General features: G+C 46.2%; 67 protein-coding genes and 1 other RNA gene (2 of these 68 only partly in view). 45 read left to right on the plus strand and 23 right to left on the minus strand.

Going from position 1 to position 55090, the window contains the following annotated elements:
* Both ADM98_RS08400 and ADM98_RS08405 read left to right on the plus strand, forming a co-directional pair.
* Positions 1–1388, plus strand: the 3' portion of a protein-coding gene (locus ADM98_RS08400; RefSeq protein WP_053453080.1) for a cardiolipin synthase. Its footprint begins 136 nt before the window's first position; 1388 of the gene's 1524 nt are visible here — the last part of the coding sequence; its start codon lies off the left edge, out of view; its stop codon occupies positions 1386–1388.
* 152 nt (positions 1389–1540) lie between these two features.
* Positions 1541–3916, plus strand: coding sequence for a glycoside hydrolase family 31 protein (locus ADM98_RS08405; RefSeq protein WP_053453081.1), 2376 nt, complete (start codon positions 1541–1543; stop codon positions 3914–3916).
* A gap of 75 nt (positions 3917–3991) precedes the next feature.
* Here ADM98_RS08405 and ADM98_RS08410 read toward each other — a convergent pair whose 3' ends face one another.
* The 3 genes from ADM98_RS08410 to ADM98_RS08420 all read right to left on the minus strand — a co-directional run bounded on the left by ADM98_RS08410 (position 3992) and on the right by ADM98_RS08420 (position 6172).
* Positions 3992–4786, minus strand: coding sequence for an SMI1/KNR4 family protein (locus ADM98_RS08410; RefSeq protein ID WP_053453082.1), 795 nt, complete (start codon positions 4784–4786; stop codon positions 3992–3994).
* 105 nt (positions 4787–4891) lie between these two features.
* Positions 4892–5473, minus strand: coding sequence for a DUF1643 domain-containing protein (locus tag ADM98_RS08415; protein ID WP_053453083.1), 582 nt, complete (start codon positions 5471–5473; stop codon positions 4892–4894).
* A gap of 15 nt (positions 5474–5488) precedes the next feature.
* A complete protein-coding gene (locus tag ADM98_RS08420) occupies positions 5489–6172 on the minus strand; it encodes a lytic transglycosylase domain-containing protein (protein ID WP_053453084.1) in 684 nt (227 codons plus the stop codon).
* A 107-nt stretch (positions 6173–6279) separates the two neighbouring features.
* Between ADM98_RS08420 and ADM98_RS08425 the strand changes: the two genes are divergently transcribed.
* From ADM98_RS08425 to ADM98_RS08445, 5 genes are all read left to right on the plus strand, one after another.
* Positions 6280–6954, plus strand: a complete 675-nt coding sequence (locus ADM98_RS08425) for a CPBP family intramembrane glutamic endopeptidase (protein WP_053453085.1) — start codon at positions 6280–6282, stop codon at positions 6952–6954.
* Positions 6955–7101: 147 nt separating this feature from the next.
* Entirely contained in the window at positions 7102–7524 is a 423-nt protein-coding gene (locus ADM98_RS08430; protein ID WP_050677057.1) for a hypothetical protein, read from the plus strand.
* Positions 7525–7745: 221 nt separating this feature from the next.
* Positions 7746–8426 carry an ATP-binding cassette domain-containing protein gene (locus ADM98_RS08435; RefSeq protein ID WP_053453086.1) on the plus strand — a complete coding sequence of 227 codons (681 nt, stop codon included), beginning with the start codon at positions 7746–7748 and terminating at the stop codon, positions 8424–8426.
* Positions 8423–9241 (plus strand): hypothetical protein, encoded by an 819-nt coding sequence (locus tag ADM98_RS08440; RefSeq protein ID WP_053453087.1) that lies wholly within the window; start codon positions 8423–8425, stop codon positions 9239–9241. The genes ADM98_RS08435 and ADM98_RS08440 overlap by 4 nt, the downstream gene beginning before the upstream one ends.
* 12 nt (positions 9242–9253) lie before the next feature.
* A complete protein-coding gene (locus ADM98_RS08445; protein ID WP_053453088.1) occupies positions 9254–10324 on the plus strand; it encodes a hypothetical protein in 1071 nt (356 codons plus the stop codon).
* A 100-nt stretch (positions 10325–10424) separates the two neighbouring features.
* Here the strand turns inward: ADM98_RS08445 and ADM98_RS08450 are convergent, their stop codons facing one another.
* The 3 genes from ADM98_RS08450 to ADM98_RS08460 form a co-directional block, all read right to left on the minus strand.
* Positions 10425–11318, minus strand: coding sequence for a hypothetical protein (locus ADM98_RS08450; protein ID WP_053453089.1), 894 nt, complete (start codon positions 11316–11318; stop codon positions 10425–10427).
* Between the two features lie 89 nt (positions 11319–11407).
* Positions 11408–11614 (minus strand): DUF2922 family protein, encoded by a 207-nt coding sequence (locus ADM98_RS08455; protein WP_035408457.1) that lies wholly within the window; start codon positions 11612–11614, stop codon positions 11408–11410.
* A 35-nt stretch (positions 11615–11649) separates the two neighbouring features.
* Positions 11650–11877: a DUF1659 domain-containing protein gene (locus ADM98_RS08460; RefSeq protein ID WP_053453090.1), complete on the minus strand. Its 228-nt coding sequence runs from the start codon at positions 11875–11877 to the stop codon at positions 11650–11652.
* Between the two features lie 68 nt (positions 11878–11945).
* Between ADM98_RS08460 and ADM98_RS08465 the strand changes: the two genes are divergently transcribed.
* The 4 genes from ADM98_RS08465 to ADM98_RS08480 all read left to right on the plus strand — a co-directional run bounded on the left by ADM98_RS08465 (position 11946) and on the right by ADM98_RS08480 (position 15569).
* The gene (locus ADM98_RS08465; RefSeq protein WP_235504855.1) at positions 11946–12941 is read left to right on the plus strand and encodes a potassium channel family protein; all 996 of its coding nucleotides are present in this window, start codon (positions 11946–11948) and stop codon (positions 12939–12941) included.
* Between the two features lie 66 nt (positions 12942–13007).
* Entirely contained in the window at positions 13008–13703 is a 696-nt protein-coding gene (locus tag ADM98_RS08470; protein ID WP_053453092.1) for a hypothetical protein, read from the plus strand.
* 59 nt (positions 13704–13762) lie between these two features.
* On the plus strand, positions 13763–14176 hold the full coding sequence (locus tag ADM98_RS08475; RefSeq protein WP_023467922.1) for a hypothetical protein: 414 nt from the start codon (positions 13763–13765) through the stop codon (positions 14174–14176).
* Between the two features lie 49 nt (positions 14177–14225).
* Complete coding sequence (locus tag ADM98_RS08480) at positions 14226–15569, plus strand: S8 family peptidase (protein ID WP_053453093.1); 1344 nt, start codon at positions 14226–14228, stop codon at positions 15567–15569.
* A gap of 47 nt (positions 15570–15616) precedes the next feature.
* On the opposite strand, the gene ADM98_RS08485 is transcribed toward ADM98_RS08480, so the two are convergent.
* A complete protein-coding gene (locus tag ADM98_RS08485; RefSeq protein ID WP_029341396.1) occupies positions 15617–16060 on the minus strand; it encodes a hypothetical protein in 444 nt (147 codons plus the stop codon).
* Between the two features lie 134 nt (positions 16061–16194).
* On the opposite strand from ADM98_RS08485, the gene rnpB reads away from it, so the two are divergent.
* Both rnpB and ADM98_RS08490 read left to right on the plus strand, forming a co-directional pair.
* Positions 16195–16568: RNase P RNA component class B (rnpB, locus tag ADM98_RS17140), an RNA gene on the plus strand.
* 111 nt (positions 16569–16679) lie between these two features.
* Complete coding sequence (locus ADM98_RS08490; protein WP_053453094.1) at positions 16680–17825, plus strand: THUMP domain-containing class I SAM-dependent RNA methyltransferase; 1146 nt, start codon at positions 16680–16682, stop codon at positions 17823–17825.
* 60 nt (positions 17826–17885) lie between these two features.
* Here the strand turns inward: ADM98_RS08490 and ADM98_RS08495 are convergent, their stop codons facing one another.
* On the minus strand, positions 17886–18215 hold the full coding sequence (locus ADM98_RS08495) for a tyrosine-type recombinase/integrase (RefSeq protein ID WP_053453095.1): 330 nt from the start codon (positions 18213–18215) through the stop codon (positions 17886–17888).
* 74 nt (positions 18216–18289) lie between these two features.
* On the opposite strand from ADM98_RS08495, the gene ADM98_RS08500 reads away from it, so the two are divergent.
* The 18 genes from ADM98_RS08500 to ADM98_RS08580 all read left to right on the plus strand — a co-directional run bounded on the left by ADM98_RS08500 (position 18290) and on the right by ADM98_RS08580 (position 29228).
* Positions 18290–18772: a hypothetical protein gene (locus ADM98_RS08500; RefSeq protein ID WP_053453096.1), complete on the plus strand. Its 483-nt coding sequence runs from the start codon at positions 18290–18292 to the stop codon at positions 18770–18772.
* A gap of 63 nt (positions 18773–18835) precedes the next feature.
* Complete coding sequence (locus ADM98_RS08505) at positions 18836–19048, plus strand: hypothetical protein (protein ID WP_053453097.1); 213 nt, start codon at positions 18836–18838, stop codon at positions 19046–19048.
* A 379-nt stretch (positions 19049–19427) separates the two neighbouring features.
* Positions 19428–20063: a hypothetical protein gene (locus tag ADM98_RS08510; RefSeq protein WP_053453098.1), complete on the plus strand. Its 636-nt coding sequence runs from the start codon at positions 19428–19430 to the stop codon at positions 20061–20063.
* Between the two features lie 60 nt (positions 20064–20123).
* Positions 20124–20888 carry a helix-turn-helix domain-containing protein gene (locus tag ADM98_RS08515; protein WP_053453099.1) on the plus strand — a complete coding sequence of 255 codons (765 nt, stop codon included), beginning with the start codon at positions 20124–20126 and terminating at the stop codon, positions 20886–20888.
* A gap of 341 nt (positions 20889–21229) precedes the next feature.
* The gene (locus ADM98_RS08520; RefSeq protein WP_053453100.1) at positions 21230–22231 is read left to right on the plus strand and encodes a hypothetical protein; all 1002 of its coding nucleotides are present in this window, start codon (positions 21230–21232) and stop codon (positions 22229–22231) included.
* Positions 22224–22841, plus strand: a complete 618-nt coding sequence (locus ADM98_RS08525; protein ID WP_053453101.1) for a hypothetical protein — start codon at positions 22224–22226, stop codon at positions 22839–22841. Before ADM98_RS08520 ends, ADM98_RS08525 begins: the two co-directional genes overlap by 8 nt.
* A 699-nt stretch (positions 22842–23540) precedes the next feature.
* Complete coding sequence (locus ADM98_RS17730; RefSeq protein WP_053453102.1) at positions 23541–23921, plus strand: phage terminase small subunit-related protein; 381 nt, start codon at positions 23541–23543, stop codon at positions 23919–23921.
* Positions 23922–24058: 137 nt separating this feature from the next.
* Positions 24059–24283: a hypothetical protein gene (locus tag ADM98_RS08535; RefSeq protein WP_053453103.1), complete on the plus strand. Its 225-nt coding sequence runs from the start codon at positions 24059–24061 to the stop codon at positions 24281–24283.
* 194 nt (positions 24284–24477) lie between these two features.
* The gene (locus tag ADM98_RS17555; RefSeq protein ID WP_235504856.1) at positions 24478–24639 is read left to right on the plus strand and encodes a hypothetical protein; all 162 of its coding nucleotides are present in this window, start codon (positions 24478–24480) and stop codon (positions 24637–24639) included.
* A 241-nt stretch (positions 24640–24880) separates the two neighbouring features.
* Positions 24881–25315: a hypothetical protein gene (locus ADM98_RS17560; protein ID WP_235504857.1), complete on the plus strand. Its 435-nt coding sequence runs from the start codon at positions 24881–24883 to the stop codon at positions 25313–25315.
* Between the two features lie 278 nt (positions 25316–25593).
* Positions 25594–26022: an SRPBCC domain-containing protein gene (locus ADM98_RS08545; RefSeq protein WP_158408688.1), complete on the plus strand. Its 429-nt coding sequence runs from the start codon at positions 25594–25596 to the stop codon at positions 26020–26022.
* Between the two features lie 232 nt (positions 26023–26254).
* The gene (locus tag ADM98_RS08550; RefSeq protein WP_053453104.1) at positions 26255–26623 is read left to right on the plus strand and encodes a hypothetical protein; all 369 of its coding nucleotides are present in this window, start codon (positions 26255–26257) and stop codon (positions 26621–26623) included.
* Positions 26624–26743: 120 nt separating this feature from the next.
* Positions 26744–27034 carry a hypothetical protein gene (locus ADM98_RS08555; protein WP_053453105.1) on the plus strand — a complete coding sequence of 97 codons (291 nt, stop codon included), beginning with the start codon at positions 26744–26746 and terminating at the stop codon, positions 27032–27034.
* A gap of 25 nt (positions 27035–27059) precedes the next feature.
* Entirely contained in the window at positions 27060–27560 is a 501-nt protein-coding gene (locus ADM98_RS08560) for a GNAT family N-acetyltransferase (RefSeq protein WP_053453106.1), read from the plus strand.
* A gap of 19 nt (positions 27561–27579) precedes the next feature.
* Entirely contained in the window at positions 27580–27804 is a 225-nt protein-coding gene (locus ADM98_RS08565) for a hypothetical protein (RefSeq protein ID WP_053453107.1), read from the plus strand.
* Between the two features lie 53 nt (positions 27805–27857).
* Positions 27858–28097 (plus strand): hypothetical protein, encoded by a 240-nt coding sequence (locus tag ADM98_RS08570; RefSeq protein WP_235504858.1) that lies wholly within the window; start codon positions 27858–27860, stop codon positions 28095–28097.
* Between the two features lie 73 nt (positions 28098–28170).
* Positions 28171–28647 carry a glutathione peroxidase gene (locus ADM98_RS08575; RefSeq protein ID WP_053453109.1) on the plus strand — a complete coding sequence of 159 codons (477 nt, stop codon included), beginning with the start codon at positions 28171–28173 and terminating at the stop codon, positions 28645–28647.
* Between the two features lie 89 nt (positions 28648–28736).
* Entirely contained in the window at positions 28737–29228 is a 492-nt protein-coding gene (locus ADM98_RS08580) for a GNAT family N-acetyltransferase (protein ID WP_235504859.1), read from the plus strand.
* Between the two features lie 84 nt (positions 29229–29312).
* Here the strand turns inward: ADM98_RS08580 and ADM98_RS08585 are convergent, their stop codons facing one another.
* Both ADM98_RS08585 and ADM98_RS08590 read right to left on the minus strand, forming a co-directional pair.
* The gene (locus ADM98_RS08585; protein WP_053453111.1) at positions 29313–29774 is read right to left on the minus strand and encodes a hypothetical protein; all 462 of its coding nucleotides are present in this window, start codon (positions 29772–29774) and stop codon (positions 29313–29315) included.
* A 3-nt stretch (positions 29775–29777) separates the two neighbouring features.
* Positions 29778–30689, minus strand: a complete 912-nt coding sequence (locus ADM98_RS08590) for an EamA family transporter (RefSeq protein ID WP_053453112.1) — start codon at positions 30687–30689, stop codon at positions 29778–29780.
* A gap of 149 nt (positions 30690–30838) precedes the next feature.
* On the opposite strand from ADM98_RS08590, the gene ADM98_RS08595 reads away from it, so the two are divergent.
* The 5 genes from ADM98_RS08595 to ADM98_RS08615 all read left to right on the plus strand — a co-directional run bounded on the left by ADM98_RS08595 (position 30839) and on the right by ADM98_RS08615 (position 36632).
* Positions 30839–31792 carry an SMI1/KNR4 family protein gene (locus tag ADM98_RS08595; RefSeq protein WP_235504860.1) on the plus strand — a complete coding sequence of 318 codons (954 nt, stop codon included), beginning with the start codon at positions 30839–30841 and terminating at the stop codon, positions 31790–31792.
* A gap of 433 nt (positions 31793–32225) precedes the next feature.
* Positions 32226–33119 carry an N-acetylmuramic acid 6-phosphate etherase gene (murQ, locus tag ADM98_RS08600; protein WP_268760715.1) on the plus strand — a complete coding sequence of 298 codons (894 nt, stop codon included), beginning with the start codon at positions 32226–32228 and terminating at the stop codon, positions 33117–33119.
* A gap of 12 nt (positions 33120–33131) precedes the next feature.
* Positions 33132–34505, plus strand: coding sequence for a PTS transporter subunit EIIC (locus ADM98_RS08605; protein ID WP_050677086.1), 1374 nt, complete (start codon positions 33132–33134; stop codon positions 34503–34505).
* A gap of 83 nt (positions 34506–34588) precedes the next feature.
* Positions 34589–35635, plus strand: a complete 1047-nt coding sequence (locus tag ADM98_RS08610; protein ID WP_053453114.1) for a DUF871 domain-containing protein — start codon at positions 34589–34591, stop codon at positions 35633–35635.
* A 439-nt stretch (positions 35636–36074) separates the two neighbouring features.
* A complete protein-coding gene (locus tag ADM98_RS08615; protein WP_235504861.1) occupies positions 36075–36632 on the plus strand; it encodes a DUF1349 domain-containing protein in 558 nt (185 codons plus the stop codon).
* Between the two features lie 98 nt (positions 36633–36730).
* Here the strand turns inward: ADM98_RS08615 and ADM98_RS08620 are convergent, their stop codons facing one another.
* Positions 36731–37837 carry a citrate synthase/methylcitrate synthase gene (locus ADM98_RS08620; RefSeq protein ID WP_053453116.1) on the minus strand — a complete coding sequence of 369 codons (1107 nt, stop codon included), beginning with the start codon at positions 37835–37837 and terminating at the stop codon, positions 36731–36733.
* Positions 37838–38015: 178 nt separating this feature from the next.
* Between ADM98_RS08620 and ADM98_RS08625 the strand changes: the two genes are divergently transcribed.
* On the plus strand, positions 38016–38282 hold the full coding sequence (locus ADM98_RS08625) for a hypothetical protein (protein ID WP_053453117.1): 267 nt from the start codon (positions 38016–38018) through the stop codon (positions 38280–38282).
* Between the two features lie 60 nt (positions 38283–38342).
* Here ADM98_RS08625 and ADM98_RS08630 read toward each other — a convergent pair whose 3' ends face one another.
* From ADM98_RS08630 to ADM98_RS08650, 5 genes are read right to left on the minus strand one after another with little or no spacing between them, the layout of a single operon-like run.
* Positions 38343–39038 carry a dihydropteridine reductase gene (locus tag ADM98_RS08630; RefSeq protein WP_053453118.1) on the minus strand — a complete coding sequence of 232 codons (696 nt, stop codon included), beginning with the start codon at positions 39036–39038 and terminating at the stop codon, positions 38343–38345.
* A 30-nt stretch (positions 39039–39068) separates the two neighbouring features.
* Positions 39069–39821: an iron ABC transporter ATP-binding protein gene (locus ADM98_RS08635; RefSeq protein WP_053453119.1), complete on the minus strand. Its 753-nt coding sequence runs from the start codon at positions 39819–39821 to the stop codon at positions 39069–39071.
* Positions 39818–40882 (minus strand): iron chelate uptake ABC transporter family permease subunit, encoded by a 1065-nt coding sequence (locus ADM98_RS08640; RefSeq protein ID WP_053453120.1) that lies wholly within the window; start codon positions 40880–40882, stop codon positions 39818–39820. Before ADM98_RS08640 ends, ADM98_RS08635 begins: the two co-directional genes overlap by 4 nt.
* Entirely contained in the window at positions 40879–41874 is a 996-nt protein-coding gene (locus ADM98_RS08645) for an ABC transporter permease (RefSeq protein WP_152910993.1), read from the minus strand. The genes ADM98_RS08640 and ADM98_RS08645 overlap by 4 nt, the downstream gene beginning before the upstream one ends.
* 20 nt (positions 41875–41894) lie before the next feature.
* Complete coding sequence (locus tag ADM98_RS08650) at positions 41895–42887, minus strand: siderophore ABC transporter substrate-binding protein (protein WP_053453122.1); 993 nt, start codon at positions 42885–42887, stop codon at positions 41895–41897.
* 382 nt (positions 42888–43269) lie between these two features.
* On the opposite strand from ADM98_RS08650, the gene ADM98_RS08655 reads away from it, so the two are divergent.
* Positions 43270–44223, plus strand: coding sequence for a sensor domain-containing diguanylate cyclase (locus ADM98_RS08655; RefSeq protein ID WP_053453123.1), 954 nt, complete (start codon positions 43270–43272; stop codon positions 44221–44223).
* A 55-nt stretch (positions 44224–44278) separates the two neighbouring features.
* On the opposite strand, the gene ADM98_RS08660 is transcribed toward ADM98_RS08655, so the two are convergent.
* A complete protein-coding gene (locus tag ADM98_RS08660) occupies positions 44279–44836 on the minus strand; it encodes a hypothetical protein (protein ID WP_053453124.1) in 558 nt (185 codons plus the stop codon).
* 255 nt (positions 44837–45091) lie between these two features.
* Between ADM98_RS08660 and nikA the strand changes: the two genes are divergently transcribed.
* From nikA to ADM98_RS08685, 5 genes are read left to right on the plus strand one after another with little or no spacing between them, the layout of a single operon-like run.
* Positions 45092–46702: a nickel ABC transporter substrate-binding protein gene (gene nikA, locus ADM98_RS08665; protein WP_053453125.1), complete on the plus strand. Its 1611-nt coding sequence runs from the start codon at positions 45092–45094 to the stop codon at positions 46700–46702.
* 12 nt (positions 46703–46714) lie between these two features.
* Positions 46715–47656, plus strand: coding sequence for a nickel ABC transporter permease (gene nikB / locus ADM98_RS08670; RefSeq protein WP_053453126.1), 942 nt, complete (start codon positions 46715–46717; stop codon positions 47654–47656).
* Positions 47653–48498 (plus strand): nickel ABC transporter permease subunit NikC, encoded by an 846-nt coding sequence (gene nikC / locus ADM98_RS08675; RefSeq protein ID WP_082318524.1) that lies wholly within the window; start codon positions 47653–47655, stop codon positions 48496–48498. Before nikB ends, nikC begins: the two co-directional genes overlap by 4 nt.
* Positions 48495–49301, plus strand: coding sequence for an ABC transporter ATP-binding protein (locus tag ADM98_RS08680; protein WP_053453127.1), 807 nt, complete (start codon positions 48495–48497; stop codon positions 49299–49301). The genes nikC and ADM98_RS08680 overlap by 4 nt, the downstream gene beginning before the upstream one ends.
* Entirely contained in the window at positions 49298–50095 is a 798-nt protein-coding gene (locus tag ADM98_RS08685) for an ATP-binding cassette domain-containing protein (RefSeq protein WP_053453128.1), read from the plus strand. Before ADM98_RS08680 ends, ADM98_RS08685 begins: the two co-directional genes overlap by 4 nt.
* Before the next feature lie 47 nt (positions 50096–50142).
* Here ADM98_RS08685 and ADM98_RS08690 read toward each other — a convergent pair whose 3' ends face one another.
* Genes ADM98_RS08690 through ADM98_RS08700 form a run of 3 tightly spaced genes read right to left on the minus strand, consistent with a single transcriptional unit; the run spans position 50143 to position 52018 of the window.
* Complete coding sequence (locus ADM98_RS08690) at positions 50143–50913, minus strand: ABC transporter permease (protein WP_053453129.1); 771 nt, start codon at positions 50911–50913, stop codon at positions 50143–50145.
* The gene (locus ADM98_RS08695; protein ID WP_053453130.1) at positions 50910–51794 is read right to left on the minus strand and encodes an ABC transporter ATP-binding protein; all 885 of its coding nucleotides are present in this window, start codon (positions 51792–51794) and stop codon (positions 50910–50912) included. Before ADM98_RS08695 ends, ADM98_RS08690 begins: the two co-directional genes overlap by 4 nt.
* Positions 51791–52018, minus strand: a complete 228-nt coding sequence (locus ADM98_RS08700; protein WP_053453131.1) for a PLDc N-terminal domain-containing protein — start codon at positions 52016–52018, stop codon at positions 51791–51793. Before ADM98_RS08700 ends, ADM98_RS08695 begins: the two co-directional genes overlap by 4 nt.
* Positions 52019–52203: 185 nt before the next feature.
* On the opposite strand from ADM98_RS08700, the gene ADM98_RS08705 reads away from it, so the two are divergent.
* Positions 52204–52554, plus strand: a complete 351-nt coding sequence (locus ADM98_RS08705) for a cupin (protein WP_053453132.1) — start codon at positions 52204–52206, stop codon at positions 52552–52554.
* A 223-nt stretch (positions 52555–52777) separates the two neighbouring features.
* Here ADM98_RS08705 and ADM98_RS08710 read toward each other — a convergent pair whose 3' ends face one another.
* Complete coding sequence (locus ADM98_RS08710; RefSeq protein ID WP_053453133.1) at positions 52778–53902, minus strand: hypothetical protein; 1125 nt, start codon at positions 53900–53902, stop codon at positions 52778–52780.
* A gap of 68 nt (positions 53903–53970) precedes the next feature.
* The gene (locus ADM98_RS08715) at positions 53971–54489 is read right to left on the minus strand and encodes a hypothetical protein (protein ID WP_053453134.1); all 519 of its coding nucleotides are present in this window, start codon (positions 54487–54489) and stop codon (positions 53971–53973) included.
* Positions 54490–54638: 149 nt separating this feature from the next.
* Between ADM98_RS08715 and ADM98_RS08720 the strand changes: the two genes are divergently transcribed.
* Positions 54639–54908, plus strand: coding sequence for a hypothetical protein (locus ADM98_RS08720; protein WP_053453135.1), 270 nt, complete (start codon positions 54639–54641; stop codon positions 54906–54908).
* 58 nt (positions 54909–54966) lie between these two features.
* Here ADM98_RS08720 and solA read toward each other — a convergent pair whose 3' ends face one another.
* On the minus strand, positions 54967–55090 hold the 3' portion of the coding sequence (gene solA, locus ADM98_RS08725; protein WP_053453136.1) for an N-methyl-L-tryptophan oxidase. Its footprint extends 1019 nt past the window's final position; only the last 124 of its 1143 coding nucleotides appear in the window; its start codon lies off the right edge, out of view; it ends in the stop codon at positions 54967–54969.

The raw sequence follows: 55090 nt of genomic DNA on the forward strand, positions 1-55090 counted from the left end.
TCATTTTCATCGAAAATCGGACAGCAGAATCAACGATTGCTTGGTTCCTCGTCCTGATTTTCTTACCGATTCTCGGTGTCATTATCTGGTTGATGTTTGGTCGTAATCCGCGACGGCGTCGCCGGAATCGTCGTTCGCATGACGAACGGAAATTGCTCAAACAAGCGATTCGTCCAGTCCGGTCGCTTGCCGTCAGTGAGTTGCCACCAAATCACTTGAAACTCGCGAACACGATTCGTAACTTTGGTGGTGGTGGGGTAGACGTTCATACAGCAAGTGACATTTTGACGAATGGAGAAGAGACGTTCCCAGCGATTCTTGACGCGATTCGTCAAGCGCAACATCACGTTCACATCCAGTACTACATCTATCGGAACGATGAGACGGGGAAAGCAATTCGAGAAGCATTGATCGAGCGACTCGAAGCGGGTGTGACGGTGCGTTTCATGTATGACGGACTCGGAAGTTATATGCTCGGTGAGAACTTCCTTCGTCCACTTCGCGATGCTGGAGCACACATCGCAGCTTATGATCCGATTTCAAGTCCGTTGTTCATTTTTACGGCAAACTTCCGGAATCACCGAAAAATCGTTGTCGTTGATGGAAAGGTCGGCTTCACCGGTGGATTGAACGTCGGAGATGAGTACGATGGCAAGAGCAAGAAGTTCGGTTTTTGGCGCGATACGCATTTACGTCTTGAAGGGCGTGCCGTCAAAGAGTTGCAAGCGACGTTCCTCGACGACTGGATCTATGCTCAAATCGAATCGGAAGATACGTGGGAAACGTTTGCGGGGGAAGAGACGATTCATCAGTATTTCCCGAAACACGACCTCGCAACGGACGGAGCGATTCAAATCGTCACGAGCGGACCGACCTCGAAGGACCCCGCGATTCGAAACGCCTTGATTGCTGCTATCATCTCAGCACAACGTTCAATCTGGATTGCAACACCGTATTTGATTCCGGACAACGAGACGATGACGTTGCTTCGACTCGCAGCCCGTGCTGGACTCGACGTCCGGATCCTGACACCGGGTAAAGGTGATAGCTTTACGTCTTATTACGGCACCCGCTCCTACTTCGGACCGCTCTTGAAGGATGGTGTCAAAATTTACACGTACAATCGTCATTTCATCCATGCGAAACTGTTCCTCGTCGACGGGAAGATTGGTGCCGTTGGAACGGCGAACATGGACATTCGCAGCTTTGTTCTCAACTATGAACTGATGGCGTTCCTGTATGACACGGAAAGTACCGAACAGCTCGAGCGCGACTTCATCGCTGATTTTGACGTTTCGATTCAGTTATCATCGAATGATTATGTCAAACGACCACTCCGCTTCCGGATTTTTGAATCACTCTCACGTTTGATTTCACCTTTATTATGACTATTTGTCCCGCATCTGTTTTCTGGTGCGGGACATTTTTGGGTTGATTCTTCCTTGAAGTGGGAACATGAACTCTTATACACTAGATGTGTAATCGGTTGCACACTACTTAGCCTGGAAGGAAGTGAAAGGGGCGCAAGTCCCGAACCCGTATGCGAACAATTGATGAATCCCATTTCTACACGCGCGACATGAAACCACAAGCACGACCAGACGCTATTATCCAAGGAGATGTCTACCGTTTCACGGTATTGACGAGTCGGATGATTCGACTCGAATACGCGGCGGATGGACAATTCGAAGATCGACCGACCCAAACGGTCTTCAATCGTGATTTCCCGGTACCTGCTTACCGCATCGTCGAAAATGAGGAAGAATTGCAAATCATCACAGAACACGTCCATCTGCATTATACGAAGGGACCGTTCGCTGCGAACACACTCTATATCGATGTCTTAGGGAACTTCAGTACCTACTACAGTCGCTATACGTTCGGCGGACCACTTCGGACGTTAAAAGGAACGGCGCGAACGCTCGATCATGCGGACGGGGTCATTCCACTCGAAGAAGGGATTCTTTCCCGCCAAGGTTACGCAGCGATCGACGATTCAAACGCCTTTGTTTTGACGGAAGACCACTTCGTCGAACCGCGTCGCTCCGGTACGCATGACATCTACTATTTCGGATATGGTCACGACTACAAACAGGCATTGCGTGACTTCTATCATCTGACAGGTCCAACGCCGATGTTACCGCGTCAGGTACTCGGTAACTGGTGGAGTCGCTACTGGCGTTATAGTGAGAAGGAATACAAGGATTTGATGACGCGCTTTAAGACAGAAGACATTCCGTTTTCAGTCAGTGTCATCGATATGGATTGGCACGTCACTGATATCCCGGAACGATACGGGAGCGGTTGGACAGGTTACACGTGGAACCGTGATTTGTTCCCAGATCCACGCGGCTTCTTACAATGGTTGAAGGACGACGACCGGATGGTCACGCTCAACTTGCACCCAGCAGACGGTGTGCGTGGTTTTGAGGAAGCATACGAGGCGATGGCGGTTGCGATGGGCGTTGATCCTGAATCAGGTGTCCGGATCCCATTTGATTTCTCGGACCGGACGTTCATCGAGAACTACTTCACGAAATTGCATCATCCGCATGAGGCAGATGGCGTCGACTTCTGGTGGATCGACTGGCAACAGGGTGCGAACTCGAAGATGAAGGGACTTGATCCACTTTGGATGCTTAACCATTATCATGCGCTTGATATTGCGCGCGACGGCAATCGACCGTTGATTTTCTCACGTTACGCAGGACCCGGCAGTCACCGCTATCCGGTCGGCTTCTCGGGGGATACGATCATCTCGTGGGCATCGCTTCAATTCCAGCCGTATTTCACGGCGACAGCGTCGAACATCGGCTACGGCTGGTGGAGCCATGATATCGGGGGTCACCAGCGCGGGGAAAAAGATGATGAGTTATCGACACGTTGGCTCCAGTATGGTGTCTTCAGTCCGATCATGCGCCTTCATAGTACGATGAGCATCTTCAACGGGAAAGAACCATGGCGTTACTCGACCGATGCAGCGAACGTCATGAAGAAATACTTGCAACTCCGACACCAGCTCGTGCCATACATCTACACGATGAATGCCCGCAATCACTTTGACGGTTTACCACTCGTCTCACCGATGTATTATGAGCACCCGGAAGACGATCAAGCCTATAACGTCCCGAATCAGTTCTACTTCGGAACGGAGCTTATTGTCGCACCGATGGTCACACCGATGCACCGGAAACTGCATATGACGGCAACAACAGCTTGGTTGCCGGAAGGGGAATGGTTCGATTTCTTCAATGGACACCGGTATCGTGGCGGGAAACAAATGCGGTTGTTCCGTTATCTCGAAGATCAAGGCGTACTCGCAAAAGCCGGCGCAATCGTCCCGCTCGGTCGCCATCTCGAACAGTCAAATGCGTTGCACAATCCGGAAGATCTCGAAGTCGTCGTTTTCCCGGGAGCATCGAACCGATTTACGTTGTTTGAAGACGATAGCACGGGTGTTGCGCACCGAGACGGTGTCAACGTCGAGACGACGTTTGCACTCGACTGGGGCGCACGTGAGCTGACGATTGCGGCACCGACCGGGCATCGTGACTTGCTACCAGAAAATCGGTCGATCACGTTGATCTTACGCGGGGTACGTGAAGGTTACGTCCAGCGTGACGGGGAGAGTGTAACAGGCCACTATGATCATGCGACGCAGTCACTACATGTCGAACTGGGTGAAGTGACCGATACGATCACGTTGTCACTTCAAGTCGAGATGTCAACGAACGAGAACAAGATGGACCGGTTGTATGCGTTCCTCGACCAAGCGGAAATCAGCTATGACCTGAAGGATCGTTTGTACCGTCTATTGTCACAAAAGCTCGATCCGGTCAACATGATGCACCAGTTGCAAGCACTTGAACTGGAGAAGGATCTCGTCGACTGCCTGCTTGAGTTGATGTTGTCTTAAATGATTTGATAGGCATATAAAAAAGCCAGTATTCGTCATCCGTATGGACGAGGAATACTGGCTTTATAGTTTAGGTCATAACTCTTCTTCTTCGTCCATCCAAGACAACAGATCCTCTGCATCAAGAGCATCATCTTTACTGAGGATCAAAGCCGTGACGTCGGCACGTTTCTGTTCTAACAACTCAGGGTTGTTCGTCAACACTTCCATGAGGTAATACGCATAGGAGTCGAGGAAATCAGGCTGATCGTTTCGTTCGATTAGTGTCATGAACGCCTCGATGAGTTCTTCTTGTTCTTCATCGAGAATCATCCAGTGGGAGTAGGCGAGGAGTTTTTCGTTTTCATCCTCACCACGGAGAATGTCCTTGATTTCAGGTAACGTTAGAAATACGACATCCGATTCAACTGCTTCCGAAACATCGTTACTCAGCTTCGTTAACCACTCGTCATAGGTCGCTGCAACGAAATGAGTTGTCTCATCCGAAATATCGAGGCACCAGACAGTCGGCTCAGCAGCTTCCGTGTAGTGGAAGTACCAAAAATAGCTACCTTCTCCTTCTGCAAACATCATGACGTTCCCTTCGACACCCCATTCTCGGAGAACCGACAATTCGTCCAGGTACCGTTCGAATGATAATGACGTCATCGATCGGAGTGGAAGATGTAATCCACTTTCTTCGTCCGACCATGTATTCTCGAACTCGACCATTACGGCCATTGCCTCTGTAGAACCGCCATTTTGTTCCCGGATTTGTTCGAGGTAACGGGCAGGAAGTCGACCGTTAACGGCTTGCTCAATTCGTTTGATGTCTGTTTCTTTGACTGGAATCATCGTTTCTTCTTGTAAATCTTCATCCCAAAATGCCATCGTATGACCGTCCTTGCTATGTAGTATGTAGACCTTGATTATACGTGAAAGGTTTGGAAAATGTTTCAAAAAAAGACCCTATCCACTGTGGACGGGTCTTTTACGTCACTTCCGACGTAATTTTTTCGCTTTTTGTTTCATGTCGTTGTACGTGATCATCGGGCTATCGTCCATCGTCAAACGCAGATGGTTCGGTTCCCCTTTGTTCGTGATGCCGGAGCAATACAAAATATCGGCATATTCATTGAACAGATCTTCGTAAGCCGGCAAATGGTGCATCAAACGACCAGGAGAACCCCAGCCACAGAGGACAACGCCATTTTTTGCTTTGACATCAGCAAGGGTCTTCGCGACGAACTCGTAGTTCGTCTCATCGAAGCTCGCTTGAGCAAACGGCAGATCTTCGCTGACGAGCAGGTCCGGCATCAAACTGATGATGTCATATTGTTTAACAGGATCACTGACATATTTCTTCATCAAATTGTACGCACGTTGTGTCGTCGTTCCAGAGAGAAAGGCGTCCGTCGTCCGTGGTGTGTAGATTAAAGCGGCGACGTGTGTTCCTTCTGCGATGTCGTCAAAGATGTAGCTGCGTAAATAGCGTTTCGTCTTGTCTCGATCAAACGTCGTCTGGACGCGGATCGACGATTCCTCAATCAAGAGTTCGGAAGAATCGGCTGGTGTCATGGGTGGTGCCTCCTTTTAATTGGTCAAACGTGAGCTGATGCGAAGGAAGAATGCGAGAGTCTTCTTCTTGAGGTCGAGATCGTTCGCATCGATCGCCTCGACTTTTTGCTGGTAACGATCGTATTGGGCGAGTACGTCAGAGACATATTGTTCACTGCGATTGTATTCAAACAGTGCTGTCGCGAGCGTGTCTCGGTCGGATGTCTGTGTGACATCGTGTTGCTTCAGGTATTTCGCTGCCGTGTGGGCGCTGTCGACGAGACTTGTCGGATCGGCTTTCCCGTCACCGTCTGCGTCAACTCCAAGACCGCCATACTTCTCGATGGCTTTTGGATCCGTGACGTCGATGCCGTCATGCTCGATGTCACCGAGCGACGTGCCACCTTTGTATCCCCAACCGACCCATGTTTTCGGCATGAATTGGAACGGACCGATGGCGCCAACGGACGATTGCATCGCTGACGAGTTCGAGAAAATCGTCTCAACGCGATGGATGGATGCAAGTAGCTTCCAGTCGATGCCGTAACGTGCCGCGGCTTGTTCGTAGATGTCGATGTTCTCGGCAGGTACGCCATGCTGTCCATAATACGTACGATACATTTCATTTTGAACACGTTCCCGGTTTTGCCAGTAGATGAAGCTACTGACGATGAGGGCGAACAGTACGAACAAGATGCTGATTCGAAAAACTTTTCGCATGTTGTTCTCTCCTCTGTATAGGATTCCACTGAATGGTATCATATTTTAGTAGGGTCTAATAGCACTTTCTGTGACGGGAGTGTGGAATCAAAAAAGGAGTCGAAGTCATGTATCTCTTCATAAATGGTTTTTTACTCGGAATGCTCGTCGTTCTTTCGATTATCGCGGCAGTCCGTCCGGTCGATTTGACGATCGTCCCACGCAAGGAATTTTATCCCTCGATGATCCAGTCAAGCGGGATCTTGTGCCTGCTGCTCGTCGGTGGAACGCTGATCAGTGGTACGATGTTATCGGAAATCGGTTTGACGTTTTTTGTTCCAAGTGGTCCCGTCTGGTACGCGACGATTGGAATGATCGTCGTTCTTGTCATCGTTTTGATTTTGACAGCAACTGTTCCGGCGTTTCGTAAACGTTTGTTGCCACTCTATCAAAGTAAGGCGGAACGGCTAATTCTGCCACGAACGAAGGAGGAGCGGACTGGGTTCCAAATGGTCGCGCTGATGGCAGGTGTGACGGAAGAGTTGATCTATCGTGGGTTTCTCTTTCATACGCTTGGATTATTTTTACCGTTTTCTGACGTCAGTTTCGTCTGGATCGGGGCCATCCTGTTCGGGGTTGCCCATCGTTATCAAGGGTGGTTCGCCATCCTCGTGACGGGACTGATTGGGGCAGGGTTCGGCTACTTGTATCTAGCACTTGAGACACTCTGGCCACTGATCATCATCCATGTCTTGATTGACCTCGTTGCTGTCTACATCTATAAGGATGATGTTAATTCCTGACATCGTCAAAAAGCGTTGAATTTGTTAGACTGAATGTCAAGCGAAGTTATCGTTTAAATTGGTCAAGTTGACGGTTGCAGAACAGGTCAAATGACAGGTAGAATGAGAAGGTAAACGCTTACACATCAAAAGGAGATGGATAAAACCATGCGAACGATCACTTCCACTGGCGAGCGAAAGAAGACGAGTTGGACATTGAATATCGGCAATCAGCCACATTTAATGATGGATGGTGTGACAGAACAAACGCTTGATGCCGAACAACGTGTTGTCTACGACGAATTTTTAATTCCGACGACGGACACTTTGATTCATCGATTCAAAGCCCGCTTCCCGAACCATCTCTGCGAGAACGGGTATGATGTGTATGGTGCTGCCGCTTTTGACGAACAGGTCGTCGAACTGATCTCGAATTGGTTCATCGAGCTGGTCACCGTCTTAACAGCGATGCAGCGGACGAAAGGCATTCAGCATGTACAGATTGAAGGCGGTGTCGCAAAACGGACCGACTTCTTACCGACTGTGCGTCGGACATGCCGGGCACTGGAGTCAACGATTGATATTTATTGAGTCACCAGTCACGTTTTCAGAGGGGACGTCCATCAGGGCGTCCTCTCTTTTTTTAGATAATCGAACAGAGAGAGTCAGACGTCGTAGTCCGGCTCTTTTTTCATTTTCTGGATAACATCAGGAAAAAACAGGTTGACGACCGACTGTATGGCATGTACCATACAGTTAACAGATGTACTATTGTCTTAATACAATGGTTGTAATCAAGGAGGTTGAGCCGGATGCTTGAAGTAAAAGGGTTACAGAAGCGATACGGACGAAAAAAGCTGGTCTTACATGACGTGACGTTCTCCGTCGGTCTAAACGAAGTGACATGTCTGATTGGCTTGAACGGGGAGGGGAAGTCGACGATCTTAAAAGCAATTCTAGGATTAATTCCGGTGGATGCCGGAACGGTGACAGTCGATGGTAAAACGTCGCGCGACCAGATCGCGTTTGTCCCTGATCTTCAGACGATGCCAAGCTATATGACGATTGGACAAGCGCTCGCATATATGGCGGATCATTATCCAGATTGGAATCCGATGACGGCAGAACGTTTGCTACAGACGTTCCAACTGTTTACGACGGATAAAATGGCAAATCTATCAAAAGGAAACAAAGCGAAATTTAATCTCGTCTTAGGGTTTGCCCTTGATCGACCGTACATATTACTCGACGAACCGCTCGCGGGAATCGATCTCTTCATGAAGGAGCAGATTGCCTGGATTTTCTCAAGTGAGTTCATGGAAGGGCGGAGCATCCTGATGACGACGCACGAAATCGCTGAAGTCGAGCAGGTGATTGACCGAGTATTGTTCTTACGGGACGGGAAGATCGTCGAAGTCAATGAGACGGATGAGTTACGCGGCCGTCATCATCAATCGGTCCAGGACCGGATGCGGGAGGTATATCAAGGATGAAACGCTGGTTGTTATTAACGAATGAAGAACTGAAGCGGAGTACAAAATTACTAATATTGTTGATTTCAGGGTTGATTATCGCGGAAATCGCATCACTGCTGTATCAAATTTACGATTATCAGCACTCGGTTGAGGCAACGATGCGAATTGAACAGATATCAGAAATGGACGCAATTGCACGGGCAGGCGGTGCATTGACCTTCGCACAAGCAACAGGCTTTTACGATTCAATCATTGTATTAGCGATGGGAATGATCCTCTTATTCGCGTTCTGGATTTGGTATCGCGATTGGATGGGCGAGACGAAATACATTTACAGACTACTATTGTTACCGGGTTCACGCCGGGCGATTTTTGCATCGAAACTGACGTCCGTTCTTCTCGTCGTCGCTAGTCTGATCGGGATTCAATGGATCTTGTTGTTGTTTAGTCGTACTCTCTACTTATGGTTGTTACCGGATGCTCAACAGGTCACAGCCAGTATCAACGAATACTCCTTCTACATGAAGCTGTTCTACACGATGTACCCAACTGACATTTTGTTCATCTTACTGATGACATTCATCGTCATCTCGTTCGTCTTCATGACAGTATTGCTTGAGCGATCGTTCCGAAAGGGGAAAGCGTTCTTGATCGTCGGATTACATGGAATCGCGCTGATTGGTGGTTATATCATTTTAGGCATAGCATTGTCAGCTATTTCGAGCAATCTGAGTCAATTGCACATGCAATTTTATTTTGGATACGTTGTGTTCTTCACGTTATATGTGTCGTACAAAAATCTGCGGTTAGTCCAGACGCGTCTATCCGTCTAAAGGAGAAATTTCATGAAACGATATCGTCAACTTTTGATCTATGGATTGATCATTCTCATGACAATTGGAAGCTACATTGGCTATACGCTGTCGATCCAAGGCGCAGACTTGTCCCTCGAGACCGTCAGTGGAAAACCTTCGCAAATTGAAAATTTTAATTTACGTTTACAGACGAAAGGGATGCGTTCGACAATTTATGATGTCAACGCCAAGGGAGACATCGAAAAACAGTCAAATTCTTACGTTGGACAACTATTCCGTGAAGATAAAATAACGGATTTACCAGACAAATATTATAAATTCACGACGCAAATGGAAACGAATGTAAGCGGAGATGAACAATCGGAGTATGCGATTCAAATCAAACACAATAAACTACAATTTAAGATGTTTACGTTTAAGACGGAGGAAACATTTGAGAAAACATTTCAGTATGATACAAAATTTGAGACAGGGATTGACTTACAAGCAAGTGTCGTCGATAAACAGGCGATGAAGGTATATATCCAACTGGATCGCGTTGATCGTCCGATGGAAACAAAACTCCTTGTGCTCGATTTAGCAGGCGACCGCATCGAAGAAATCGTTCTTCAAAAACCTGTAGCGTCAAAACACTCTCGACACTTTTTAGCGATTCATCAGAATGAGGTCATCTATACGGAACAACAGTCTGACAGCGAAGATGAAAATGTCAAGCAGTCCTATTTCCTCGATGATGGCAAAAACGTTCAGTCCATCAAGGAATTAAATCAGCAAAAAATCGGATATCTCCCCTATGCGAACGGTCGTTACTTAATCGGATTGCGTCTACCGGAAGGGGAGACAAAACGAATCGAATGGTCGATGTTCGATTTGGAAACGAAGCAATTATCTGAGCATAGCGTAAATAGTCCGCTTGTTTTGAAAAAAATTGATTGGTTAGATTCGACGGACGAGATGCAGCTTTATCTTTCATCTGAGACAAATGATGGATTCCAAGTGTCCGTGATCGATCTGAAGAATGAACAACTGATGTATCAAGGAGAAATCAAGGATGCGAATCGCAAAAAAGGAACGAATATCTACGATTTTGCGATTCAATGATCAACGAATAAAGAACGCTTCGCACCGGAAAAAGTTATCCGGTCCGAAACGTTCTTTTTTTAGATTTGACTAGGAATCGATCCATCAGAAGGCGAAAGCATCAAGACGTGAAATTTTTCTCTGCTGCTTTACAGGCTCGCAATAAGGCATCCTTGAAGAAACGATCTTCCTGCGAAGCGAGTTGTTGTGTCGCTTCCTCGTCTCCCCGAAGTGAGCGGGCGAGCATCTGAATGACCTTGACCCAGCGACGGACGTGATCGAGTTGTGGGCGACCCATCGCGACGTACACCGTGAACCAATCGTTCTGGTCACGACGAATCATCCGTTGGAACAATGATTTCGCGAGATCGACTTCTTCGGTCGTCGGTAGTTCGTTCGTTTCGAAATAGTTACGTAACGCTTCGACAGCAGTCGCGTAAGCTGCTTTGATGTCTTCTGACGGCTGGTGTTTACCGTAATCAGATGTCGACAGATGAAGTAAAGCAGGTTTCTTCTCGACACCAGTGATCCAGGCAGGGATCGTCTTATTGCCTTTATAGGCTTGACGATTCGCGACTGGGAGCTTCGCTGTGACATTACCGACTTTCCCGATCAAGGTCACTTTATTATTGCGATCTTGGATTTCGGTCACTTTCATCTCAACTGTATCGCCCATTTCATGGGGAATGGCTTTCGGCTGAAGTTTTTCTCCTGCCGAGAGTGGCGAACGCTTGCGAATCATCCGGAGTGCTTCCTGTTCAATCCGGTCGTCAAGCGACCACAGGTGTTCTGGTGGAACGTTACGGAACCGGCGACGTCGAACCTTGATGTATTGGTCAAGCGCGTCAGCAGCTTGCTCCCGCGTCGATTCGCCACGTGCGACGGGGCCGATGATGTCTCGCAGCGTAATGGATTCGAGACGTTCCATGATGCCTTCGAACGGGATGAGCTCCATTACGTAGAGACTACAGACGACGAGTTCGCATTCGCGAGGAGTGAGTGGGCGTTTGGCCATAAATTGACTTCCTTTCAGCTGGTTGATGTTTCTAGTATACCAAAAAAAAGCCATCGTCACGTAATCCCGTGACGATGGCTTGAAAAAGCTTACAAGACAAATGGCGATTCTGAACTGTTTTGCAATTCAGCGGAGGCGAGGCGTGTGACGCCGTTCATGAACGGGTCATGGGCGACGAACAAATCTCCGATTGCTTTGATCTCAGCAACGGTCGCATTCTCCTTCGCGCCAGCGATGCGTAAGCGATACGGCTTTTTCGTCACCGTATCAAAAGTCAGAACGATCGTATGTTCCATCAATGGTCACTCCTTTCATAAATGTAGAGGATGGGTTATGCCTTCAGTAATGCGTAGTCACGGCTGATTTCCGTCAGCGCGTAGCGTCCTTCAATCAAATTACCGACCGCTTGACCAATCGAAGCGACGACATCTGCTGGAAGATTCGAACGTAAGCCGTTGTAGCGGCGACGAGCGACGACGGCATCGCCGTTTGCTGTCACTTTGTCTTTTCGTTCGAAGACGATGACGAGACTCGTTTTGATCTCCTCTGCTTGTGTCATGTGTATCACCTCCTTCGCCCTTATTGACAGGGCAAGAGACCGGATTGTTCGAAAGGAATGAAAAAAACATGGTCTGGTTACGTTTTTTACGAAAAGTCTCGTTTCTACGCATGCGGACGCTTGGTTATGCGTCGCTGATTTTCGTCTTCGGTGTTGCAGGGATCATGTATGCTTTAGAACCGGAAACATTCGGATCCTACTTCCGTGCCGTTTACTGGACGATGACGACCGTCGTCACGGTCGGATACGGAGACTTCTTTCCGAATTCCGATATCGGTCGGATTCTGACGATCTTCGTCTTCATCTTCGGAATCGGGATCGTCGGTGGATTAATCTCGAAACTGGTCGATGGTGTCCAGTTGATTCGTAATCAAAAGGAAAGAGGGTTGTTGCAAGTGAAGGAAACAGGACATACAGTCGTCTTCGGATACAGTCGTCGTTCGAAGCACGTCATCGAGTCATTACTCGAACATACGGATGTCGTCTTAGTCGATGATTTAGAGCGTGAGCCATTCAGTCACCCCCGGTTTCATTACGTCTGTGGTGACCCAGCACTGACGTCGACGCTTGAGCGAGCACACATCGAAAAAGCGGTTCGCGCGATCGTCCTCGCGGATCACTCGATTCCACCGGTGCATGCGGATGGACGGACACTCTTGATCGCTTCAAGTATCGAGCGAGCGAATCCGAACATTTATACGATTGTTGAGATGATGCTCGAAGAACACCTTGACAGTTTCGAACAGGTCAAGGTCGATGAAGTCTTGCTCGGTGACGAGACGATTGCCCGGATGGCGATTCTCGCGTCGCATCACCCTGGTGTGACGAAGGTCGTGACGGATTTATTGACGAAGGATGGCGAGGGGATGTTCTCGATTCCGACACGATCCGAGTGGGCAACGTACCGCGATGCTTTCCATGCCTTACTAGAGGAAGGTGTGACGATTTTATCCGACGGAAAGCGCCTTGATTTGAACCAGCGTCTCGATGAAACAATCCCGAAAAACGGTACGTTGATTGTTTTGTGTTCGGAAGAAACGGCCAAACGAATCGGTGCGATTTAGGAAGGGAAGGATTTAACTAATCTTTTTTCGGGTATAGTAAACAAATTTACTAAACGGAGGAAAAAGATGATGACACAACCACAACCAGAATGGATTCAAGAATTATTCGAGACGGTCGATCAAGGGGAAATTAAAAATGCCCCAAAATTACTCTATATGGCATTGACACTTGAACCAAGTTATTTTACAAAAGCAGTTAGTCGATTCAATCAACGATTAGAAGTCGAACCATTAACGGACGTTTCGGAATTAATGACAGTTTACCGTCAATTCTTCCTTTCAGCGAATCCATCAGAGGAATATTGGTCGCTCGCTTGGAACGAACTCATCCAGACCTTACAACATATGATTGATCGACCAGAAGCCCAGCAATTACTTAAAGAACATGTCGATTTACTCGATTGGTGGTCGAGTGAAACACTGCTGTCACTACCAAGTTGGTTAACGATTCTTGACGTCGCAGAGCGGATCAACGCACTTGATCAATTTAGCAGTTATCTTCCAGATATTTTCGAGAGCTATGCGCTTGAGACAGCAAAGGATGAACCATTTGCTCGTCTTGCCTGGTACGCACTTGCGAGTAATCAGCAAGAGTTGCTTGTCCCTTACAGAGACCGGATTGAAGCTGGTGCATCAAAAGAAATCCAGTCCTTACATCAACCTGATCTAATCGATCAAATTGAAACGACACGGGTCATTATGTTAAAGTCGAAAGAGAACGAGCCGATTGAATTAACATTTGATCGAAAATGGACATTATAAATTATCGAAGAAAAAATGACACCTAGAAGCCGCACGAATCCAATCCGAGGGGTGTAGGGATGATTCACGTCAATTTACCAAGTGGTGACTATGTCGTGTTAGTAGAAATAAATCGTGAAGTGCTGCTGTGTCATTCGATTGAAGAAGCGGAACAGGCACAACGCGACCGGTATGAACTGGTCGGACGGATGAGCGAACGCTTGCCGGCAGAAGTAATCGGACCCTCGATTGCGGACTTTGTCCGTTTTTCGACCGGGTTCATCGGCGAAGAAGTGACGTGGCATGAAGAAGAGGAAGCGTTCTTTTGTCAACAGTTCGAGACATTCGACGGTTCCCCGTTAGGTGAAGACCTGACGGGCATCGATGCAACGCGTTGGCGTGCGGTCCTTGCACGCTATTATGCTTACGTGACGATCGGAAAGATCATTCCTTTTGAAGTCAGCGAAGAACCGGACGGTACGGTTCCGCTTTAGTCCAGACAGTTTTTTGGTCGGCGCGTAAACAGAGAAGGGCAGGGTTCCCATGAAAAAACAACTTGCACTACTCACGCTAGCGGCAATCGTCGCCATGCCAACGTCTGCCTTTGCGCAGTCTCAATATGTACAATACGATCCAACCTTTACGGAACAACAAAAACAAGACTGGCTAGCGAAGGAAGGACTCACAGAAATCCGTCCACTCAAACAAAAAGGCTTCTCGCTTGTCGAACCACTTGCACATCTAGAAGAGCAAGACATTGACGCAGATTTGATTCCTGTCACGGATGTCAAGAAAGCGACCGATTCTGCCCAGTTCCAACAAACGTATCTCGATCAGTCACGGATCCCGACTTACTGGAAGTACAGCCGTGGGAAAGCAGATATTCGTGTCGCGATCATCGATGACGCGATTGATACGAAACACCGCGAGTTCAAGGACGTCATCTATAAGACGACGACGATCTCGGGCATTCGGAAACCAGACGATCACGGAACACATGTCGCGGGTATCGTCGGCGCACGCGAAGATGGTAAAGGAATCGTTGGTGTTGCATCCGGTGTCAAATTGATCGGAGCTGATGTATTTGATGGTGATTTTGCCGCATCGATCGATATCGGTGACGGGATTCTATACGCGATTGCACAAGGTGCTGATGTCATCAATCTGTCGCTCGGACAGTATGAGTTTGATCCCTATATGGAAGAAGCAATCAAAAAAGCAGAAGCGAAGAACATTTTGGTTGTTGGAGCGGCGGGGAATGATGGACGTAATAAAGTGCTTTTCCCAGGTTCGATGAGTCAAGTCGTTGCCGTTGGGGCGGTTGGTACGCTTGGTCGTGCTTCAACATTTTCGAACTATGGAAAAGGACTTAATATCATGGCGCCCGGTGAAGGGATTTACTCGACGATTGTTGGGAATAAGTATGGCTATCTCGACGGAACGTCGATGGCAACACCGGTTGTTAGTGGGGTATTGGCGCTAGCAAAATCAAAAAATCCATTCGTTTCAAATGAAGCGATGCGCAGTAAGCTATACGCTGCTGCGACGAAAAAAACAGGTGATACAAGTTCACATTACGGAGTCGGTCGTTTGAATGCGGGAATGTTAGCGACGCTCCCAGCGCCGATTTCTAAAGTATCCCTTCCGTCAACAGTCAAATCGAATCAACTATTCGCGTTTTATTTTGACGAATATTCGAATGCGAAGACGACGACCCGTCTGTATAAAGACGGTAAAGTCATGAAAACGTTCACCCAGTCGAAATTAAAAAACGGGACGTATAAGTTTACGTATCAATTGAAACAAAAAGGTTCGTATAAACTCGTTTTCAAGACGAGTGGCGGACGCCATACGCGGACGGTCGAACGGCTGCTGACAGTGAAATAAAAAAAGCGCCACTCACATAGTGAGAAGCGCCGTACGAGACCCGGAGATTACTTCGGGTCTTTTCCTTTTTTATAGACGGGCGTCGGAGGCGTCAATGCCTCTCCGGTCCACGTGATCATCGCTTCCATCTTGTATCCTGTGTCATCTTCATGGACGAACGACAGACGACTGGAATCGATCAATTGATATAAACCATAAGCGACCTGGTCAGCCCAAGAGCGTAACGTCATTGCTTCATCATACAACGGGATTTGCTCAGGGAAACGTTCATTCATAAGCAAGATATCGTGTTGATCGAAATGATAGCTACGTTTTGAGAGTGCATCGGGCGCCTTGACGTTAAACGGCTCGAACGCGTGGATGAGCTCTCCTTGACGATAGAAGGCGAAGATGCCGTTTCGCAGATGAAGTGCCTTGATCTCGTCGATCTCAATCAAGAACGTCAACTTGCGAACCGTTCGCCGGTTCGTACCAGAGCGTCGTTTTTTCATACTGCATGCCCCCTTCTGAACTCTTGTACTATACCGTGAAATGAGGCAGGCACGCAACTTTTTCGTTTATAAATCGAGAATTGCCTCTTGCAGGAAAGCAGCATCTACGCTACACTCATAAGCAGTGACTATGTTGGTTCGGACAATCGCGGGGCATTTCGGTGCTTTGAGGAAAGTCCATGCTCGCACAGCCTGCGATGGCTGTAGTGATCGTGCTACACAAAAAGATAAGTGTAGGCAGCGTCAAGCTGACGGCAGAAGGAACGCCTAAGTCTTCGGATAGGGCCGAAACTTCTTGAAGGTGCCACAGTGACGGAGCTTCATGGGAAACCATGAAGGTGGAACGAGGTAAACCCCACGAGCGAGAAACCCAAATTTGGTAGGGGAATTTCCGGAGCGGAACTGAACGCGAAGGAGAGCGTATGCAAATACGGAGATAGATGATTGTCGCCTGCGTGTGAGGGTCAAACCGTTTGGAACACTAAGGAACAGAACATGGCTTACAGGACCACATAGGCTGTTATTTTTAAGTTGAACGAGAGTCCAGGTCCACCCTGGGCTCTTTTTTTATTGCAATGAAACGATACAGTGGAAGAAAAGATAAAGGAGTGAACGCAATATGGCAAAACGCTTAGTCATCGCGACAGCGGCGATGGGAATCGAAGCGCTCGTCGCAAAAGAAGTCCGTGCGTTAGGATATGAATGTACGGTCGAAGATGGAAAGGTCTACATCGATTGTGAGATGGAGGACATTCCGCGTTTGAACATGTGGCTTCGGACAGCGGACCGGATCAAACTCGTCGTTGCCGAGTTCCGCGCGACGACATTCGAAAAATTGTTCGATCAAGTCAAGGCACTACCGTGGCACGAATTGATGCCGTGGGATGCGAACTTCATCGTCAACGGTCGTTCAGTCAAGTCGAAGCTCTTCTCGATCCGTGATTGTCAAAAAATCACCGAGAAAGCGATCGTCTCGCACATGCAAGAACAGTACAACAAAGGGGCAGAATGGTTGCCGAAGACAGGCGCAAGCTATCCGATCGAAGTTGCTTTGTTAAAAGATATCGCTACATTAACGATCGATACGTCAGGCGACGCACTGCACAAACGTGGATACCGTGAATTCCACTCAGCCGCTCCACTGAAAGAAACGATGGCAGCAGCGATGCTGATGCTGACGAACTGGAAGCCAGACATGCCGCTTTACGACGTCTTCACCGGTTCAGGTACGCTGGCAATCGAAGCGGCGATGATCGGACGGAATATCGCACCAGGCATCAACCGTGAGTTCGTCTCGCAGGAATGGAAATGTATTCCGAAGAAGGCGTGGTTTGATGCAATCAAGGAAGCGAACGATAAAGCGGAGTGGGACAAACCGTTGAAGATCTACGCAAGCGATGTCGATTCAGAAATGGTCAAGCTCGCGAAAACGAATGCAGAACTCGCAGACGTCCGCGATGCGATTAACGTCATGCAACGCGACGCAGCCGACTTCAAACCGAAGGAAGACTTCGGTGTCATCATCGGGAACCCGCCGTATGGGGAACGTCTTGAGGACGCACGTGAAGTGCATCAGCTGTACCGCAAGATTGGAACGGCGTATAAAGAATTCCCATACTACAGTGTCTATATGATCACATCGTATGTTGAGTTCGAAAAAGCGTACGGTCGCCCAGCGACGAAACGCCGGAAGCTCTATAACGGGAATATTGAAGTTCAGTTTTATCAATATTATGGTTTGCGTCGGAAAAGACCGCAGTCTTAAGCCATTTCTAGCGCCTACACAAATCTTATTGCACAGTTGGTGTGATGATCGGTGCTTTTCTCACGAACCGCTCTGTTGAGCGGTTTTTTTGCGTTTTAAAAGCTGTTCGAATTGTTTCGCCGTATCCGATTGTAAAGTGTGCAATACGTGAGCATAGGTGTCCATCGTCAAAGTTGCGTCCGCATGACCCAGTCTTTCCTGGATAACCTTCGCGTGGACACCGATTTCCATCAAGAGTGAAGCATGCGTATGACGAAGACCGTGCAATGTAATCTTCGGGAGTGCAGCGGTCTTGAACGTCTCGATGTGACGCCGACGTAGCCCTGAATGCCATAGGTAGGCGCCCGATACACCCAGGCAGACCAAGTCCTCTTCATTTCGCCACCCCATACGCAAACTATCGTAGCGTTGTTCGATACGAACCGCTACTCATCCACATTAAAGATCCAGAAACGGTCACGGTCATGAGCAAACTCAACAATGATCAGAATCGGAATCACTACATCCAAGCTAGTGCCTACGTCCCGTCCTTCCGATTCGACTCGTACTACGATCCGGAAGACATCAACATCAAGCTCCAGTCGGTCTTCGTCCCGAACAAGGATCAAGCATTGATTCTGAAAATGGTCGGCAACCTTAAGGAAGACAATGTCCGAGGTGTTGGAGACGACGGTATCTCTCAAGCGGTGTCAATGAAAACGGGTGTCGCGACCGTCGCAGACGTCAAGGTCGTCAATCCAGTGACGCTCGCACCATACCGGACGTTCATCGAAGTCGATCAGCCGGAAAGCAAGTTCGTTCTACAGATGCAAAACGGTCCACGTGTCGCCTTGTTCGAAGCAGACGGTGGTGCTTGGAAGAACGAAGCCATCCAGAATATCGAAGATTACCTGATGGAAGCTTTGGCTGAATACAACGAAGCAGAAAAACTCACAATCATCGTCTAAACAGGCGAACGACGGAGACGCCGAGCGGAATGCCCGGCATTACTTCGGCCGTAGGAGGCAACCATGACACCGCCCGAAACCTTATTCATCTTCACATCGATCCTGATCATCGGGATTCTCAGCGTCGCGTTTATCGGCGGTAAACTTTCGCAACGTTCAAAACCGAAAGCGGAACAAGATGATCAGCGCGTGTTCGAAGAGACCTTCTCCCGATTGAGACGAGACACGGAAGCGCGACGAGCGGACATCCAGCATTCGTTTGAGGATCAGCATTAACGAACAACTTACCTCATCAAGGTGCATTCCTCGCAGACGCGTACCATTCAACCAAGAACAACAGTAGTCATTCAGAAGGAGGACGAGACAGACGGGACACATCCAGCTGATGGAGAACATGAAACATAATACCTGCATCGAACGCGTAGAGAAACGCGTACACGTCACACGAGAGGAGCCGATGAAGCGCTATTTCTAACATATGTTTAGGGAAAAAGATATACGTAGAGTTTTTAATAGGTTTAATTAATGAACGATTAAATTTTTAAAGTGTTGCTTTTTGTAACACTATAGATTATATTACGGTATATGAGGTCGACAATATTTTGATCATGTTGTCTGCACTATACACTTTTTAACAGAATGGAGTGCATTAGTTATGGAAAACGTTGTGAATGGATCATCTTCGGAGAATCAAAATTTGAACGGGAAGGTAGGTGTGTTTCATATGTCAAATTGGGATCTGAGTAAGAAAGTAAATTCGTTTTATATAGAAGAGGTACTGAGTAATGTAAGTCAGATTTTGATTGTACCTGTGGGGAGCCTAAATTTTGAACGAACAGTAGCTTTTGGAAATGGAAATTCACCGTTTCCAAAAGGTTTACACGAAGGAATTCCAAATGAAATTTTGGAAAATGTAAGTGGAAATATCAATACAAATGATGACCGATTTTACGGTTGTAAGAATCGTAAGACTAATCGAAATGAAAAATGTTATCTCAAACTTACTAAGGATACATTAATAGTGTTCCAATCAAAAGGAAAAGTAGTTGGTCTTGCGAATATTCGAGACAAATTTGTAAGTGAAACTTTAGCTGAATGGGCATGGGATGATGGAGAGTACAAATTCATTTATACTTTAGAAAATTATGTTTCTACTGACTTGCCAATCATCGATTTAACCGCTAGTATCTATTCGAAAGGATCAGTTGTTCAAAATATGCGACGCATATGGAAAAAAGAACAGGTAACTAAGGTTCTTGAATACTTAAGTAGAAATTTAAACGGCAAGTGATAATATATTTAGTCGAGGGAACTGTTGGTTCTCTCGGCTAAATAGTTTTGGAGGAGAAATATGGAATCTATGACTTTTTTGAAAATATTAATGTTAAGAAGAGATATGTCTACAAAAGAACTAGCAGAAGGGTTAGGCATAAGCACCGTAAAAGCTAAAGAATGGATTGATGGTGAACGGGCGATACCTATTCAGAGAATGGATTCATTAAGAAAATTATTGAAAATCGATAACGCTGATTTATTATCTGAAAAGATGAAATTACCGACTGAAGAAGAACTTGGTTTGATAAACAGCAAATTTAATATAAAAAAAGTTGAAACCTATAAAAGTAAAAAAATTATATTACAGCCTGTTGGAACTACACTAATAAATTTTAATAAAAGTATTTTAAACGCTAAAGGAGAATCACCGACGTTCGGAAAAAAATTTGTGACAAGATTTTTAAAAGAGTCAGAATATAATGATCAAAGTGCAGACATTGACCTCTCAATTTGGGGAGTAAAGGATGGGAAAAATTTAATAACCTTAAACCGTTTTCATAGAATATCGTCAGGGGATTTAGTTGTATTTTACTTTGCTCAAAAACTTATTGCATATGGCGAAGTTATTCATAAAACAGAAGATGAGGAATTTGCTGAGAGCGTTTGGGGAGATTCTGAGTACAAAAATCTGATTTTGTTAAATTCAGTTAAATCAATTGATGTGGAATTTAAAAAAGTTGCAAAAGAACTCTACGGAAAAGCGAGTAATTCTTTGCAAAGTATGCGAATTTTAGATGAAGAGAAATCAAAAAAGATATCGAAATATTTAGATATTAAATAAAACTATATAACTGTTAAAAAAATTATCTATAATCGGTTAAACTAAAAAATATTTGAAAATAAAAAAGCGTGATACATTTTTTATTTTAAGGTAGAAATATTCGTTTAAGACACCTTGAACGAATAAGGCGTCTTTTTTGTGTATAAAAATTACATTTATGTTATTTATATGCACACATCGTGCATGTACGAATTTTTATTAAACCAAAAATACAAGTTTCTTCTAAAAAATGACGAAACTTGTCGAAATATATTCCCAATTTTTATAAAAGTAAAAATGATTTTGAGATAACACTCGTTTATCCTAAAATTAAAACAATTAGAAAAATGAGGGGATTATATATGAGTAAAATCTATTTTTTGAAGTTTAATATTAATGAGAAAATACACTCTATACGTAGTGGGGAAGCAAATTTAAAAAAATACCTAAAGAAAATAGTCAGTGGTATAAATGATAAAACAGTGATTTATTATGACGAGGAAAAGAATGAAGTTATAGAATATCTAAGTATGAAAAATATCTTAAAAAAAGATAAAGACCTCATGGACATTAGTTCAGATCAAAGTGTTGAAGAACCAGATGAAGATTGTTCCTATTATAAATTTATGTCTCTAGACCACACTCAAAAAAATGGAGACGAAATTATTAGTGGTCGAGTAGTACGTATATATGGAGATGACTGGAACAGATTTTTTTTAGATGATACCGGAAAAGAATCTTTAAGTGATCACCACACTCCAGATAAAACTGTTTATGTAACATTTTCTTTTAACGTGACAAAAGAAATAATTGGATTTTCTCCTGAATTACATTTTTCAAAAGAAAAATTTATGACTATTTTTAAACTTTTAATAGAAAAAACAATTCCACAAATTGGAGGAATTGAATTAATACTTTTGATAGATTCAAGAATGTTATTATCTAAATTTAAGAAAATAGATATTCTTACTAATTTTAGTGTAGATTTTATTCCTCCAAATGGATCTAAAAATGAAGTTTCAGATATTATAGGCGGTTTATATCCGTATGTAGAAGAATCTAATGCAACAAAAGCGACAATTGAATTAAAAGCTCCTAAGAAAGATCCGATTGATAAATCTTCAAAATTGGTTGAAGGAATGCTTAAAATGGCCAAGTTTGCATATGCAGTGATCAAGGGTAATGGAACTTCTAAAGATGGAGATGTAATTCAAATAGATACTTCTGATAATAAAGATATTGTACTTTACTCAAACATTCCTAAAAGTTCTAGAGACAACATTTCAGTTTTAAGAGAAGAAACGGAAGAAAAAACTGAATATTATTATAAAATAAAAAGGGAGGAGATAGAAAATAATGAGTAATCAAGAAAAGGAGAAATTCACTCCTTTAGACTTATTAAAGAACTCCGATTTTATCTCCTACTTTAAAAGGACTAAAAAATTTAAAGAGATTTTTGTAAGCCCTGAAGCTTTTTACTCTTATGCATTTTCCGGTATAGTCTCGGCTTTATTAGTATGGATGTTTAAAATTGATCCTAAAAAATTTATAGATTTTGCTAATGATTTTGTAGGTGTTCTTATTGGTGGATATTTTGGATTGTTAGGATTTATTATTGGTGCGGTCGCAATTATTTTGGGGTTGATTAACAATTTAATGATTAATAACATGCAAAAAATAGATAAATTTAGTAGCTTTATCAATCTGTGCTTTATGTATGCGTTTACTGCTTTACAAAATCTTTGGGTAATTGCTGAATTGATTTTAATTAAAATAATAGTAAATATTCCTTTAGAACTAATTACTGATTTAAAAAGTACTAAAGAAATAGTTGCTACGTTTTTTATATTTTTTATATTAGTTCACTTGCCTACATTTAATTTAATTTATGCCACTTATTTAGTTAAAGTAAGCTTAGAATTGTTGTTCATTAAGTATCTAGTAGAAGAAAGATTTAAAAAGCCACAAGAGTAAGGAAATTTATATGGTATAACGAGACGAAAGTTTAATTTTTCTTTAAGATATGTGTATTACTCACATACCAGCGCCTTATAACAGATAGGGCGCTTTTTGTATGCAGAAATTTCCGGATGATTGAATTTGACCTCCCTTAGTCAGCCTAGCGGTCGATTCCATGTTATTCCCCCAGATACTTGCAATCATCGATCTTATCCGGATGTTTGTACATATAAGAAGTGGTTGCATGAAACGCGAACCATACATGATGCACTGGAAAGTGAATCCACGTCGTAAGGATTAACGCACAGGAACCGTCACGCAGATTCCTCAAAGTGATTGGCTGAAGTATCTCTGGAAACAGATAACCAAACGCATGAAGTGATTCGTTTCTTCCAATCAGTGTACGAATCCATAAACGCATTTAAGGTTTAACGACCAATTAATCTACCACATGGAATTGCGTGCGCTGATTGGAAGATGGCGGAAGATTGGAGACAATCTCCGAAAGATGGTACTCAAGGCTCTAATAGTGGATTCCCCTCAGTACTGCTATACGGCACGCTATGAGCTGAACACGTCTTGGGATGTGCATGTGGTCTTATCGTATCAGGAACGAAGCGTCAGACGCATCGAATGATGAGAGAGCGGCATAAGTGAGGTCGTCGGTCGTCCTAAAAAACAACACAATCCAGTAATTAGGAAAGCGTTGGGAGCGTGGCGAGACCAAAAGACCACCGGCGGGATGAGGCTCGCGAGAAGTGGCGCATCGCCATCAAGCAGGATCCGACATATAAATTAGTCGATCTGGCGAAGGAGATGGATGTCTCCCCGAGCGCGATTCGCAATTGGAAATCGACGGACCGCTGGGATGATGAAGAAACGAATAGTAAAGGGAGCGCTCCTAAACGACGTAAGAGTGGCGCACCAAAGGGGAACAAGAACGCTGACGGCAACTGGGGCGGTGCTCCGGTAGGGAATAAGAAGGCACTACTCCATAGTCTGTTCCGTCAATACATACCGGATTCATCCTTGAGATCATGCGTTGTACGGCGGAACGGAATCCTGCTGATCTACTCTGGGATCAGATTCAGCTAATGCATGCGAATATTATCAGTTCCTTGAATATCATGTATGTCAACGACGCCAACGACATGTCGAAAGAGTTGAGCGCAAGTGGGGAATCGAAGGACGGGTGTGAAATCCGTTTCGCCTAAGAGAAACAAGCGACGTTCATGTCTTCCCTTGCTACTGCGATGGGACGGCTCGACGCGATGATCCGCTCCTATGAGAAGTTGACCAAAGGGGACGAGGAACGCGTCCTGAAGCTAGAGAAACTGAAGCTCGAAGTCGAACAGTTGAAGAATGCGGATACGAGTGACGAGACGACGATTGACTGGAAAGACGGTGTCCTTGCAGCTGCCGAACGACGTTGCGAGCAACAGGTGGAAACGCCATGAAGTAGACGAAGCCGTATAACGTACTCGCTAGTGTCATCGACGTCTACTGGGACGATCCCGCGGCATTCGCGGAAAACATTCTCGGTTTTTATCCGGACGAATGGCAGCGTGGCGTACGCGACGATCTATCGAAGAAGAACAGGGTCAGCGTCCGCTCCGGACAGGGAGTAAGCAAGACGGGGCTTGAAGCCGTCTTGACTCTCTGGTACCTGACATGCCGACCAAATCCGAAAGTCATCGCGACCGCACCGACGAAGGATCAACTGTTCACCGTCCTCTGGGCAGACATTTCCAATTGGATGGAGAAATCCGAACTGTTGAAGTGGCTGCTGAAGTGGACGAGAAGAAAATCTTGATGCGTGGAAATCCGACTCGAACGAGTGAAGTCTTTTTTGATCCCAATAACCGCAACAAACACCACTGGAGTATGCAAGACCAGCCTATTCGCGCACATCACGAGACACGATCGAGATGCTGAAGCAGAAGTATAACGAAGACTCGGACGTCTAATGTTTCCGCGCTCTAAGAGATTTCCCGAAATCGGAGGCAGACGCCTATATCCCGTTCGAATTCACGAATCATGCTATCAGTGTCACCGTGACACCCGTCAAATACGCAGATATCCATATCGGGATCGACGTCGCCCGGTACGGGGATGATGAGACCATCATGTATGCCCGTGTCGGTGGTGGTGTCACGGATGGGATCGACGAATATATTGATATCCATAACATGCTGAAGTTCGAAGTCCACGGTATCAACAACGGATCGAGAGCGGATGACTCGGATATCTACGATAAGCTCGGCGATCAGTTGTGGGGTTACCTACGCGATTTACTCGATACGAACTTCAGACGCCGAATGCTAGGAGAAAAACCGACTATCGAATTGCTTGAAGACGACAAGCTCGTCTCACAGTTGAAGACACGGAAGTATCGGGTCCTCAGCAAAGGCGTCATCAAGGTCGAACATAAGGACAAAATGAAGAAGCGCGGACTGGCATCACCTGACCGCGCGGACGCCCTCGCCTAGTGTTTTAGTGAGCCAGAGGATGAAAGCCTTTAAAAGTTCAAAGAGACGATGTCGAGCGGTATTTTAAAATTTATTTTCTACTTTCATTATGAATAAGGTACAAAGTTCCTGAATAAACAATTCATCGGACCCGTCCCCTTAGTTCTTTAAAACTATTTCTATAAATAAGTAGGGATATTAGACTAGTCTATCGAAAGTTATCTTTAGAAAAAATCTAATGAGATTAAATTCTTTGAAAAAGACTTTAAAGTGGAGGGAACATGTTGGATAATTTTTTAATGATATCGTCAACGATCTCAGCTCCGATCGAGACCGTATGGCGTCTGTGGACAGAACCGCAGCACATGATGCAATGGTATCGATCGTCGAATGGCTGGTATACGACTCATGTCGAGAACGAATTAATGGAACAGGGACATTTTAAAAGTCGAATGCAACGCGAAGGAAGTCCGACGTATGTCGAATATTTGGGTACGTATCAGGAAGTCTCGCCCTTAGAGCATTTGCGTTATCAATTAGAGGATGGGCGACTTGTTGAAGTCATGTTCATTCCGTTACGCCATCGAACGAAAGTGATTGAAATTTTTGAAGACGATCAGGTAAATGACCCGGATGCACAACGCGCTTCGTGGCAAAGTATTCTGGATCGTTTTACGACGTATGTCGAAGCAGGAAACTATACTCTTGTTGATCAGTTGAATCCATAAGACTTTTAATAAGAGAAATAGATCGTTTTGCATATTAAATCCCTTCTTACATGGACTTTAGTCTAAGAAGGGATTTTTGTGAGTAAAAAATAGAAAGTCATGCTGTTTAGTTTGTAAAAAGATAAAAAATTAAACTATATTTTTTAATAATTGTTAAATGATGTTATTTAAAGTATAATATAAACATTTTTTTGAGGGAGAATGATATGATGGGAAAAAAGGAGGTCGAATTATGATTAGAAAAGTATTGCTCGTGTTTTTAGCAATGTGCTCCGCAGTGGCACAATTATTCATCGTATCAAAAAATGCTGTAGGAGATCATGTCACTTCGCTAGAGGAGCCTGTAGCCTTTCGTATTTCAGTGATCATGACCATCGTATTGTTCTTACCACCGCTCATTTTGTCGTTCTTTAATCATTCACTAATAAATATCATCAATGTGGTCTATCAATCTTTTATTGTTCTAACATTTATCGGATTGATGCCAATTGGCTTCATGATTCCAAATGGAATGATGACAACATTATTTTCGTTCATTGGGACGATTTTAAGTGTTTTTAGCATCTGGACTATTTATAAATACCTCTCATCACGCACTTAATGGATGGTACCAAAAATTTATGAGTGAAGTAGCATGAGGCATACATAATCTTGAAAAGTGTTCAAAACAAACGTTATTACACAACGAACTAACTATGTATTCCTTTGGAGGAAATGAAAAATGTGGATCATTCTTGGATTAATGGCAATTGGATTTACCGCACTGAACATCATCTTCTATCTGATTGGTAAGGAGTTTTGTTTCCTGATGGTGCTCGGACTGAGTTTTACGGCATTGACACTTTGCGCAGAATACCGCCTCGTCGCAGAATTCGTGGCACGGGAGGATTGGGCAGCGCTACAAGACGTCGTACCGGGAATAGAGCGGGCGCTGTGGGTGTTGACGTTCATCTCGATCGGATTGAATGTATTGCCGCTACTGTTAGACTACCGAAAAAATCGATCGCGTTGACGAATCGAAGAGGAGCTGAATCACGATGAGCTATACCTTTTCACCGCTGACGCAACGACAGGCGGAACAGATTGCTTACGAGTGGCAGTATGATGGTCCGTTTGCATTCTATGATATGCCGAACGACGAGGACGACTTAGCCGAATTTCTCAACCCAGAGGAGCGGACCGAGCATTACTTCGCTGTATTGAATAAGGAAGAATTGATTGGCTACTATGTATTCGAACCAAACGCAGAAGTTGTTGACGTTGGGCTTGGCATGCGACCGGACTTGACGGGGCAAGGGAATGGAATGGCATTTTTAGATGCCGGTCTTGCGTTTGTAATGGATCATTATGCACCAAAACAAATCGAATTAGCCGTCGCGACCTTCAACGAGCGGGCGATTCGTTTGTACACGAAAAGTGGCTTCGAGCCAGTCGAACGATTCCAACAGGCGACGAACGGCGGAAGTTATGAATTTATGAAGATGCGTCTACAACCAATCTACACGACGAAACCTTTTCCTGGATCATTAAGTAGATAAAAGAAAAGGAGATGATGTCATGGCACGATGCAAGAATTGTCAGTACAAGTTCAAAACTAAAGAACTACTTGCCGTCAGTGTTACGATACATGGGAAAGGCAAACCATGTCCGAACTGTGGCGTGAAACAATACATGTCCCGGAAGTCACAATTTTACCTATCACTCGGGAATATCAGTCTCTTGTTTGTCCTGTTCTTGCCTTTTCTGATTCGATTGAGCGACCGGGAAGAATCCATGCGGTAAGCTGTCGGTTACCTTCAATTTCACGAAACTTTTTCCTGGATCAACCAGTAGATATGGAAGAAGGAGATGATCAGATGGTGCGTTGTACGAATTGCCAATACAAGTTCAAAACAAAAGAAGTGCTTGCTGTCGGATTTTCGAAACATGGTAAAGCCTGTCCGAACTGCGGCGTGAAGCAATACATTTCGAAAGACTCACAACATTACTTATCGCTCGGATACGTCAGCCTCTTATTCGTCTTGATTCTACCGTTCGTCATCAAACTGAGCGACAAAGAAGAGACGATTTGGTAAAGCATTACGCGCATGCCTGAAAACGACAGGTGGCGTGTTTTGTCTTATACTCGGGGCAAAGGAGCTGGGATGCATGCAAACTGTATACGATGCAACTGTACAAAATGCAGAGGGAGAGACTGTTTCACTACGTGACTACGCTGGGCGTATCCTCGTGATTGTCAACACGGCGAGTAAATGTGGGCTCGTCAAACAACTTGGCGAACTGCAGGCATTGTACGATCAATATGAGAAACGAGGAGTCACGGTGCTTGGCTTTCCGTGTGATCAATTCAATCAGCAGGAGTTCGCGAGTCAGGAAGAGACGATGCAGTTCTGTCAGCTGAACTATGGTGTGACGTTTCCGATGTTTCAGAAGATTGACGTCAATGGACCGAATGAACATCCGCTTTATACATTCTTAAAACGCGAACGCTCCGGTCTACTGTCGTCAAAGATCAAATGGAACTATACGAAATTTTTAATTGACCGACAAGGACGTGTCGTACAGCGGTTCAGTCCGGTCGATTCCGTCCAGTCGGTTGAGAAAACGTTATCCCTCTATCTATAATCCCTGTAACCGTTCGGTGCGAGTCGTCGGACGGTTACGAATGAATGCGAGAGGTACATATGAAGATCAATTCCGTCTCAATCAGAAAAATGCAACATACTGATTATGAAATCATGTCTCAATGGTTAAGTACAAAAGAAGTGTTAGAGTTCTTTGGAGATGTGAACGCACCATTTACGTTGCAACAAGTGAAAGATAAATACGAACCGAGAGTAAATGGAGAGATCCCTGTCGTTCCCCACATCGTCGAGTTAGATGATAAACCTATTGGTTTCATGCAACGTTATTTGATAGATGACGAACAAAAAGAGTCGTGGGGATATCCCGCGGACTTTATCATATTTGGAATTGACCAGTTTATTGGCTATCCTGAACTTTTTAATAAAGGTGTTGGAACGAAAATGATAAAGTTATTCATTGAAGATATCGCTAGAGATAAGGAAGTCAATCGAATTATTCTAGATCCTGAAATATCAAATTTTAGAGCAATTAGAGCTTACGAAAAATGCGGGTTTCAAAAAGTAAAAAAAATTGATAGCGGTACAAGTTGGTTGATGGAGTATACGATTAATCATCACTAAGATGTTCCTATGGATTTTCATAGAAAAGGCCCTCGAAACGATGGATTGTTTCGAGGGCCTTTTTGCGTATGAGTCATATTCAAGTCATTCAACAATGAGTGAATCAAATGAATACGTAACGATTGCATCACTTCGTTTATGTCCGAGGTCGGTCAGGACCGGTGGACGGGGAGACAAGACATGAAAATCCTGCTCGAATGCGCGGAGCCAGTAATGGACCCAGTCTTTCGCAGAATCGAGCCCCATCAGTTCACGCGCAAACGTCAGTAGTTTCGAGTCGGTCAGCGTCAGGAGCGGAATCGGATTGATCTCGACATCTTCTTTTAGTTCATACAGGTCCGGTGAACGTAGCAGAATTGCATCCGCTTCGAAGGTCAACCGGAAGTAATTGCAACTGTAGTCGCCGACGATGACCATCGTCTCCTCCGTATGTCCGCGAAAATGAAAGATCAATCGGTTTCCATTTGCGACATCAATCGAGAACTGATCAAGTCCGATGTGATAATCCTCGCGAAATTGTAGTTTTTCAAGCGTGATTTCTCGCATGACTTAACCTCCTGTTCGAGTTTGTCGTTCTTCTGTCAAAACGGTTTGGCGTGCTGCTAGGCGGGACGAGCCAATCAATAGAGCGATTCCGAGTAACAATAACGAGATTCCGAACCAAGCTGTGCCACTTAACTGTTCGCCGAGGACGAACACACCGAGCAAAGCGGCCGTCAATGGTTCACCAAGCGAGAGTGTGACGGCAGTCGACGATGGTACGTTCGATAGTCCTTTTGCGAATAACCAGTAAGCTAGTCCGGTCGCGACGACACCGAGATGGAGACTGATTCCAGCCCCTCGTGACGTGACCAACCACGAGAGATCAAATAAGAATAGCAGGGGAGATAGTAGCAGGGCACTTGTCGTAAAGATGACGGCAACGACCGATAGCGGTGCGTGGGTCTTAACGAGATCACGACTAACGAACGTGTACCCGGCAAACGATAGTCCAGCACCAAGTGCAAGAACGATGCCGATTGGATCGATCGCGACCGTCCCTTGATTGTTCAGTAGCAACAGACAACCGGTGATCGATAATCCGGTTGATGCCCACCACAGCAAAGCCGGACGTTTCTTTAAGAAGAGCCACTCGATGCATCTGGAAAAGATCGGTGCGCTACCAATTGCAACAACAGTACCGATGGCGACACCCGTCATCAAAACAGCCGAGAAGAACAAGGGCTGGTAAGCTGCCATGCTGACGGCAGCCAGTAAAATCGTCCGCAGCGGCCAGTCGCGCAATGTCAGCTTTCCTTTTAAGAAGACAAGAAAGAGCAAGAACAGTCCGCCGACGGCAAGACGTACGGCACCAATCGCGATCGGATGTGCATCGTCTGGAGCAAAGGCTTGCGAGGTACCTGTCGTGCCCCAAAAGATTGCAGCGAGTAATATGAGTAACATCGATGATGATTTAGACATGGGTCACCTCGTCATTTTTTTGAATGATATTAGAACGAGAATACCACAGAACAAGTAGTATGGAATACACCAAATAATTGAAAAAATGGTATGTTGTATAGGGTGAAGTCGTATCATTCACGAATGCGAAGAGGAAAAGGATGAGATGTATGAAAGAAATGAACCAAATCGAAGCGATACTTGAAGTCTTAACACAAAAAATCAATCATGGGTCGACCTTCATTCAGCGGCGATACGACACTGGAGTCGCTCAATTCAACCTGAATGATCCAGTGACGGAACAAGCGATTCAGTCGTTTGAAACACAGTTCAACCTAACGTTACCAAGCGAATACAAGACATTTCTTCGTTTACATGACGGAGCGGAATTATTCATGATTCAAGGTCTCGGCATCGAGCTCTATCCGCTTGAAAAAGTCATTGAAATGACGATCCAGGCTAAAGAGGATGACCTGATCCATGAAGACTATGATCACTTTTTAATGATTGGCGAAATGAACGAAGGATTTGTCTTGATTCATACGGAAGATGCGAAGACGGATGAGACACCTTATATGCACTGGATGTTTCATGAGTTGTCGACAGAGGAGACTGACCCAATCGGACAGAACTTCGGCACGTTCCTTGAATATGCAATCATTGCGCAAGGGGATATGTTCTGGGAGTTCAAAGACTTCTCGATTGCAACGAATGATTATTATGTAGAAGACCACAATTCCGAAGAGGAAGTGAGCAAACCACGACCGATTCGCTTCGTCGACTCGGTTCGCGTTGAAATCGAGTACCCGATTGCGAAGCGGGATGCTTATTTCTCGGTTAAGGTTTTTGAAGGAAAGCAAGACAAAGAAAGTCTCGGCGCTAGCTACGACTCGGATTCGCGCTTTGAGAAAGTGGTCCAATCGGTACGGGAATATCTAATGGCGGAGCGTTTCCAATATTCTTCGATTATGGTCTTTCAGACGGAACACCGATTTTGGCAGAACGAAGACGAGACGGATGATCCGTTGATTCGTAACCACAATCCACAACGGCAAGGAATGCGCTTTGATGGATACCGTGCCTTCGTCGAGGAGCCACCACGCCCACTTCCAGGATGGGAATGAATCAGAAATTAAAATAATTTATGCCTCTGGTGAACGACTTCTGTAAAAAATATCTTCAGAACCTCATATAGGTTCCGGTACGAATGATGCTACTAGTAACATGAGACGTACAAGAGTGGTCCCATGGGAAGCTGATTTTTGTCCTTTAGGCAACTAACGGGTGAAAGTCAGCTTTTTATTTATTTTTATTAATGATACTATGCGACGCTGCTCTATCAACTGACATTACTCGTCCCTACGATTGAGCGGAAGCGAATGTGTGCGTTACTGGATTTCGCGAACGATGAGATTATGGCAAGCAGGAGATTTGAAGACTAAGCCTGAAAAAGAAAAACAGAACTTCGTTTATATAGAAATTTAATTTCAAAATTAAATAAATAATATTGAATTAAAATTTCTTAATTGTATAATAAAGGGAGGGATAACAGAAAGGGTGAAGCAGATGTTAGATCAGTTAGCAACGGAACGTCGAAATGAGCGGACAATGCATCTCGATGATATGCCGGTCGAGGATGTCTTGCGCGTGATGAATGCCGAGGATCAGACTGTCGCAACGGTCATTCAGACGCAGATTCCGGTCATAGCAGAAGTCGTCAAACATGTCATTGCGTCGTTTAATGCCGGAGGACGCTTGATTTATATCGGTGCCGGTACGAGTGGGCGACTCGGAATTCTTGATGCAGCAGAATGTGTACCAACGTTCGGGGTCTCACCAGATATGGTCGTCGGATTGATCGCTGGTGGAGAGCGCGCATTAATCAAGGCGGTCGAGGGAGCAGAGGATAGTCGGACGCTTGCCGTCGATGATTTGAAAGCGCTCCAGCTAGAAGCACGTGATACGGTCATCGGCATCGCTGCAAGCGGTCGGACACCATATGTCATCGGAGGTCTTGATTACGCGAAGGAAGTCGGAGCGGTGACAGCAGCAATCTCTTGTAATACGAATGCGATTATCAGTGGGCATGCACGTTATGCGATTGAAGTCGAAACAGGTCCAGAAGTCTTGACGGGGTCCACACGATTAAAAGCGGGAACAGCTCAAAAGCTCGTCTTGAACATGATTTCGACGGCAGCGATGATTGGTGTCGGTAAAGTCTATCAAAACCTGATGGTCGACGTTCAGTCGACGAACGAGAAGCTCGAGATCCGGGCGAAGCGGATGATCAGTGAGGCGACAGGAGTCGATGCCGTAACGGCGGAACGCATCTTCAGCGAAGCGAACGGTCACGTCAAGACGGCGATCGTCATGATTCTCGCAAACATTCCGTACACGGAAGCCGTTGAACGGTTACAGCAAGCAAACGGATTCGTCCGAGACGCACTCTAAGGGGGAAACACGATGAAGAAGGAAGAAGTGTTGGCACAGGCGATACTCGAGCACGTCGGTGGAAAAGATAATCTCCGGCAGCTTGCGCACTGCATGACGCGGGTTCGCTTATCGTTAAAAGATCCGACGCAAGCAAATATCGACGCTTTAAAACGGATTGATGGGGTCATGGGGGTCATTGATGACGAGACATTACAGATCGTCGTTGGACCGGGAACGGTCAATCGGGTAGCCGATCACTTAAGTCGTGAGACGGGACTCGCAATCGGGGAAGAGTCCGTCGATCCGAATTTGACACCAGAAGAACGAGCAGCTGTCGAGCGGCAAAAGGTGAAGGCGAAACAGCAGTCACCGTTCAAGCGCTTCTTACGCCGAATCGGGAACATCTTCATCCCGCTTATTCCGGGTCTTGTCGCTTCCGGTATCATCAACGGGGGGGCGAACTTCGCGAAGAATGCGGGTGTCGATGAAACGCAGACATGGATGCAGATTTTACTACTGATCGGTGGGACGGTCTTTTTATATCTCGCGATCCTTGTCGGTTGGAACACAGCGAAAGAGTTCGGTGGGACACCGGTACTCGGCGCAATCGCAGGCGGAATTTTATTCAATCCGGTGCTTGCGGACATCACGATTTACGGGGAACCGCTCGTTGCGGGCAGGGGCGGTTTGTTCGGTGTCATCTTCGCGGCCTGGTTGATGACATATCTTGAGAAACATATCCGTCGCTTCATGCTAGCATCGATTGATATCATCTTTACGCCACTGTTGACAGTGTTAATCGTTGGGTTTGCTTCGCTGTATGCAATCATGCCGGTCGCTGGACTTCTGTCGGACGGGATCATGAAAGCAATCAATGCCGTACTTGAGGTTGGTGGACCACTTGCAGGTGCAGTACTTGCCGGCTTCTTCCTACCACTCGTCATGGTCGGTCTCCATCACGGACTAACGCCGATCCACCTTGAGTTCTTGAACACGATTGGCAACACGCCACTCTTACCGATTCTTGCGATGGCAGGAGCGGGTCAAGTCGGGGCGGCAATGGCGATCTTCGTCAAAACGCGTAACCCGCGTCTGCGTAACATCATCAAGGGTGCGATTCCAGTTGGTTTCCTTGGAATCGGTGAACCGCTGTTATACGGGGTCACGTTACCGCTCGGTCGTCCGTTCGTAACGGCATGTCTCGGGGCTGCGGTCGGCGGTGCCTTCCAAGCGACAATGAAGACGACAGCGCTTGGTGTCGGCGTATCCGGTTTATCATTAACACCGTTGATCGATAACGGGATGTACTTGACGTATATCGGGGGTCTCGTCATTTCGTACGCGGCAGGTTTCCTGTTCACGTACTGGTTCGGTTTCAAAGAAGAGATGGCAGACGGTATTTAAGGTATTGAAAAGCAGTTGAATCCTTCTAAAAAAGAAGGAATCAGCTGCTTTTTCCCTAAGTAGAGAAAGGAAGGAGTGAGTCGATGAAAGGATTATCAATTTATTTAAATGAACCGATGACGGATGAGACGGTTGAGTGGTTGCAGTGGATGCGCGATGTCGGGTTTTCGTCGCTCTTTACATCACTACATATTCCGGAGGATGATTCCTCGCTGTACATCGAACGGTTGCAAGCGCTCGGTCGCGTAGCAAAGACACTCGGGTATGAACTTGTCGCGGACATCGCACCGGCGTCACTTGCGACGCTCGGAAAGACGTGGGAGACAGCAGCAACGCTAACGGAGTGGGGCGTCACGGGACTGCGCCTTGATTACGGCATCAGTCCACAGCAAATCGCGACGTTATCGAACCAGATGATGGTCGCGCTCAACGCCAGTACGTTAACGGCAGACGAATTAGCTGAGATGAAAGCACACGGGCTTCAAATCGAACGTACGGAAGCGTGGCATAACTTTTATCCAAGACCAGAGACAGGGCTCGATCGGACGTGGTTTGACGGAAAAAATGCCTGGTTGCGCGCACAAGGACTACGCGTCCAAGCATTCATACCAGGCGACGGAACACTTCGCGGACCGTTGTTCGAGACGTTACCGACACTTGAAGACCACAGAAAAGCGGCACCGTTCGCTAGTTACATGGACTTACAGCCGACCGTCGACCGAATTCTTGTTGGGGATCCCCGATTAACGGACGCGACGATTCGGCAATTCGAAGCAGAGCAAGACGGAGTTATCTTACTGCGGGCACTCGCGAACGGACAACAGGCACGACGCTACACGGAAACGAATCGGTTTGATCCAGCGCGTGATGTCATACGGTCCGTTGAATCTCGGATGAGTCCGTCGAAAATGGACCTGACACCACACGATACGTCTGCTCGTCCGCTTGGAACAATCACGATTGATAATGAACGCTACGGGCGATACGCCGGTGAGGTGCAAATCACGAAGTGTGATCTTTCGACAGATGAACGGATCAATGTCCTTGGACGAGTGATTGAAGAAGATCGCCCATTAGTAACACAGATTGGTCCAGGACAGAAGTTCCGGATTAACTGGGTGACGCCATGAAGCAGATCGTTGCTGAGCGCTTCGCCTAACTATATCGAGGAGAGCTGTTCACGGTCATCACGATTTTACCGCTTAGCTGGTTCAGAAATCGTCTTTTTCCACAGCTTCAGCTATTTGAATTAAGCGCATTTTGGATGTCGTTGTTCCTATTCGAACTATTACTGATTCAGGGGGCATCGTATTGGTATAGCAAGTGGAGTCGTCTGAAGAAAGAAGGAACATTATTCAACTCATGTACGATAACCGGCCGGATATGCAATACTTAATACGGAATAAACGGTTGAAACGATCGGAATTAAGTAAAGATATACAACGACTGCGTAAAGTTGTCGAGGTAGGGGTTCATAGAATATAGGAGGGGTTATATGCTCGATATGCTCATTCGTGGCTATCGTAAATTGCGGAAGTTAAGAGGACGATAAGAAGGAGGATGTTATCGATGAAATGGATCAATCGACCAACTCGAATCAAAGCAGAATCGCCATTATGCTTCATGACGGATCCAGACACAGATTTTTGGCGTAATACGCATTATCAGTTCAATCGACTGACGGGGCATGCGTTGCTACAGGATGCTCCAAGTGGAGAATTTAAAAGCCGAATTGAAGTGAAATTAAAACCGAATGCTACATATGATCAAGCAGGGATTTTACTCTATGTGAACGACGATCACTGGCTGAAAGTGTCGGCTGAATTCATTCCGGATGGTCCGTCACATATCGGTGCCGTCGTGACGAGCTTCGGTTATTCGGACTGGTCGTGTCGGGACGTCGACAATACGCTGTTTGACGCAACGCTGATCTTTGAACTTCATTATCTCAATCAAGATGTGACGTTGTATCACGTGACGGGAGAGCACAAAGAGCAACTCCGCATCGCACACTTGCATGACGTGATGGATTTGAAGATTGGACCGTACGGCTGTAGTCCGGATGTAGAAGCAGCAGGATGTGAAGTGGAAGTACTAAACTTTTCGTTAGAAAAAATCAATGATTAATACAACCATAAAAATGATTAATACACCATAAAAAAGTGAAGCGATGGTATACATCGTCCCACTTTTTTTAATAGATAAATTGTTAATAAGAAAGTGTATTAAAACTTAGCCGCTTTTTCTGGCATTTGACCCGTATAAGACGATTGTGGTCTGAAAATCCGGTTGTCTTGCGCTTGTTCGAGAATGTGTGCCGTCCAACCGATGATACGGCTAGAAGTAAAGGTCGGTGTGAACAGTTCTTTTGGAATATCGAGTCCTTTTAAGACGGCTGCCGCGAAGAACTCAACGTTCGTATACAACTTTCTACCTGGTTTGTATTCTTCGAGTAAATCTATCGCCGTTTGCTCCATTTGTGTAATCAGGTTGAACCAATCACTCTCTTGTGCAAGGTCTTTCGAGACGACTTTTAAGGCTTCTGAACGGGGATCACGTGTCTTATAGACGCGGTGACCAAAGCCCATCAGTTTTTCGCCTTTCTCTAACTTGTTTCGAATCCACGGCTCGATGTTATCGATCGTTCCGATTTCATCAATCATTTCAATGACTTCTGACGGAGCTCCACCGTGAAGTGGACCTTTCATCGAACCAATCGCAGCACAGACACCAGAAATCATTTCCGATTCCGTCGAGACGACGACACGGGAAGCAAACGTCGAAGCATTCATACCATGTTCAATCGTTAGGATCAGATACGCCGTCAGTGCCTTAATCTCAACGTCACTCGGCAATTGTCCCTTGATCATATAGATGTAATTCGCGACGTGATCAAGTTCCGGATTCGGTTCGATGAAGTCAGCACCTTGATTTTTTTGATATTTATAAGCAATGATCGTTGGCAGGAGTGCCGTTAAGTGCATCGCTTGATCAATCGTTGGTGGCCAAGCGAAAGCGGGTGTACCAAGCGCCGAGATTGCTGTGCGCATCGTGCTCATGACATCCATCTCGTTCGGTAATGTATCTAAAATAGTCTTTACATAAGAAGGAAGTTCGCGGTAGCTTGTCATCTGTTCCTTGAATGTCAAAAGTTCCGATTCAGTCGGGAACGCACCATTCCAAATAAAATACGCGACTTCTTCAAATGAATAAGATAATGCGAGTTCCTTTGCCCAGTGTCCACGATAGACGAGATGCCCTAACGTCCCATCCACTAATCCGATCTGTGTTTCTGCGGCAATGACGCCTTCTAGTCCTTTTTTGTACTCCATCTTCAACACTCCTTTTCTCTTATCTATAGTCAGTATGACGTACGTTACCACTAAATCACCAGTAATTTGAATGCGTTTCCAAAATTATTCGTTACTGCGTTATAATTAAAGGGAAATTCTACTCTATTAACAAAAAAATCAATTTAATAAGACGTTCGTAACTTAAGAAGGAGTACATATGAGTAAAGCCATGATTATTCGTTTGCTAGGGTATTTTTTTGTATTGCATGTCTTTTTAATGATCGATATCTTCTTTTCGGTGAGCCGAACGATTCTGGAGCCGCTTGGATTAGTCGTTGCTTCATTAATGTTGTTTGTTCCCATCAAACGGCTAAAGCCCTTAGAGGATCAAACGCTGTCAGTATTCAAATCAACTATCACTGTCGTGTTAGGCATGCTCCTGATGGGCGGATTGTTTTTACCCATTGTATTTATCTTCGGATAGGTGATCCTTTATACGTCATAACAAAAAGAGACCAGGACAGTGTGAGTGTCCCGGTCTTCTTCATGCCAAAAACGTATCCAATTGGTCTTGGCGTTTATCAATCATAATCTGAGCCTTTGGAATGTTAGCGTCTTGCAACACGTTAATTGTGTCATGGAGGAATTCATCACTACCGACAACGTAATACAAACCTTCCTTGTCTGCTGTCATATCCTTTAAAGCATCGTAGTAGGCGGAGCGACTCTCAACATAAGTGGAGCTAAACTGCTCATGCGAAGGAAGTTGAGTCTTGAATAGTTCAGTCCGGGCAGAGTCGACGTTCAACGAGTGCATGTGCGGAATGCCGCTTCTATCAATCTGATGTTGCAAAGTGATTGGACGAAATGTTGCCAGACCAACGCCTGCTGAGAGTAAGTACACCGTACGACCTTCCCGACGCAACGGAATATTCGAATGCGTTTTGAATAAGGCGATCTTCTCACCCATTTTCAATTGCTGAAGTGTCTGCTTGAAGACGGAACATTCCGGTTTGATCCGTGTCGTGATCCCGATCGTCCCTTCGCTAGGTAACGTCGAAATCGACATATGCCGGATCAGACTACGGTTCGGCTTTTCGCCTACATTAAAACCTTCGAGCGCCATATGCGTGTGTGCCCCTTCCTCCCAAACGAAATCATCTGGAAGTTTTAAATGAAACGTATAGGTATGTTCACCCTCTTGCGTCACTTGTTCTAGTGGTAGCCAATCGATCTGCATCTTTCATTCCTCATTTCTATTAATAAAGTATCAATACACAGCAATCGGACCATATGGGCCTTCGATGATCTCAAGTCGCGTCTCGAAAATATCGGATAACGTCTCTTCGACCATGATTTCCTTGACCGTTCCGAAAGCGGCGATTTGTCCGTCCTTCATCGCACAGATGTGATCCGCGTATTTGGCAGCAAAATTGATGTCATGCAAAACCGTGATGATCGTTCGTCCGAACGTATCGGCAACGTGTCGCAGGTAGCCCATCATCTGGACGGAGCGGGCGATATCAAGGTTATTGAGTGGCTCGTCGAGTAAGACGTATTCCGTTTCTTGACAAAGCACCATCGCAACATAAGCTCGTTGCCGCTGACCACCAGATAATTCGTCGAGGTAGCGGTTCTCAAGTGACGTCAGTTCAAGAAAATCGATGTATTTCGAGATGATTGTTTCATCATCCGCTGTCAGGCGACCTTGTGAGTAGGGGAACCGTCCAAAACCGACAAGCTGCCGGACCGTCAGCCGCGTCACGAAATGATTTTCTTGTCGCAAGATCGTGATGATCTTTGCTAAGTCTTTCGATTTACTACTTGTCACGTCCATCCCGGCGACTTCGATCTGCCCGGCATCGAGATCAAGCAAACGCCCGATCATCATCAACGTCGTTGACTTGCCGGCACCGTTTGGACCAATCAATGCCGTGAATCCGCCTTTTGGAATCGATAGATCGATCGGACCGATCCGGACGTCGTCCGTATACGATTTTTTTACTTGTTCGAGTGATATCATAGGGACCTCTTTCTAAGCAACACGATAAGGAAAATCAGACCGCCGAACAGTTCGATGATGACGGAGACGACGCTTGGCGTGTTGAAAATGTGATACATGAAGAAATAAGCACTTGTTAAAACGAAGAATCCAATTGCGAATGCCATCGGGAAAACGTATTTGTGATCGTACGTCGCAGCGACCTGATAACTGAGTGTCGCCACTAAGAAACCAAAGAACGTCAAGGGCCCGATCAGCGCCGTCGACATCGACATCAAGAGTGAAATCAGAATCAAGAAGTAGATGACACTGCCGCGATGATTGACACCGAACGATGTCGCAACCTCTTTTCCGAGTGCGACGACGTTGAGTCGTCCGGACGAAAAGTAGAGCAACAGACCAACGACGAGGACAACCGGAATGACGATCGGGAAGTAAGCTGCGTCGGCATTCGTGACCGAACCGAACAGTCGCGCTTGTAAGATATCGAACTCGGACGGGTCGAGCATTTTCCGCATGAACGACGACAGGGAGTTCAGACCAGTACCGAGAATGATCCCGACGAGCAACATCAGTTGCAAGTTCGCGTACTTACCAGACAGTAACCATCCGTATAACAAGAGACTCATCGCAAGCATGATCGTGACCTGTGTCAAAAAGGCGCTTGTACCCGTAAAGCCGACGAGTGCTCCCGCACCGAAGAAGAAAATCATCGATGTCTGAATCGTCGAGTAGAGTGCGTCAAAACCGAGCAGGGACGGTGTGATGATCCGGTTGCTCGTGACCGAATGAAAGGCGACGGTCGCTAGACTTTGACAGATTGCGGCAATCGCCATCGTGATGACAGCCGTGATCCGACGCTCGACGACCGGCCAAAAGGACGGAGAATCAAACGGAACCGGATTATTGTAGAGCAAGAGACCGATCGTACTGAGTACTCCGCCGCTGAGGAACAGAATGAGGAGGATCCAGTAGCGGCGCTCGAGTCGCTTCGACTGAAACGCAGACGCCCGGCGATTGGTTTCACGTGTAACGCTCGGTTGAATTCGTGTATGTTCTTGTTGTCTAATCGCGGTACTCATCTGATACCTCCAGTCTTCCGTCGACGTAACAGAATGATGAGGAAGACGGCTGCCCCGACCGTTCCGAGAATCAAGGAGACCGGTAGCTCAAACGGACGGATGATCGTGCGTGAAATCAAATCACTGATTAAAATCGTCGCCATCCCAATCAGACAGACCCACGGCAGATTACTACGGAGATCGTCACCGCGAAACATCGAGACGATGTTCGGAACGATCAAGCCGAGGAACGGCAGATTGCCGATGACAGTCGCGACGACACCGACGGATAGGGCAATCAGCCCGGTCGCAATCAGCATCAGTCGATTGTAGTTGACGCCAAGACTCGTCGCGACGTCTTCGCCGAGTCCGACGAGCGTCAAGCGACTCGCGAGAAAGAAGATGCAGACCGTGACACCGATGATGATCCAGAGATATTCGTAGCGACCGATCTGGACGGATGCGAACGAGCCGACGAACCAGCCTTCGATCGCTTGGCTGGCACGGAAGAACAACCCGAGAAACGTCGATATCGCGGAGATGACGGCTCCGAGCATCAGACCGATGATTGGAACGATCAACGATGACCGCAATCGGACCGAACGGAGAAACCAGAAGAAGACCATCGTTCCGATGAACGCAAAAAGAATAGCACCGGTCATCCGCATCATCAACGATGGTGCCGGAACGAGTAAGTAAACGGCTAACAGTCCGAGTCCCGCCCATTCGATCGTTCCTGTCGTCGTCGGTTCAACGAGGCGGTTTTGCGTGATCAGTTGCATGACGAGTCCAGCCATTGCCATCGCAGCACCCGTTAGCATCAAGGCGAGTGTCCGCGGAACACGTGTGATCCAGAACATATCGAAATCGTTCGCGGCACTCCGTAGTTCGTAGACGCCAGTGAAGAGGGACGCCGTCGCGAGCGCTAAGACGAGACATAAGGGTAAGACGAACGGCTTCGTCCAAACGACAGAAAAGGAAGGTCGAGCGGATGGCTCAACTCTTCCATTCATTTGTTGCTGTGCGTGTGCCATTACTTCTCCAGCGCTTTCGCGATATCAGTGAAGAATTCCGAGTACGTCTGGATCGATTCATTCAAGTACGTATCTTTCGGTGCGTAGACGATGTTGTCGTCTTTGATTGCTTTCGTTTTCTGAAGAGCTGGTGCACGGTCGATGACGTCTTGCGCTGGTACAGCACCTTCTGCGTTTCCGAGTGGTGCGTCGCGATCAAGGACGAGTAGCCAGTCCGGGTTACTTTGAGCAATCGCTTCGACCGACACTTCATCGCCTTGATCGTTGCCCGATTTTTGTTTGACTTCAAGAGCTGGTTTCCAGTTGAACAAATCATACATCGGTCCGAAGACACGTCCACTCATCGGAGCCGAGAATCCGATATCACCGCCCGAGACGATGACCGACATAACGCTGTCTTGTCCGTTATACGATTTTTTGACGTCTTTGATTGATTGCTCGAGTGTCGTCACGAGTTGATCGGCTTCTTGTTTCTTATCAAAAATCTGTCCGAGTGTTTCTGTCGTATCTTCGAGTCCTTTAACGAGTAATTCACCTGGCGTACCGGAGTCTTCCGGTAAGGAGATATCGAGATCGATGACAGCGGCGTTCGGAACGAGCTTTTTGATATCTTCGTAATGATCAGCGAAGCGTTGTCCGACGATGACGACATCCGGATTGACACCAGCGATCGCTTCGAGGTTTGGTTCGAAGTGCATGCCGACGTCGACGATATCCTTGTCTTTTGCGTATGGTGATTCAGCCGGGAGTAATCCGACTGGTGCTGCGACGAGTTCGACGTCCCATGCGGCAAGTGTCTCGAATGTCCGGTTATCGAGTGCGACGACTTTCTTCGGATTGACCGGGACGTTGACCGTTCCGTGTGCGTCCTTGATTTTGACCGTCTTTGGTGCCTCAGCGTTCTTCTTCGTGTCTGCTTCTCCTGCGTTCCCGCATGCTGCGAGTAAAACAGCAAGTGAACTCACGACGAGTGGTGTTTTCCATTTCCCCATGATGATTCAGCTCCTCATATTTAATTTGATAATGCATAAATCACGGATTGAGCAGCAGATGGATTATGTATGTCTACGAGATTAATCTGTTCTCAATAAGTGATAATGATTATCATTTTCATGTTCACCGAGAATGATAGCAAACGAATTTGGAAGACGCAACGCTAATTTCCAAGGAATTACCTGGATCAGTTTTTTACTTCTATAAACTATTCGAAAATAAAAAAATGATAATCTTTCTCATTTGGATATAGAAATAGGACCATCGGACGCTTTTAAGCAACAAAGGTTTAGACACCTCTAAAAAGAGAAAGTGGTAATATATGTATCAAATTTTCAAATCAGAGATGCTGTAGAAGATGACTTCGAAACGAGGTGCTCTATGAATCAGCCATTTGAAGAATTAAAGATGTATCAAAATTTTGATGAGCTCGCAAACGATGTACTCGATTTCGCAAAAGAAATTTTGCCAGAACAGATGTTGTATTTATCAGCGATCGAAGCAGGAGAACAACGGATGTTGAAGATTGCAAACGATAAAGGTGACATCCCGATGGTCGAAGGGATGCAACTTGAATTGAATCAGTCGTTATGTAAGCTGATTGATTTTGAGACGAAACAACCGGTCGTCTTAGAGAATATTCCGAACGCAGAACAACTCGGAGATTGGCGAAAGGGTCTGGATGAGGCACATGTCCGCTCCTACCTAGGAATTCCCATCGTCTTGACGAGCGGTGAGACGTTCGGAACATTATGTGCGATCAATAACCAAGTCAGTTTGTATGAACAGAAGAATGTTCAGCTGTTGCAACGCATCGTTCGGTTGTTTTTGTATTATTTAGAGCTCGAGCGGTATGCATGGAAAGACGCGTTGACGGGATTGTACAATCGTCGCTACTTAACGAAGCAGTTCGATGATCATCTAGGACAAGCAGGGGCGATCTTCTTTCTTGATCTCGACGGGTTTAAGCAAGTCAATGATTTGTATGGACATGAGACAGGGGACATCGTTCTGCAAGAAGTCGCACAGCGTTTGCAACGAGTCGTTCGCGAGCAAGACGATGCGATGGCGGTACGATTAGGTGGGGATGAGTTCATCTTGTATTTCGGTCATGCCGATACGAAGGAAGGGTGGGAACAACTCGCGGCGCAAATCGTCTCTGTATTAAGTGAATGGGATACGGACTATCGTGTATCGACGAGCATCGGAATCGTAACGTATAACGAGTACCGTCCAATGCTACAAGACTTGTTGCAACAGGCAGATATTGCGCTTTATGCTGCCAAGTCATCAGGAAAGAATGCGTATCAGTTTTATGAGTTGGTGAAGAAATGATTGGCATACAAAAGACCTGATGCTTCTGAAATCTTTCAGAAACAGTCAGGTCTTTTTAGTTGCTATGTAGACGATGGACAATCCGAATGATGTCTTTTTTCGGACGGTCAGGAAACCTTAGACACAACGTTTCAACGCACGTTACAGGATCCTCATTCTCTAACAAGCGGAGAGCTTCCTTGACGACTGGATCATGCGGTTCGTTCACTTCGAAAGTTTTAGCTGTCGAGTCGCTCGATTGATGGATCAAATAAAACAACGAGGTATGGACAAAAATGAGGACGACTTTTGTCGCGAACGAGATGGTGATCGTCTCCACGTAAAGATCCATCAAAAGCAAAACGCTTAAACTTACCCAAAAGTTCACTGCGGCAAAAAGGACGTTCGAGATAAGGTGCTTAAACAGTCCACCGAGCGCACGCATCACTCCGTCGAAGATGACGCTAACAAGTAAACTTGCGAGATAGAAACATAAGAGAAACACAAGGCAACCGACAAGCGAGTCGAAGGCGACGCCTCCGACGTATAGGATCAGTCCATCGATTAGGAGCAATGGAAGCACCAAGATGAGACAGAGAAATACAAGCGAGAAAGCAGAAAATAAGCGTAACATCAGATCATCCTTTCGATGCGAATCGTCTCGTCAGGCAAGAGGCGCAGTATACGAACTAGGATACCGTTTTAAATAGTTAATTACAATTATTGACAAAAAGAAAACGCAATCAGGATGTTTCTCAGCTGAGCGTGGAAATGCTGTCAAAAAGCGGTTCGATGTCCAGTTAACATCTGGATTATCCATTGACAATCCTTACCTTCCCCTCTTACAATTGAAAATGATTATCAATACAAGTTGGGAGTTCTGTCTACCATGAACGTTAACCGTAAAAAATTACTGCTTTCTACTGTTTCGATCCTGTCTTTGACATCAATATTGATCGGCTGCTCGAACCCGGGCGAGTCGACAGGAGAGCGAAAAGATAAAGATACATTAACGCTCGCATGGCCACGCGACGTTGGAACGATGAACCCGCACGTCTACAACCCTTCACAACTGTTCGCACAGTCGATGATCTATGAGCCACTCGTCCACTACGGGGAAGGTGGAAAGCTCGAGCCATACTTAGCATCGTCTTGGAAGATTTCAGAGGACGGAAAAACGTATACGTTCACGCTTCGTGACGGCGTCAAGTTCTCGGACGGTTCGACGTTCGACGCAGCCATCGTCAAAAAGAATTTTGACGCGATTCTCAAACAAAAAGCCTTACATAGTTGGCTTGGTTTCATCACGAAAATCAAGAAGACGGAAGCGGTCGATGCGAAGACATTCCGCCTGACGTTATCCGAAGCGTATTATCCGACGATTCAAGAACTCGCAGTCGTCCGTCCGGTGCGTTTCCTCGGAGAAGCTGGATTCCCGGAAAACGGTGATACGTCGAAGGGTGTCAAAAAAGAAGTCGGAACAGGGCCTTGGATGCTTGACGAGTACAAACCGGATCAGTACGCAACGTTTAAGGTCAACAAGAACTACTGGGGACCGAAGCCGAACGTCGATCACATTAAAGTCGACATTATCCCGGATGCGGAGACACGTGTCTTAGCACTCGAAAAAGGACAGGTCGATCTGATTTACGGGGAAGGGGCGATCAGCATCGATGCCTTCAACCAGTTGAAGACGGATAAGTCGTACAAAACGCAGATGTCTGAACCAGTCGCGACGCGTCTCCTCGTCTTGAACACGAAAAATAAACGTCTGTCTGACGAACGCGTCCGCCAGGCGCTTCAGCACGGGTTTGATAAAGCCGCACTCGTCGAAGGCATCACGTCAGGACTAGAATCCCCGGCTGATTACCTTCTGCCACCAAACATGCCGTACACATCGAACTTGAAAGTGCAGCAACGGGATTATGACGTCAAGGAAGCAAACCGTCTCCTTGATGAAGCAGGCTGGAAACTGCCGAAAGGTGAAAAAGTCCGCGATAAAGACGGTCAACCGTTGCAAATCGGAATGATGTATGACGCAGCCGAACAGGTCCAAAAAGCGATGGCGGAGACACTGCAGTCTGAGTGGTCAAAAATCGGTGTCGAGCTGAAGACAGAAGCCGTCGAATTGCCGGATCAAGTCCAGCGCTTCAAGGATAATCGGTTTGATATCAACTTCTACAGTAACTTCGGTGCACCGTATGATCCACATACGTTCGTGAACCTGATTGATACGGATGGCTTCGGCTTCAAGGAAGCGATTTCGGCTTATCCGAATAAAGAACAACTCTTGCAAGAGATCAAAGATGTCTTGAAGACGACTGACGAAACGAAGCGTCAGAAGATGTACGCTGACATTCTGCCATCGCTCCAAGATCAAGGGGCGTTGATTCCCATCTCGTACTTGAAGAAGATGGCGATCTATCAATCGGACGTGACAAACTTCCAGTTCCCGACGAACCGGGACGAAAGTCCATTTGCTCGGATCGGCATCAACTAAAGGAGGGATGACATGGGGGTCTTCCTCGTCAAACGTATATTATCCGTCATCCCGATCTTGTTACTTGCCGTCTTGATTCTGACGGGGCTGATTCATCTGTCACCGGTTGATCCGGCAGAGGCCTATCTATCTGCTGCTCATATCCAACCGACGGATGAACTACTCGCTGCCAAACGAGCAGAATTCGGACTCGATCAACCGTTCTATCAACAATACTTCGATGCCGTCATCCGCTTGGCGCAGCTCGATTTCGGAACATCGTATCTTTCCGGCAAACCGGTCTTAGAAGATGTCTTGCTCCGCTTACCGCCAACGGTCGAGCTGGCAGTGACGAGTCTACTGCTCGCACTCGTCATCAGTATCCCGCTCGGGTTCCTTGCCGGGATCAAGAAGAATGGATTCTTCGATCATCTCAGTCGGGCAATTGCCTTCATCGGGGCTTCGATTCCGTCGTTTTGGCTCGGGTATCTGTTCATCTTCTTCTTTGCTGTCCAGCTGGATTGGTTTCCGGTCGGTGGGACGGGAAGTGTGATGCACTTGATCTTACCGGCATTGACACTCGCGTTTCCGTTGATTTCGCTGTATACACGATTGCTTCGTGGCAGTGTGATTGAAGCGTTGAACGAACCGTATGTCTTATTCGCCCGGACACGTGGACTGAAGGAAGGACGCATTCTTGGTAAACACGTCCTTCGGATGGCAATCCCACCGATGATTACAGGTCTCGGGATGAACCTCGGGAAGTTACTGACGGGCACGATCATCGTCGAGACCGTTTTCTCTTGGCCGGGCTTCGGTCGTTACTTCATTGAAGCGATCTTTGATCGGGATATGCCGGTCATTCAAGGGTATGTCTTTCTCGCGGCCCTCGTCTTCATTGGTAGTAGTTTGCTCGTCGATATCATCCAAGCTGTACTCGATCCACGACTAGCGAAAAAAGGAGGAACGGTATGAATACACCACTTCCGGCAACGATGATTCGGTCGCGGTATACACCGCTTCTCTATCTTTGTGCAGTCGTCTTGATTGGGGTAGCAGGCATTGCCTTGTTTGCCCCGTGGATTGCGCCACATGATCCAAATCTCGTAGATTTGACGCAAAAACTACACGGACCGTCGTCTGCTTATCCGCTTGGCACTGACCAGCTCGGTCGTTGTCTCTTGTCTCGCTTGATTTACGGCGCACGGATTTCACTTGGTTGTGCCGTACTGATTTTCATCGCCTCACTTGCGATTGGATTGTTCGTCGGGACACTTGCCGGTTATCGCGGTGGCTGGGTCGACCAACTCTTGATGCGTCTGTGTGATGGCGTGATGGCATTCCCGAGTCTGATTCTCGTCCTCGGTCTCGTCGGTATTTTCGGTCCAGGACTCAAGCAGGTCATCATCGCCTTGATGCTCGTCCAGTGGGTCTATTACGCGCGAATGTTCCGCGGAATGGTCATGACGCTGAAAACGGAAGCATTCATCGCCGCTGCTCGCGTCAACGGTTCGTCTTCATGGAAGATCATCCGGACACACATCTTGCCGAATATCTTACCGCCGCTACTTGTCATCGGGACGCTTGAAATGGGTTGGGCGATCATGGATATCTCAGCGATGTCGTTCCTTGGTCTTGGTGTCCAGTCGCCGACTGCCGAATGGGGAGCGATGATTCACGAAGGAAAATCCTATATCCGAACAAACCCGGAACTGATGATTTATCCGGGACTTGCGATCATGCTCGTCATTATCAGCTTTAACGTATTAGGAGAACAGTTATCCGAACGATTTGGTGTTTCAAAAACGATGAAATGAGAGGAGGTGCCCGTATCGAACCGATATTAGCAGTTGATGGTCTGACCGTCCGTACGAAACAACAGGTGACGTTGATTGAAGAGGTATCTTTCTCGATCCACGCTGGACAGATTCTCGGTCTCGTCGGTGAGAGTGGTTGTGGGAAGACGGTGACGAGCCTCGCTTTATTGCGTCTGCTTAATCCGCAGACAACGCAGGTGACCGGTGATATCACACTGAATGGAAAATCCATTCAATCTTTATCGGAACGCGCTGTTCGGACGATTCGTGGCGGTGAGATTGCTTTCATCATGCAAAATCCGATGAGCGCGTTTACGCCGGTCTATACGATTGGGCACCAGATGATTGAAACGATTCAGACGCACGCGCGTTGTTCAAAGCGTGAAGCGAAACAACAGGCAATGACGGCACTCGAAGAAGTCAACTTGACGGATCCCGCTCGAGTGCTCAAAGCCTATCCATTTGAACTGAGTGGTGGGATGTTGCAACGGGTCATGATTGCCTTAGCCGTTGCGCTCCGTCCGAGCATCCTGATTGCCGACGAACCGACGACGGCGCTCGACGTCTTCAATCAAAAGACGGTTCTTGAGTTACTCGAACGGATGCGGGCGACTTATGAAACAGCAATCTTACTGATTTCGCACGATCTCGGTGTGATCGCTGAACTCGCAGACGATGTCCTCGTCATGCAACAAGGTCGGATCGTCGAACAAGCAGACGTCTTTGAGTTGTTTGATTGTCCGCAGCATCCCTATACGCAGTCACTTCTCGCACAGCATATCGGAAGGGAGGCGTTCGGATGAGTCTCTTGCAGATTGATCACGTCTCACACGTCTACAAACGGCGGTTTCGACCAGCACAGACCGTCTTGCAGGATGTCTCGTTGACGCTTGAAGCCGGACAATGTCTCGGACTACTCGGGTCGAGTGGTGCCGGGAAAAGTACGCTCGGACGATTGTTGCTCGGACTTGAACGTCCTTCAAGCGGAACGATTTGGTTCAACGGTGTTGATCGCTACGCGACAAAACGTCCCTTTCAAGGTGATGTCCAAGTCGTCTTCCAGGACTCGTTTGCAGCCGTCAATCCGAAGCTGACGGCGGCTACCATCATTGCGGAACCGCTTGATAACTTCATTCGTTTAAAGGGAGAAGCGCGGCAACAGCGTCTCGTCACGCTCATCGAACAGGTCGGTCTCAAAGCAGCAGATTTAACGAAGTATCCGTCACAGTTCAGTGGCGGACAACTTCAACGGATTGCGATCGCACGGGCGATTGCTGCTGAACCACGACTAATCGTCCTAGACGAAGCGGTCAGCAGCCTCGATATGGTCAACAAACGGTTGATTCTCGAGTTACTAGCTGATTTAAAGCGAAAACATGGCTTAACATATGTCTTCATCACGCATGATATCAAAGCCGCCGAACAACTTTGCGACAGCTTTGCGATCTTAGAGCAAGGACGCCTCGTCGGACATTACCCGAATTTAGCAGCGTTCGATGCTGCGACGGATCCTGCCGTCGAACGGATGCGCCAAGCAAAGCTTGCCATGCATCCAAGACAACGAACGATTCGCCAAGCACAACCAAACAAAGGATAACGGACTGCTGAACGGCTCCGTTATCCTTTTTGTGTTGTAGTAGTGGATCAATAATCCGTTTTTCGGAACCGAAGGACCGACCAGCCAAGTGTTAGGGCAATCCAAACGAGACAAAAAGTGACATCGATCAGGTGAGACGAAGAAAATAACGACGCAGTTGAGTGTGCCGACAGAAGCGCACCGGGCGTGAAAAATAGAACGTCTGGCAATAGCGAAGGAAGTGCGACGAGTAGTAAGGAGACGACGAGCGTCAGGATGCCGATCGGCACGGCACGTTGTAAATAGGTGCTGATCAATAGCGTCAGACTGACGACGAATAATGTCCAAAGACTAAAGTCGCTGATGATGCGTAGCGCAAGTATCGGTGAGAGGGATCCGAACCAGTAAACGGTCAGACCATAAGACGTAGTTGCTCCAATCAGAATACCGAATAAACTGATCATACTGTGGCTGAACCATTTCGATAGGAGGTAAACCTTTCGCGAGACGGGTCGTGTCAAAATGAAATCTTGCATGCCGGTTTGTCGGTCTGACGCGAGCAATCCCATGAAGCTCATGATCAGGACGATCAATCCGAGTTGATTGAACTGCCCTTGGATCGTTGTGCTGAAGACGTCAAGCGGTTGCGGGGCAGAACGATTCGGATCAACGATGATTCCGTCCGCGTTTCCGACGTGTTCGAGTAAGACATCCATGTACATCAACAGCAACGGTTGCGTCACGCCGAGGGCAATGAAGAAAAGCGGCAACCAGACGATCTTCCATTCCTTCCACGCTTCCAGCCACTCGGTCAGCGTCAACGTATAAAACGTCCTCATACGTCCGCCACCATGTCGAGAAAACGCTCCTCGAGTCCGATCGGTTGATAGGCAATCGAAGCAATCGACCACCCTTCGGCAATCAAGGTCGTAGCTATTTGCGAAAGGTCAAGCGGATGCTGTGAGGAGAACTGATAGTCGCACGGGTTAATTCGATCCATCTGTATCTTTGGAAAAACAGTAGTCGAAAGGGGTGGGGCAGGTGTGAGCGTCTCGACTTGAATCTGGTACGGATTGACATCGGGTTGATGCGCGAGCGGACCCAGCAACCGACCGTGTTTGATGACTAAAAAACGGTCGCAACACATCTTCGCGTCTTCTAAGAGATGCGTCGAGACGATAATCGTCATCCGTTTTTTTAAACGAAGAATCAACTGGTTGATGTCATGTCGACCGCTTGGATCGAGTGCGGAAGCGGGTTCGTCTAAAATCAATAACGTTGGTTCATGTAAGATCGCTTGGGCGATTCCGAGGCGTTGGCGCATACCGCCGGATAAGCGTTCAATCACTTCTGTTTGTTGGTCGCCTAATCCGACTTCTTGTAAGACAATTTGAATCCGCTCGGTTAGCGTTGCGCGATCAAGACCAGACAAACTTCCAAAAAAGCGCAGTGACTGTTCGCACGTCATCCAAGGCTTGAAATCAGTCTGTTGCGATAAGTAGCCGATGACCTGTTTTTGTTGTCGGATCGGGCGATCATACATCGTGATCGAACCAGGGTCACTCTCGATGATTCCACTGAGGCATTTCAGGAGTGTCGTTTTTCCGGCACCATTTGGACCAATCAGACCGAGGCATTCATGTTCGTGAATCGTAAAGGAAATATCGTCTAGGATAAGACGGCGTTGAAGTGAAAGCTTGAGATGCGAAATCTGGATCATGCGGTCATCCTCCTTCCGAGGATAAAGTAAAGAATCGAGCCGATCGGCTGGACGAGGAGAATAATCAATAACCATGTAGTCGGTGTGGCGATTCGGTCCTTGCGTCTGAACCAATCGATGCAGGCGCAGCTGAGCAATACCAAGTTGATGGAGATGTAAATCAGTAACAACGGTAAAAATCGTTCCAAGTCGATTTGTGATAAGGCAGAGAAATCTGTATTCATGAAAAACCCTCCTTTTCTATTACCATTATCAATAATGAAAATAGAAAAGTCAATGTTTGAAATGAATCAACGCTAGTTCGCAATCAATGAAAGCTATGATAAACTTCTATTATCAAAATTTTCCAAATAACGTATAGATTGATTAATTTGATTGAACGACAAATCATGATTCGGGGGAGCGCTACATGCAGATTTATCAATTCAAAAAAGAAGTTGGTAAGAAAATAACGAAGTTCGATTCGAACTTCGTGATGTCACGGATCATGCAGACTGAGAAAGTGACGCATATCGGATGTATCCATTTAGAGAAGGATGGAGCGATCGGTTATCACCAAGCGGTCGTGCCGCAACTTCTGTTAATTGTAGAGGGGAAAGGCGTTGTAAGAGGGGATGCGGATGAATTCATCAGCGTGCAGAGTGGTGAAGCCGTGTTTTGGAATCAAGGAGAGTGGCATGAAACGAAGACAGATACGGGGTTAACAGCAATCGTAATTGAAAGTGAAGAACTCGATACGTCAGCGCTCGTTTCCATATAACGAAACTAAGCACAATACATAAAGGGGCTGACTCAAAAAAGGACTCGTCTGTTCACGCCCTTTCCTCAGGCGAGACACAAGCCAGCTTTCCTGCTGCATTCAAGCAGGAAAGCGGGTCTTGTCTGTCTCTGACAGCGCAAAATGCGCTTTTTCCTGTAGGAGTGGCGTGTGGCGAGTAATTTTTTATCCTTGTAGAAGCTGACTTTTGAGTTTGCCCTTACTCTTATTCAGTACACCATTTTTCTAATTCTTCGAGGCATAGGTTTAATCGAGCAGTTATCATTTCTCGATTCCCCATCTGTTGCGTTGTTTTCTGATAGAGATGAGGTTGCTGCAAAATCTCGTAGTGCTCATAGGCTTCTTGTAATAGCCATAATCTATACTCATCCATTAACCGGCGAGTTTGGGTCGTGAATGCGTCTCCAGCTACGTTAGAGAAGTACCCACTAATAAACCCGTCAGCGATTTCATTCAAAATACTACTTTTCTCTTCATAGGCATGTTTTATGTATCGTGGGGCATTTGAAAAGGCTGGTAACAGGAATTTGTAGCAAAAAACAAAGTAAGCTGCATATTTTAAATCAAAATCCAACTTTGGAAACGGATCGATGATTGCGATATGGTACCCGGTTAAAATTAAATTTTCTGGTGTGACGTCTTGATTCACGAGAGCGATTTTTTGAATCTGAGTTCGTCTATTCTCAATCAAAGAACTGATATACGTATCAACTTTTTCTTTATCAAAGTGAAGACCAGAATGAATGAGGGTACTTAAGGCGATTAAGATCTGATTATTTTCTTCCTGCCATAATGCATCAATGTTATTAAAGTCGCTACCTCGTAACGTCTTCCCGTTCCAGTCTAATTCTCCGAAACCTTCCATAGATGTTTTATTGTTGTGTATACGATGATAAATTCGACCTAATTGCTTACCGTAAGAACTCGCTTCATCCTTATGAAGTGATAATAAATCCGTTCCATGACCCATGAACGTTTCCACTGTAAACACGATATCGTCCTCGATGAAATACTGATAAAAGGTAGGACAAACATCTCGATTACTTTCGTTTACGTGTGAATAATACGCTTTCGTTGATTCATACTCTGTCGTTAACTCGATTTCATCAATCGGTTGTAATTCTCCATACGCCTTGTTCTTTTTTATTCGAATCACAAGGTCTCGGGCATCTAGCCTCTCGATTTTATAAACCGTATGCCAAGCACCTTCGCCGATTCTTATTATCTGTTCTTCTTTTATGTACTCGAACTTCATTTTCGTAAACGTTCTGTTCAATGCCTCGATTACAATTCCATCAAGATCTTCTTGGGTCCGTTTCATATGTCCCATATTCTCTCCCTATAAAAGTTGATTCGTCTAATTTTGATAAAGATACTCTCACTGAATACGGAGAGTGTCTACGGTAAGATGACGAGTGAGACGGTCCGTTCGGTTGCCTGATCTTCTGTCTCCAAGTGATGATATTTTTCGAGGAGTGTCCGCATGTCCTGTTGAAAATCATTGAAGGTTTCATCCGTCAGTTGCAGTTTCGCGATCGAGAACGTCGAGTGATCCTGACCATGCGTCTTAACGGTCTGTTCGAAGTATGTCTGGTACTGCTGTAAAACGTACATGAAGTAGAACGAGACGAAATTCACTTTTTCCTCGTACGTTGCACTGTTCCAGTCTGCTTCACTAATCTGATAACCGCTTGTGTTCAAAGCATAGATTTTCTCTTCGACTTTTCCGACACGCTGAACGGAGACGACTTTCAACAACTGATCGTCCATCATCGCATTGACTTGTCGGTACAAGGTCGACTGAGGTACATCCGTTAAACGTTGGTTCAGTTGCATGATCGATAAGCCGTCTTTAAGATCAATTAATTCGAGCGCAATCTTAAAGCGGACATGGTTTTTGAATAGATTAAAATTCATGAAGTATCTGACTCCTTTAGCGATGAGATTCCTAAAACTATCTTAGCATGTTTTTGGAAACATTCTTAAAAATGATAATGTAAAAAGAGGAAATGTGATGTATCTCTTGAATGGTTTGTACTGAGTATAGTAAAGAAAGGAGTCATCCTATGAAAAATCCAAGTTATCGCTACGGTACATATGCCTTGATCACGAGCTTTTTCTTGTTCTTCATCGTTCAGATGTTTCGAGCGTATATTGAATTATCACCAGAATTTCTAGGGGGAAACCTGGGCGAATACTATTTAATATACTTCCCGATGAGTGCATTGATCCTTGGACTCGTCTTACTTATCCACGGCTGGTGGACTGAAGATGAGAAGAAGCAGCGTGAGAAGCTAGCTGCAAAAAGTCAGCAAGAATCGAATGAATCGATGTGAGATCATACCGTCGATAGAGAAGACCGACAACGAATTTTCGTTGCCGGTCTTTATCATTTCATGTGTTCAATTGTTTAAATCGCTTGATCGAAAACGGTGCAATTGGTTCTGGAGTCGATTTTTCGATGACTAATTCACTAAGGACTTTTCCGACTAAGCTGCTGAACTTGAATCCATGACCG

This window comes from Exiguobacterium sp. BMC-KP (assembly GCF_001275385.1).
Classification (GTDB): Bacteria; Bacillota; Bacilli; order Exiguobacteriales; family Exiguobacteriaceae; genus Exiguobacterium_A.

Bases quoted from the DNA above. Each gene is read 5' to 3' on its own strand.
- ADM98_RS08545 (WP_158408688.1), top strand. From the start codon at position 25,594: ATGATATCGTCAACGATCTCAGCTCCGATCGAGACCGTATGGCGTCTG.
- ADM98_RS08550 (WP_053453104.1), top strand. From the start codon at position 26,255: ATGATTAGAAAAGTATTGCTCGTGTTTTTAGCAATGTGCTCCGCAGTG.
- ADM98_RS08485 (WP_029341396.1), bottom strand. From the start codon at position 16,060: ATGAAAAAACGACGCTCTGGTACGAACCGGCGAACGGTTCGCAAGTTG.
- ADM98_RS08560 (WP_053453106.1), top strand. From the start codon at position 27,060: ATGAGCTATACCTTTTCACCGCTGACGCAACGACAGGCGGAACAGATT.
- ADM98_RS08435 (WP_053453086.1), top strand. From the start codon at position 7,746: ATGCTTGAAGTAAAAGGGTTACAGAAGCGATACGGACGAAAAAAGCTG.
- ADM98_RS08595 (WP_235504860.1), top strand. From the start codon at position 30,839: ATGAAAGAAATGAACCAAATCGAAGCGATACTTGAAGTCTTAACACAA.
- ADM98_RS08620 (WP_053453116.1), bottom strand. From the start codon at position 37,837: ATGGAGTACAAAAAAGGACTAGAAGGCGTCATTGCCGCAGAAACACAG.
- ADM98_RS08440 (WP_053453087.1), top strand. From the start codon at position 8,423: ATGAAACGCTGGTTGTTATTAACGAATGAAGAACTGAAGCGGAGTACA.
- nikC (WP_082318524.1), top strand. From the start codon at position 47,653: ATGAATACACCACTTCCGGCAACGATGATTCGGTCGCGGTATACACCG.
- ADM98_RS08710 (WP_053453133.1), bottom strand. From the start codon at position 53,902: ATGGGACATATGAAACGGACCCAAGAAGATCTTGATGGAATTGTAATC.
- ADM98_RS08610 (WP_053453114.1), top strand. From the start codon at position 34,589: ATGAAAGGATTATCAATTTATTTAAATGAACCGATGACGGATGAGACG.
- ADM98_RS08580 (WP_235504859.1), top strand. From the start codon at position 28,737: ATGCAACATACTGATTATGAAATCATGTCTCAATGGTTAAGTACAAAA.
- ADM98_RS08495 (WP_053453095.1), bottom strand. From the start codon at position 18,215: ATGGGGTGGCGAAATGAAGAGGACTTGGTCTGCCTGGGTGTATCGGGC.
- ADM98_RS08470 (WP_053453092.1), top strand. From the start codon at position 13,008: ATGATGACACAACCACAACCAGAATGGATTCAAGAATTATTCGAGACG.
- ADM98_RS08520 (WP_053453100.1), top strand. From the start codon at position 21,230: ATGAGTAAAATCTATTTTTTGAAGTTTAATATTAATGAGAAAATACAC.
- ADM98_RS08445 (WP_053453088.1), top strand. From the start codon at position 9,254: ATGAAACGATATCGTCAACTTTTGATCTATGGATTGATCATTCTCATG.
- ADM98_RS08655 (WP_053453123.1), top strand. From the start codon at position 43,270: ATGAATCAGCCATTTGAAGAATTAAAGATGTATCAAAATTTTGATGAG.
- ADM98_RS08425 (WP_053453085.1), top strand. From the start codon at position 6,280: ATGTATCTCTTCATAAATGGTTTTTTACTCGGAATGCTCGTCGTTCTT.
- ADM98_RS08690 (WP_053453129.1), bottom strand. From the start codon at position 50,913: ATGAGGACGTTTTATACGTTGACGCTGACCGAGTGGCTGGAAGCGTGG.
- ADM98_RS08535 (WP_053453103.1), top strand. From the start codon at position 24,059: ATGTCTTCCCTTGCTACTGCGATGGGACGGCTCGACGCGATGATCCGC.
- ADM98_RS08475 (WP_023467922.1), top strand. From the start codon at position 13,763: ATGATTCACGTCAATTTACCAAGTGGTGACTATGTCGTGTTAGTAGAA.
- ADM98_RS08715 (WP_053453134.1), bottom strand. From the start codon at position 54,489: ATGAATTTTAATCTATTCAAAAACCATGTCCGCTTTAAGATTGCGCTC.
- ADM98_RS08555 (WP_053453105.1), top strand. From the start codon at position 26,744: ATGTGGATCATTCTTGGATTAATGGCAATTGGATTTACCGCACTGAAC.
- ADM98_RS08685 (WP_053453128.1), top strand. From the start codon at position 49,298: ATGAGTCTCTTGCAGATTGATCACGTCTCACACGTCTACAAACGGCGG.
- ADM98_RS08720 (WP_053453135.1), top strand. From the start codon at position 54,639: ATGAAAAATCCAAGTTATCGCTACGGTACATATGCCTTGATCACGAGC.
- ADM98_RS08635 (WP_053453119.1), bottom strand. From the start codon at position 39,821: ATGATATCACTCGAACAAGTAAAAAAATCGTATACGGACGACGTCCGG.
- ADM98_RS08500 (WP_053453096.1), top strand. From the start codon at position 18,290: ATGAGCAAACTCAACAATGATCAGAATCGGAATCACTACATCCAAGCT.
- ADM98_RS08680 (WP_053453127.1), top strand. From the start codon at position 48,495: ATGAGAGGAGGTGCCCGTATCGAACCGATATTAGCAGTTGATGGTCTG.
- ADM98_RS08645 (WP_152910993.1), bottom strand. From the start codon at position 41,874: ATGAATGGAAGAGTTGAGCCATCCGCTCGACCTTCCTTTTCTGTCGTT.
- ADM98_RS08625 (WP_053453117.1), top strand. From the start codon at position 38,016: ATGAGTAAAGCCATGATTATTCGTTTGCTAGGGTATTTTTTTGTATTG.
- ADM98_RS08455 (WP_035408457.1), bottom strand. From the start codon at position 11,614: ATGGAACATACGATCGTTCTGACTTTTGATACGGTGACGAAAAAGCCG.
- ADM98_RS08405 (WP_053453081.1), top strand. From the start codon at position 1,541: ATGCGAACAATTGATGAATCCCATTTCTACACGCGCGACATGAAACCA.
- ADM98_RS08590 (WP_053453112.1), bottom strand. From the start codon at position 30,689: ATGTCTAAATCATCATCGATGTTACTCATATTACTCGCTGCAATCTTT.
- ADM98_RS08630 (WP_053453118.1), bottom strand. From the start codon at position 39,038: ATGCAGATCGATTGGCTACCACTAGAACAAGTGACGCAAGAGGGTGAA.
- ADM98_RS08460 (WP_053453090.1), bottom strand. From the start codon at position 11,877: ATGACACAAGCAGAGGAGATCAAAACGAGTCTCGTCATCGTCTTCGAA.
- ADM98_RS08605 (WP_050677086.1), top strand. From the start codon at position 33,132: ATGAAGAAGGAAGAAGTGTTGGCACAGGCGATACTCGAGCACGTCGGT.
- ADM98_RS08700 (WP_053453131.1), bottom strand. From the start codon at position 52,018: ATGAATACAGATTTCTCTGCCTTATCACAAATCGACTTGGAACGATTT.
- ADM98_RS08420 (WP_053453084.1), bottom strand. From the start codon at position 6,172: ATGCGAAAAGTTTTTCGAATCAGCATCTTGTTCGTACTGTTCGCCCTC.
- ADM98_RS08450 (WP_053453089.1), bottom strand. From the start codon at position 11,318: ATGGCCAAACGCCCACTCACTCCTCGCGAATGCGAACTCGTCGTCTGT.
- ADM98_RS08480 (WP_053453093.1), top strand. From the start codon at position 14,226: ATGAAAAAACAACTTGCACTACTCACGCTAGCGGCAATCGTCGCCATG.
- ADM98_RS08660 (WP_053453124.1), bottom strand. From the start codon at position 44,836: ATGTTACGCTTATTTTCTGCTTTCTCGCTTGTATTTCTCTGTCTCATC.
- ADM98_RS08510 (WP_053453098.1), top strand. From the start codon at position 19,428: ATGGAAAACGTTGTGAATGGATCATCTTCGGAGAATCAAAATTTGAAC.
- ADM98_RS08650 (WP_053453122.1), bottom strand. From the start codon at position 42,887: ATGGGGAAATGGAAAACACCACTCGTCGTGAGTTCACTTGCTGTTTTA.
- ADM98_RS08570 (WP_235504858.1), top strand. From the start codon at position 27,858: ATGGAAGAAGGAGATGATCAGATGGTGCGTTGTACGAATTGCCAATAC.
- ADM98_RS08430 (WP_050677057.1), top strand. From the start codon at position 7,102: ATGCGAACGATCACTTCCACTGGCGAGCGAAAGAAGACGAGTTGGACA.
- ADM98_RS08640 (WP_053453120.1), bottom strand. From the start codon at position 40,882: ATGAGTACCGCGATTAGACAACAAGAACATACACGAATTCAACCGAGC.
- ADM98_RS08490 (WP_053453094.1), top strand. From the start codon at position 16,680: ATGGCAAAACGCTTAGTCATCGCGACAGCGGCGATGGGAATCGAAGCG.
- ADM98_RS08525 (WP_053453101.1), top strand. From the start codon at position 22,224: ATGAGTAATCAAGAAAAGGAGAAATTCACTCCTTTAGACTTATTAAAG.
- ADM98_RS08505 (WP_053453097.1), top strand. From the start codon at position 18,836: ATGACACCGCCCGAAACCTTATTCATCTTCACATCGATCCTGATCATC.
- ADM98_RS08695 (WP_053453130.1), bottom strand. From the start codon at position 51,794: ATGATCCAGATTTCGCATCTCAAGCTTTCACTTCAACGCCGTCTTATC.
- ADM98_RS08410 (WP_053453082.1), bottom strand. From the start codon at position 4,786: ATGGCATTTTGGGATGAAGATTTACAAGAAGAAACGATGATTCCAGTC.
- ADM98_RS08575 (WP_053453109.1), top strand. From the start codon at position 28,171: ATGCAAACTGTATACGATGCAACTGTACAAAATGCAGAGGGAGAGACT.
- ADM98_RS08585 (WP_053453111.1), bottom strand. From the start codon at position 29,774: ATGCGAGAAATCACGCTTGAAAAACTACAATTTCGCGAGGATTATCAC.
- nikA (WP_053453125.1), top strand. From the start codon at position 45,092: ATGAACGTTAACCGTAAAAAATTACTGCTTTCTACTGTTTCGATCCTG.
- ADM98_RS08565 (WP_053453107.1), top strand. From the start codon at position 27,580: ATGGCACGATGCAAGAATTGTCAGTACAAGTTCAAAACTAAAGAACTA.
- ADM98_RS08415 (WP_053453083.1), bottom strand. From the start codon at position 5,473: ATGACACCAGCCGATTCTTCCGAACTCTTGATTGAGGAATCGTCGATC.
- ADM98_RS08705 (WP_053453132.1), top strand. From the start codon at position 52,204: ATGCAGATTTATCAATTCAAAAAAGAAGTTGGTAAGAAAATAACGAAG.
- nikB (WP_053453126.1), top strand. From the start codon at position 46,715: ATGGGGGTCTTCCTCGTCAAACGTATATTATCCGTCATCCCGATCTTG.
- ADM98_RS08615 (WP_235504861.1), top strand. From the start codon at position 36,075: ATGAAATGGATCAATCGACCAACTCGAATCAAAGCAGAATCGCCATTA.
- ADM98_RS08515 (WP_053453099.1), top strand. From the start codon at position 20,124: ATGGAATCTATGACTTTTTTGAAAATATTAATGTTAAGAAGAGATATG.
- ADM98_RS08465 (WP_235504855.1), top strand. From the start codon at position 11,946: ATGGTCTGGTTACGTTTTTTACGAAAAGTCTCGTTTCTACGCATGCGG.